Genomic DNA, 57,671 nt, shown 5'->3' with positions numbered 1-57,671 from the left:
CGAATTCCTATCTTGTAAATGCCTATTCGCATGTAAAAGATGCTTATGAGGCCAACAACATAAGCCATTTAAAATATTATGCGAACCGCTCTTTGGAAGCCTTTAAACTATCAAAAAAAACATTAAAAGACTGTGGTTGCGAACCCGCATTAAAACTAAGCAGCAAAAGCATCGATTTACTAGCTAAAGTTGAAAATACAGAAACCTATGAAGAGGGTCGTTTTTTTGTGAAACGCGCCAGGGATGTGAGTAAAAAAAGTGTTATTGAAATTGATAAATGCGCCTATAGGAATACTACAAGTGTTGTTGAAGCGGATGAAAACACAAAGCTATCAGACTTACAAAATGAGCAATTGGCATTAAAACAACAACAAGAAGCCTTAGAGCTAAAAGCGCAACAAATAAAAAACCAATTAGCGCAACAAGAAGAAAAAGCGCTACTTTTTGAAAAAGAACAATTGGCCATTTCTTATAAAAACGCCATCGCAGATAACATAAAAACCTACAATAAGACTTTAAAGATTTGCGATTGCAACCATAAAACCCTTAAAGCCATTGATGCTGAAATAAATATTTCAGATAATAGTATTGAGGCCATACAGAGCCACTATGCCAAAACGATTAAAACCCTGACTTCTAATTATTTATCGCAACTCAGTTTATGCGGAAAATAGATTGATTTTATTTGCTGGCAAACAGTTTCACATCGGTTTCGCTAACTTCGTTTGCACCCAAAATAATCAAGCGTTCAACCACGTTGCGAAGCTCTCGAATGTTGCCCGTCCAATCGTAATCTTGCAATAATTTTACAGCCTTATCTGAAAATGCTTTTTTAACAATGCCTTGTTCGCTGGCTATTTTATCGGAAAAATAATCGATAAGCAAAGGAATGTCGTCTCTTCTATCATTTAAAGCTGGTACTTTAATTAAAATTACCGCTAATCGGTGATACAAATCTTCGCGGAATCTGCCTTCTTTTATTTCGGTTTTTAAATTTTTATTGGTGGCTGCAATTACGCGTACGTTAACCTTAATGTCTTTATCGCTACCAACACGCTGGATGCGGCTTTCTTGCAAGGCACGTAGCACCTTAGCCTGTGCCGATAAACTCATATCGCCTATTTCGTCTAAAAAAATAGTGCCGCCATTTGCTGCTTCAAATTTTCCTGCGCGGTCTTTGTTGGCACTTGTAAAAGCACCTTTTACGTGACCGAATAATTCGCTTTCGATAAGTTCGCTGGGTATGGCTGCGCAGTTTACCTCTATCATTGGGCCTTTGGAACGCTCGCTTTTTTGGTGCAACCAATGTGCAACAAGTTCTTTTCCTGTTCCGTTTGGGCCAGTAATTAACACGCGTGCATCGGTAGGTGCTACTTTTTCAATAATTTCTTTTATGTGAGAAATGGGTTTGCTCTCGCCTATCATCCGGAAATTCTTGCTCACCTTCTTTTTAAGCAGTTTGTTTTCAACCACAAGTTCCTTTTTGTCTAAAGCATTTCTTACGGTGTTTAGCAATCGGTTTAGATCCGGTGGTTTCGAAATATAATCAAAAGCACCTAAACGCATGGTGTTTACTGCGGTATCTAGATCGCCATGGCCGGAAATCATAACCATTGGTATTTCTGGCTTTATTTTTTTTACGGCTTCCAATACCTCAACACCGTCCATTTTGGGCATTTTTATATCGCATAACACCAAATCGAAATCGTCGTTTTTTATTTTTTCAGTTCCAACTAACCCGTCTTCGGCTTCTTCAACTTGATAGGCATCGTTTTCTTCAGAAAGAATTTTAACCAAAACCCTTCTAATGGCGGCCTCGTCTTCTATAATTAATATTTTAGGCATATTTTTTAAGATTATAGAGAGCGGATGAAAAACACCTTTTCTCTAGTAATAATTTATTTTAAGATTTAAAATTACTTATAATGAATGTTATAATTTCTATTTCCTTATTTCTATTTTCTTTATTGTTTTGAAATAATATGTATGTCGCGTTGCGGAAAAGGAATACTGATATTATTTTCCCTGAACAATCTATCTATTTCAAAACGAATATCGCTTTTAGGGTACTGTGCTAAAAAGCTATCGTTAATGGTAAATATAATTTTAAAATTTAACGCGCTATCTCCAAAATCTGTAAATACTACGGTTGGTTCTGGGGCACTTAATACATCGGGGTGTGTACTGGCAGCTTGCAGCAAGAGTTTTTTTACCAATTGCACATCGCTTCCGTAAGCCACACCAACACTAACCGATTCTCGGGTGGTTATATCGTTTTGGGTCCAATTGTAAAGGCTATTGGTTAAATACAGGTGGTTTGGAATTATAAGCACTTTATTATCGATAGTTACGGCACGTGTGGTGCGTAATTTAATTTCTTCAACTCGCCCTACTTTACCTTCTAGCTCTATAATATCGCCTACGTGCACAGATTGATCTACAAGCATAAAAACACCAGAAATAATATCTTGAAAAAGGGTTTGTAATGCCAAACCAACACCAAGCAATAACGCTGCCGAAGCAGCAAAAACAGCTGTAACGTTAACACCAACGGCATGTAATGTTACAAATAAAATGATAAAATAAACAACCCATCTAAAATATCCGTAAACAACTTTAAACTTATTTTTATCTTGTTTTGGTAATTTTTTAGTGATAATTTTAAAGGCCAACTTTAAAAGTAAGGTAGTAAGAAAAACAACCGAAATGATAATAATTACATCTAAAATGGATATGCTTATCTTATCGGTAAAATTGTAATGTTTTTGCCAAAACGGGCTTTGTGAAATCGATTCGCCAACCTGCTCCACACTTTTTTCAATTTTATCTACTATTTTATCTTGCATTTAATATTTAATCCATTTTATTAGTTCTTTGTAACTAGGCTTTTTTCCGTACATTAAAATACCAACTCTATAAATTTTTGCTGCAAACCAAACGGTTAGCATAAAGGTACCAATTAATAATAACAAAGATAAGAGTTGTTGCCATAAGGGCACACCAAAAGGTATGCGCATTAACATAACCACGGGCGAGGTAAACGGAATAAAAGAAAACACAGTTGACACCGTACCGTGCGGGTCTTCAATAACCGTAAAAATACCAATATAAACGGCCAAAATCAATGGCATTAATATAGGCAACATAAATTGTTGGGTATCGGTTTCGTTATCTACTGCAGCACCAATGGCTGCATAAAGTGAGCTGTATAATAAATAGCCGCATAAAAAAAAGAAAATAAAAGCTATAATTAGGTTAATAAACGGCATGTTTTGCAATGCTGTTTTAAACGATTCGAAATAAAAATTTATGCTGGAATCGTTCGAAGCCGCTTCTAAGAGTTGTTGTTGAGGCAATGATGAATCGAATAAATCAATTCCCAAAACCAACGACACGATAGTCATTAAAAGGCCTCCAAAAACCAACCAAATAACAAACTGAGTAATGCCAGCCAATGAGGTGCCTATAATTTTACCCAACATAAGCTGTACGGGTTTTACCGATGAAATGATAACCTCAATAATGCGACTTGTTTTTTCTTCAATAACGCTGCGCATAATCATATTGCCATAAATAATAATAAACATAAAAAGCAAATAACCGGCTGCAAGCCCAAAAACAAGTTTAATTACACTATCTATTTTTGATGTTTTTTCGCCTTCAAAACTTTCCTGTGCCAGATTTACGCTTATTTTAGAAGCTTCGATCTGCTCTAAATCTACACCATTGTGTTCCAGCTTGAGGTTGCTAAGTTGTTTTTCGATTTTTGATTCTAAACCAGAAATAAGTGTTAGCGATGGGGATGCATCAGAATAAAACTTAATGTGTTTTGCCAGCACATCAAAATCATCAAACCTGCCAATATGCAACAACCCGTAATTTGAGGTTTCTTTAACTATGGTTTTGGCATCGTTTAAAGACATGTTTTGAAGAATATGGTAGGTGGTATTTTCGGTATTTTTAAAAATATTTTTTACCATTTCAGATTCATCCAAAACAGAAATAACGCGGGTTTTATTATTGTTTAACTGCGATAAATAGGCTACAACCGAGATAAGCGCAATCATAATAATAGGGCTCAAAATGGTCATAATTATAAACGATTTGTTTTTAACCTTTGTTAAATATTCGCGCTTTATTATAAGTGGTAAATGGTTCATAAAAAAATCAATTATTCTGTACGGTTTGAATAAAAATATCGTTTACACTTGGGATTAATTCAACAAAATGAGTTACCTCTCCTTTTGTTGTTAAATACGACAGGAATTCGTTGGGTTTATCGGTAGTGTTAAGTTTAACGTTCAACTTTAATTCATCATTTAAGGTCTTAAAATTTGCTTTTGTAACCCTGAATTTTTCGGATAATTCTTGTTGTAAAAGTGCTTTGTTGTTTGTTTTAACACCAACTTCGTAGGTGTTGGTTTTGTATTGCCGCTTTACATCATCCAACTTACCGTCCAATATTTTGTTTGATTTGTGCAGCAGTGTAATATCGTCGCATAACTCCTCAACCGATTCCATACGGTGCGTTGAAAAAATAATAGTCGCTCCGTTATTGCGCAAACGTAAAATTTCGTCTTTAATTAAATTGGCATTTATGGGGTCGAAACCCGAGAAGGGCTCATCGAAAATTAATAGTTTTGGCTCGTGTAATACGGTTACCACAAACTGTATTTTTTGTGCCATCCCTTTAGAGAGTTCTTGGATTTTTTTGTTCCACCAATCGCCAATTTCCAAACGGTCGAACCAATATTTCAATCGGGTTTTGGCCTCGGTTTTGCTCAAGCCTTTTAATTGTGCCAAATACAAAGCCTGCTCGCCTACTTTCATAGACTTGTAAAGACCGCGTTCTTCTGGTAGATAACCAATATCCTTAATATGGTTTGGGTTTAGCAACTCGCCATCTAAATGTATTGTGCCCGTATCGGGCATGGTTATTTGGTTTATAATTCTTATTAACGTTGTTTTACCTGCACCGTTAGGTCCCAACAAGCCAAATATACTACCTTTGGGCACAACAATTGAAACGTTGTTGAGGGCTTTAAAATTGCCAAAGTTTTTAGAGACCGAATGCGTTACTAACAAATTGTCCATTTATTGATTTTTAGTGTTAGATAGGTACGGTAAATATATTAAATGTTACAACCAACGCCTCTAAATAATTGCTAAAAGATGCAGTAATTTGCTTTAAAGAAATAGACCACCGAATCTTGTTTTTTTAAAGAGGCTTAGTTTGGTTTACTCTGTTTTATGGGTCGTTTTGTGGCTTTAAAATATAGAACCTCACTAAAAACAAAACCCACCCTTAATAAATTAAGGATGGGAAAAAAATTGCTATGAAAAAGAAAAATTATCACTAAAGTTAATTAGCGATAGCCCAAATATAAGTTTTTTTTTGCAATAAAAGCTAAAACTATTTGAGAACTTTATATTTTCAAATAACTAAGAAAACATATCTTTTACTTTTTCGAAAAATGATTTATCTGAAATTTCTGGTTTGGGAGAAAAATGCTCGTCTTCTCTCATGCTTTCAAAAAATTCTTTTTGTTGTTTGTTTAATGTTTTGGGTGTCCATACGTTTACGTGCACCAAGAGGTCGCCTTTGCCATAACCGTTAATACTGGGTATTCCTTTTCCGCGTAAGCGCAAAATTTTACCTGATTGTACGCCAGCTTCAACTTTTATGCGCACTTTTCCTGTAACGGTATCTATTTCTTTTGATGTTCCTAAAACTGCATCGGGGTAACTAACATACAAATCGTAGTGCAAATTATCGCCTTCGCGCTGTAATGTTGGGTGGTTTTGCTCTTCGATGGCTACTAATAAATCGCCAGAAATACCATTTCCGGGAGCGTCGTTTCCTTTTCCAGAAACTTTAAGCTGCATACCATCTACAACACCAGCCGGTATTTTTATAGATACGGTTTCTTCGCTAAGTTTTAAACCTTGGGCATCGGCACCGGCTGGTTTATTATTTATGGTTTGTCCTGCGCCACCACAAGCATTACAAGGTGCAGACGATTGCATACGCCCTAAAATGGTGTTTGTAATACGGGTTACTTGCCCACTACCATTACAAGTAGAACAGGTTTTATATGTGGTTCCGGGTGCTTGTACTTTACGTTTTACCTTTATTTTTTTCTCTACGCCGTTGGCAATTTCCTCGAGTGTTAATTTTACGCGAATGCGCAGGTTACTGCCCTTTACACGGCGCTGACCTCCGCCAAAACCGGAAAAACCGCCACCAAATCCACCGCCAAAAATATCACCAAATTGACTGAATATATCATCCATATTCATACCGCCACCGCCAAAACCGCTGCCACCATTCTCGAAGGCTTGGTGCCCAAATTGATCGTAACGTGCCTTTTTATCGGCATCGCTTAGTACCTCGTAGGCTTCGGCAGCTTCTTTAAATTTTGTCTCTGCCTCTTTGTTGTCTGGATTTTTATCAGGGTGAAATTCTATCGCTTTTTTGCGGTATGCCTTTTTTATTTCGGCAGCACTGGCGCTTTTACCTACTCCTAATACTTCGTAATAATCTCTTTTAGCCATATTCTGTAGTAAATCCTTTTCTAATTAGAAAAAGGACTTTTTTAAATTAATTTATTTACTGCCCAATTACAACTTTGGGGAATCTTATTATTTTATCGCCTAATGTGTAGCCTTTTTCAACTACATCAATAATTTTTCCTTTTAGGTCTTTTGATGGCGCCGGCACCTGGGTAACGGCTTCGTGGTTATCGGCATTAAAATCGTCGCCTTGGTTTATTGCCATGGCTTTTAAGCCTTTATGTTCCAAAGTTTTAACTAATTTTTGATAAATTAACAATACGCCTTTACGCAATTCTTCGGCTTCTTTGTCTTCTTCAATATGTGTTATTGCCCGTTCAAAATCGTCAAGAATTGGCAATAAGGTTAGCATTACATCTTCGCTGGCAGTTGCAAACAGTTCTATACGCTCTTTAGCGGTACGACGTTTGTAGTTTTCAAATTCTGCAAACAAACGCAAGAACTTATCTTTTTCTTGTTTTATTTCGTCTTTAAGTTTTTCTTCAACAGTTTGCTTTTGGGTTTGTTCTTCCTTGTTTTCTTCAACATCAACAGTTTCTGTTTGTGTGTTTTCGGCCTCTTGGGCTTCTATATTTTTCTTATCTTTTTTAGACATTGTAAAATTAATTTATAGGCTTAACTAATTTGAGTTGGCAAAAGTACTGCCATTATTATAAAAATGTCAAAATGTCATTAAAAAAATTTTAATATTTTTTTCACACAAAAGAGCAATCATTTGATTAATTTCGCAACTCAAATCTAAAAAAATCGAAATAATGAAAAAAAGCATTGCCACACTATTTACCATAGCAACTATTGTTGTAAGTTTAAATAGCTGTAAAAACAAGGCCAAAGAAGCCAACACAAAAGACGCTGAAACGGTAGCAACTGCCGAGGCTACAGCGGAAAAATTCACAGCCAACGTAACCGAATCTACAATTGAGTGGAAAGGATTTAAACCAACAGGCTCGCACAACGGCACCATTAACATCGAGAACGGTGTACTTAGCCTAAAGGACGGAAAAATTAACAGCGGTACGTTTTTAATAGACATGAAGTCTATAACCGTTTTAGATATACCGAAAGAAGACGAAGGAAACGCAAAACTTGCTGGACATTTAAAAAACGCTGATTTTTTTGATGTTGAAAAATACCCGACTGCTGCTTTTGAAATTACCGGTTTTACAGAAACCGACGGAAAAACAATGTTATCTGGAAACTTAACCCTTAAAGAAACCAAAAACAATGTAACGTTTCCTGTAACAGTAACCAATACAGATGGTGCTGTAACCTTAACCAGCGACACCTTTACCATAGACCGCTCTAAATGGAACGTAAAATATGGCTCTAAATCGTTTTTTGACAATTTAGGCGATAAATTTATTAACGATGATATCGAGCTTAAAATTTCAGTGAAGGCCACAAAGTCTTAAACCTTTTTAAGCTTTAAACCCAAAGCCACTTTGCCAAGGTAAAGTGGCTTTTTTGTTTTTGGCATAATTTGAATTTTTCAGAAAAAAAATATAAATTTGTTTGATGCAGCAAGCAAACTAATTTTACAAACAGCCCCTACCCCAAAGCTAAAAAACCTTCAACAAAACACTAAGGCATGAAAAAAATACATTCCGTTGAAGAGTATATTGAAGAAAACGCACATTTTAGTGAAGCTTTAACCATTTTAAGGGCAATTATAAACACTACCGAACTTGAAGAAACCATAAAATGGAGCGCACCTGTATATGCTTTGAACAACAAAAATGTAATAGGCTTAGGTGCTTTTAAAAAGCATTTTGGAATTTGGTTTTTTAACGGTGTGTTTTTAAAGGACAAACACCAAATATTGGTAAATGCACAAGAGAAGAAAACAAAAGCATTACGGCAAATGCGTTTTAAATCGGTTAAAGATATTGATAAAAACATTGTTTTAGCTTATGTTAAAGAAGCCATTAAAAACCAAAAATTGGGTAAAGAAATTAAACCCGACCGCAGCAAAAAAGAAACCATTGTTCCAACAGAATTAAAAGCCGTTTTAGTTAACGATTTAAAAACCAGCTTTGATAATTTATCGGCTTATAAACAGCGTGAATATTGCGACTACATTAGTTCGGCAAAAAGAGAGACTACCAAACAAACGCGCTTAGAAAAAATAAAACCCATGATTTTAAAAGGTATAGGATTAAACGATAAATATAAAAACTGTTAACTTTTAATACCGAAAAACACCTTCGAAAATAAAAACCAAAACGTTTTTAACAACTAAAATAAACTTTTGCTCGCGTATTTGCACTGCCAAAATTTCACGACACCTATCTTAAAGCCCAAGGTTGTTATTCTTCCTACAACTTGTAATACAAAGCACATGCTAGTAGCTTTTCTATTAAAAAAAAAGACCATCTTTACAGACAGCCTTTTTCACAATTTAACCTTAATTATTAATATTTGAACTCTATTTTTATGCTACTTTAGCTTTATTTATTTTTGGGAACAACCATTTAATATTTTCAACTTTTCTTGTACGGTTTAAATATATCCTAATGTCGCTGAAACTATAAGCTAGGTTTTCTTCTAGTACATTACCCTCTAATTTAGTTTCTGTTGTATTTACAATATTAAAAGTGGCAGGATTAGCTACTGTTGGTTTTGCATCATTAATTACAGAAGCTGTAGGTTCTGTTTTATCGCTTACTGGATGTTCTTGAGCATATGCAAAAGAAAAAGAGAGCAGTACGATTAATAATGTGTAAATATTTGTTTTCATCAGATTTGGATTCGTTTGATGGTTCAAATATAAAATCACATTAAAGTTTAGCCCAATAAATTAGTTGTAACACATTGTATTTTCGATTACTAGAAAACGGTAGGTTTTCTATCGATTAATAGTTAAAAAGCGTGTTTTTTTCGTTTAAATACACCTAAAATGCATTTCATCGATGTATTCATTTCCTTAAAAGTGAAAATTGATTATCATTTTATAAAAAAACATATTTTAAAACTGATATTTTTACCAAATACACAATCCATATTATAGCTATTTCGCTCTCTATTTTAAATCTTAGATATTATATTTGCTTAAAATTATAAAGACTAATGACAGACTTACAACAAACCATTGAAAACGCTTGGAATGATAGAGCACTTTTAAAAGAAGAAACCACTACAAACGCCATAAGAAAGGTTATAGACCTTTTAGACAAAGGCGAACTGCGCGTAGCCGAACCTATTGAAACAGGATGGCAAGTAAACGAATGGGTAAAAAAAGCCGTGGTTTTATATTTTCCTATTCAAAAAATGGAAACTATTGAAGCTGGCCCGATGGAGTTCCATGATAAAATACCTTTAAAAAGTGGCTATGCAGAAAAAGGCATACGCGTTGTACCACATGCCGTTGCCAGACACGGTGCTTATATTTCCAGCGGGACTATATTAATGCCCAGTTATGTAAATATTGGTGCTTATGTTGATGAAGGCACTATGGTAGATACTTGGGCTACCGTTGGTAGCTGCGCACAAATTGGCAAAAACGTACACTTATCTGGTGGCGTTGGCATTGGCGGTGTATTAGAACCTTTGCAAGCGGCACCCGTAATTATTGAAGACAATGCCTTTATTGGCAGTCGCTGTATTGTAGTTGAAGGTGTTCGTGTTGAAACCGAAGCTGTTTTAGGCGCTGGTGTGGTTCTAACCATGAGTACAAAAATTATTGATGTTACCGGTAACGAACCTGTTGAATATAAAGGTAAAGTGCCTGCGCGTTCTGTGGTTATTCCGGGAAGTTATGCAAAAACATTCCCTTCTGGGACTTATAATGTGCCTTGTGCATTAATTATTGGAAAACGCAAAGAAAGCACCAACAAAAAAACATCGCTTAATGATGCGCTTCGTGAGCATAGTGTAGCAGTTTAATTTAGTACGCAGTAATCAGTCTTCAGTTTGCAGTAGGCTTACTGAAGACTGCCTACTGAAGACTGCAAACTGGAAAAATGAAAATTTTAGTAATACAGCAAAAAATGATTGGCGATGTGCTTACAAGCAGCATACTTTTTGAGGCACTTCGAAAAAAATATCCCAATGCCCAATTGGACTATTTGATTAACGAGCACACTTTTCCGGTTGTAAAAAATCATCCGCTTATAGATAATTTTATCTTTTTCACTAAAGAAGCAGAATCTAGTAAACTAGCACTTTTAAAGCTTGCTAAAGCTATTAGAAAGCGTGAATACGATGTCGTAATTGATGTCTATTCAAAGCTTTCCAGTAATTTGATTACGGCTTTTTCTAAAGCAAAAATCAAAATTTCCTACTACAAATATTATAGTTCGCTCTTTTATCATCATAATATAAAAAGGCAACAAAGTACTGATGAAAAAATAGGTTTAGCTATTGCCAACCGATTACAATTATTACATCCGTTAGGCATTGAAATAAAATCTGTAAAACCAAAAATTTATTTAACTGAAAAGGAAATCTCGAATAGCAAACAGTTTTTACAAAAGGAAAATATTGATTTAAATAAGCATTTATATATGATAGCTGTGTTGGGTAGTGGTGATAATAAAACCTACCCATCGCCTTTTATGGCAAAAGTTATTGATGTTATTGTTGAAAAAACAAAAGGGCAAATTTTGTTTAATTACATTCCGAAACAAGAAACTGAAGCTAAAGCCATTTTAAATTTATGCCACACCGAAACCAAAAAGCATATTAAATTTCACGTTTTCGGTAAAAGTTTAAGGGATTTTTTAGCGATAACCCACCATTGCGATGCCGTAATTGGTAACGAAGGTGGTGCTATAAATATGGCAAAAGCACTTAACATCAAAACCTTTGCTATGTATTCGCCGTGGATCGATAAAGCCTCTTGGAATCTTTTTGAAGATGAAAATAACGTAAGTGTGCATTTAAAAGATTACATGCCCGAATTGTACACAAAACCCGAAAAGGAATACAAAAATGAAGCATCAACTTTATATCAAAAATTTAAACCTGAATTGTTTATTGATAAACTTAAAGGTTTTTTAGGTAATTAATTCTATTATTATGAGATGCTGAAACAATCCCGATAGTCATCGGGACAGCATGACAAATGCTAATTTTTTAAAACCTCTAAAGCTTGCTTAACCGCAGTTTCAACAAATTGCCCTTGCATCACTTTTTCTTGCACTTTTAAAACATTGGTTTTCATTGTTTTATAATCATCTTCGGATACATTTTCTAAAATAGCATTCAAATCCTTTAAATTAGAAACCGCAATGCCCACCTTATTTTCAACTATAAAACTTGCAATAGCGGCCTTATCCCATACTATAACCGGTAGTCCGCACAACAAGTACAATGAAGTTTTATGCGGATTGTTATATTTTAAATATTCGCCTAAATCGCCACTACAAGCTTCGGTTGAAATACCATCCCAAACCAAGCCAAAATCGGCTTCAATTTTATGTGCAATTTGATCGGACGGAAAAGCACCTTCATAAAAAATAACAGATTCTTCTTCGCTCACTTTTCTTTTACTTGCATCAAAACCAATACCGTATAGTTTTAAATGATACTTGCTGTGTTCTAAAATATCAAAATCGAAAATATAGGCGTTTTTACCTTCGCCAAAACCACCGGCGTAAGCAATATCGTATTTATCTTTTTTAATTCTGTTTATATTCTGAATTGGTTTTTCATCAGAAACATAATCGAAAATACCTAAAACCACTGTGGGTATTGTTGTGCCTTGTTCTAAAAACCAAGTTTTCATAGATTCGTTGTGCACTATTATAACATCGGAACATACTATTTTAGCCAGCTCCTTTTCAACATCTTTCACTCGTCCTTTTAAGCTTCTAACATCGTGTACAATGGTTATCATTTTACAACGTTTCAGTTTCACAAAAAATAAAATCAGTTTTCTAAATTTATTATTGGGATATTGCGTGCATATTGTCGACTTAAACGGCAATCGCAACAAGGCTATGGTAATTCCGAAAAAATTCTTTATCGTACCAACGGCCGAACTAGGGATAGACGATTGTTTAAACCCAAGGTTTTTAAACCCTAAGTTTTGTAACGATATTTCGCAATCGGTTTTTGCTTTTCCGGCGGCATTAAATAACGACTTGTAATTTCTAGAAATGTAATACATATTGGCTGAAAAGTTTTTTTTAGGAAATTAATATTCTAGTTTTGTTTAAAATATAAAAGTATGCAAAAGTATGATTATTTAATTGTTGGTGCCGGATTATTTGGCTGCGTATTTGCATACGAAGCCAACAAAGCTGGAAAAAAATGCTTGGTTATCGATAAAAGAAACCATGTGGGAGGCAATGTGTACTGCGAAAATGTGGACGGTATTAACGTACATAAATACGGCGCCCATATTTTTCATACCAACGATAAACAGATTTGGGATTATGTAAACCAATTTGCGGAATTTAATAATTATGTGAATTCCCCCGTTTCAATTTCTAAAGGAAAACTGTACAATTTGCCTTTTAACATGAACACCTTTTACCAATTATGGGGCACAAAAACACCCGAGGAAGCTAAAAAAATTATAGAAAGCCAGATAAAAGAATACGGTTTTGAAAATCCGAAAAACCTAGAAGAGCAAGCCTTATCTTTAATAGGAAAAGACGTATACGAAACGCTGATAAAAGAATACACCGAAAAGCAATGGGGCAAAAAAGCAACCGAACTTCCTGCCTTTATTATCAAACGGTTACCCGTGCGTTATACCTTTAACAACAACTATTTTAGCGATAAATACCAAGGGATTCCAATAGGTGGTTACAACAAAATTATTGATGGTTTATTGGAAGGTATTGAAACAAAAACCAATGTTGATTTTTTTGAAAATAAAGAAGCATTAAGCAAATTAGCAACAAAAATTGTGTACACCGGAAAAATTGACGAATTCTATAATTATAAATTTGGGAATTTGGAATATCGTTCGCTACGTTTTGAAAATACCAGTTTGGAAAAAGAAAACCACCAAGGCAATGCCGTAGTAAATTATAACGATGGCGACATTCCGTACACCCGAATCATCGAGCATAAACATTTTGAATTTGGGAAGCAAAAACATACCGTAATAACTAAAGAATTCCCTGAACAATGGACAAAAGAAAAAGAAGCCTACTACCCTATTAATAACGACGAGAACCAAAATAAATATCAGCAATACAAAGCCTTGTCGTTACAAGAAAACAACATTATTTTTGGTGGCAGACTTGCCGAATATAAATATTACGACATGCATCAAATAATAGCTTCAGCGTTACAAAAAGTTAAAAAGGAACTTAATTAATTATATAACAAAACGATACTCCTAAATTGAAGAATTCTAACAAAATATCAGCTTTACTCATCACTTATAACGAAATCAATCATATAGAATACGTAATAAATAATATAAATTTTGCTGATGAAATTATAGTTGTAGATTCTTTTAGCACAGACGGAACGCTTGAAAAGTTAGCTAAACTTGAACATGTAACCACCATAAAACGTGCATTTAAAAACTTTGCTGATCAAAGAAATTTTGCCATAAAACAAGCGGCTCACGATTGGGTTTTGTTTATTGATGCCGATGAACGCTTAACCGATAAATTAAAAACCGAAATAATTACCACAGTAAACAACCCAACTGATATTGCGGCATTTATGGTTAAGCGCTTGTATTATTTTAAGAAAAAAAGAATACGGTTTAGTGGCTTTCAAACCGATACCACTTACCTTTGTTCAAAAAAAACAAGGCAAAATATATTGAAGATAAAATAGTGCACGAAATGCCCAAAATTGATGGCATCGGCATTGCAAAAAGCTAAAAAAGAATTAAGCTGAAATAATTACTTTTAACAAAATAAAACACAATCCATGATTAAACTTTCAGGTGTTATAATTACATATAACGAAGAGGAACATTTAGAAAAATGTTTAGCATCCTTGGTAGATGTTGTTGATGAAATTGTTGTTGTTGATTCTTTTTCAACCGATAAAACACCTGAAATATGCAAAGCTTACAATGTAACCTTTATTCAACATGAATTCGAGGGTTATATCGAGCAAAAAAATTATGCGCTTTCGCTTGCTACTCACAATTATATTTTATCATTAGATGGTGATGAAGCTTTATCTGATATGCTTAAAAAATCCATCTTAAAAGTAAAAGAAAATTGGGTTTTTGATGGTTATTATTGTAACCGATTAAATAATTATTGCGGGCAATGGATTAAACATTCCGATTGGTATCCCGACAAAAAATTAAGGCTATTTAAAAAAGGAAGCGGCGAATGGAAAGGCATAAACCCGCACGATACTTATACATTAAAAAAGGGGTTAAAATCAGGTAAACTTAAAGGCGATTTGTTGCATTGGATTTACAGAGATTACCAAGAACACAATTTAAAAGTTGAGAAATTTTCTACCATAGCCGCCAATGCTTATCACAAATTGGGCAAAAAATCATCGTTATTTAAAATTGTTTTTAGACCATCCTGGGCATTTTTTAAAGCCTACTTTTTACGTTTTGGTTTTTTAGATGGTTTAAATGGTTTTGTTATTTGTGTACAAACCTTTAACGTTACTTTTTTAAAATACATTAAACTTTATGAGCTACATAAAAAATGAATAATTATAAGCGTTTCCAAAATTTAAGTTTCTTTTTTAAGCGTCTTTTTCGGTGGTATTTTTCTTGAAAAGCTTCGGTTTCCTGCCACATTAAATTAAAAATAGCATCGTAATTTTTACCTGAGCATTTAGCATATTCATCACTCATCACCTCAACCATGGATTTATGGATGGTTAATTTTGAGAAATTCTTAATCCGCGTTTCAAAATCCAAGGTTTTAAATTCCATCCGGTTTAAATCCACCAAATAAAAATCGTAACCTTTTTCGTTTTTTTTGATTAAGGTATTTCCAGGGGAATGATCTAAAAAATGAACCCCTTTTTCATGCAAATTGAATGTAAATCGAGTAAAAGCTCTGAGAATATCATCGTAATTTGGGATGTTAAAATCCGTTGTTAATTCCCGGTACGTGTAATCGCAATCCACCTGCTCGCTTATATAATAGCTTTTTTTGAATAAAAACGGGGTTTTAAATTCGTAATACGCCACAGGGTGCGGAGTGCCGATGTTTAAATCTTTAAGCTTATTGGCGTATTCGAAAGAGCGTTGCGCTTTGCTTTTTCTAAAAAAACGATACGCGATTTTATTGATTAAGTGCGGTACCTTAAACGATTTAACGTTAATCGTTTCTTTGCCCAATTGAAATAATTTGAGTGAATTTCGTTCTTGATTGCCAAAATCTTCACCAAGCACATCAAAATTTTCGATGAAATTATCGAGCTCGCTTTCAAACGATTTGTAGGCTTTATGAAAGACTTTCTTCATTTGTACAAAATTTTATAATCCATGGATTTGGCTTTGTTTATGTAAGATTTTATGGCTAATCATTGTTAAATACCCATTATGGGCTTTCATATGGCAATATTACAATTACTTTTTTCTTTTAAAAAATCTAAACCATTTCATACTTTATTTATTTTCTTTGTAAAAAACACAGCATGCAGCATATTTTTTTAGAATCTCACAATATTAAAAACCAACATTTTGGCTTTGGCCAGTTTAATTACCATTTAATAAAAGGGCTATATAACGCAAATATTGAGGACTTTAAAATTACGCTTCATGCCAAAGACACCCATGTTTTAAAGGAAGAATTCGGTACTTATTTTAACTATAAAAAATACTATTCGTTACGACGACACAAAGCTTTCAGGATAAGAAAAAAATACGATTTATGGCATTGTTTAAACCAGAATATTAAAATTGAGCCGCATCACGATATTCCGTATTTGTTAACGGTACACGATGTTAATTTTATTGATGAGGTTTCAAACGACTTAAACCATGAAAGGAACATTAAATTTCAAAACAAATTAAACCGAAGTTCTGCTATTACCTACATTTCAGAATACGCCAAACAATCTACCCATCAATATTTTAAGGTACCAAATGTACCGGAATATGTTATTTATAACGGCAACCCGATTATCGATATTGAAATTCCCGAAAACCATAAACCTAAACTAACCTCTAAAAAACCGTATTTATTTAGCATTGGCGAATTTACTGAACGTAAAAATTTTCACGCTTTAGTTGAAATGTTAGCGTTTTTACCTGAATATAATTTAATCCTTTCGGGAAATAATAATACGGAGTATGCCAATAGCACTTTGCAAAACACGATAAGAGAATTAAAACTGGAAAATCGCGTTATCATCACCGGAAAAATATCAGAACTCGACAAACAATATTACATGCAAAACTGCGATGCATTCGTGTTTCCGTCGTTGCGCGAAGGGTTTGGTATTCCGCCTATTGAAGCCATGCGATTTGGAAAACCCGTTTTTCTGTCAAACAACACCTCGTTACCCGAAATTGGTGGTAAACACGCTTTTTATTGGAATAATTTCGAACCCAATTACATGGCAGAAATTTTAAAAGAAGGTTTAGACACCTTCAAAAAAAACAAAACCGAATTATCCCAAAATTACATAAAACACGCCAAAAGTTTTAATTGGAATGACACCGCAAAACAATATATTGAAGTTTATAAAAGCATTTTATTTAAAAAGTAAATCCTAAATTTGCTACCTAACCACTAAAAAAACTGATAATGATCTTTACTATAATTATTGCCGTTATTCTGTTGGCAGTCTTGATTCACTACGGCATTAAATTCGCAAAGCACAAATCATTATATCCGTTTATGCCCTTTAAATATAATTTTAGGCGACGCCGAATCACTTTTGCAAAAACGCTTAAATTACTCGACGAAAGAAACGTTAAAACCATTGTTGAAACGGGCACTTCCCGAGAAGGCTTAAATAATACCAAAGGCGATGGTAGCGCCACTATAGTTTTTGGCAAATGGGCGCAACAAAACCAAGCCAAAATGCACTCTGTTGATATTAGCGAAGATTCGGTAAAAGGCTCGCAAAGCGAAGTAGATAACCAAAATTTAAACGATACGGTTACGGTGCATTTAAACGATTCTTTAGCGTTTTTAAAAACCTTTGATAAACCCGTAGATTTTTTGTACTTAGATAGTTACGACTACTCGAAAACCGATACAGAGATTCAAACGAAAAGTCAGGAACACCATTTAAAGGAATTCAAAATTATTGAAGATAAATTGCATAAAGATTCCATTGTACTTATCGACGATTGTGGTTTACCAGGAGGCGGAAAAGGCAAAACCGTAATCGCCTATATGCTTGAAAAAAACTGGAAAATCTTAATTAACGCCTATCAAGTTTTACTAGTGAAAAAAGAGAGTCTTTCTTAATATTTTTTATGAATACCGAAATTAAAAACGCACTACAAGTCTTAAAAAACGGCGGTCTCATCCTGTACCCCACCGATACCGTTTGGGGCATTGGCTGCGATGCCAACAACCCAGAAGCGGTTAAAAAAGTGTACCAACTAAAACAGCGCGAAGACAGCAAAGCCTTAATTTGTTTGGTTGCCGACGATAGAATGCTAACAAAATACGTAAAAAAAATACCCGAAGCCGCACATAGCATCATCGATATTTCTGAAAAACCAATAACTATAATTTACGACGATGCCCAAAATTTAGCCTCAAATTTAATTGCAGCCGATGGCACAATAGCCATCCGTATTCCCGACGATGATTTTTGCTATCAATTATCAAGAAAACTCAACGGTGCCATTGTTTCTACCTCGGCGAATGTTAGCGGACAACCAACGCCAAAATCGTTTAAAGAAATAACACCTGCCATTTTAAAAGGTGTGGACTATGTTGTAAATTTGCATCACGAAAAAATCTGCGACAAGCCCTCTTCAATAATTAAATTGAGCAATAGCGGGATTGTTAAAGTGATTCGGGAGTAAAAACCCAAATTTTAAAACACCAAATTCCAATCGAAACCGACTTGGAATTTGGAATTTATTTTTTTGGAATTTACTAAATGAACCTCGATGGATTTAAAATCCATGGTTTTTAATATAAGAATGAAATTCTTTTTGAGGGCGTGTCATTCCGACAGAGCAAAGCGACCAGGAATCTCATAGTTTTGAATTTACGATGAGATTTCTCACGGTGTTCGAAATAACAAATACCCTCAAAAGTTTACAGAAAATAAAGCAACTGCAATATTCCCGAAGTTTCGGGAGAGGCAACAAAAAAAAATGAACTACAAAGAAGCATTACAACATAATATCTTTAAAATTATATCCCAATCTGCTAAAACATTAAATTTAGATAGCTATGTTATTGGTGGTTTTGTTCGCGATTTTATTTTAAACCGAGGAGACGCTAAAGACATAGATATTGTTGCGATTGGTAGCGGCATTGAACTCGCAAAACAAGTCGCCAAAAATTTACCCAACAAACCCAAAGTACAAATCTTTAAAACTTATGGTACAGCCATGCTACGCCACAATGATATTGAAATAGAATTTGTTGGCGCACGCAAAGAATCTTATTATGAAAACAGCAGAAATCCTGTTGTAGAAAATGGTACTTTACAAGATGACCAAAACCGCCGTGATTTTACAATTAATGCGTTGGCTTTAGATTTAAGCGAAGAGAAATTCGGTGATTTACTCGACCCGTTTAACGGGATTGAAGATTTAAAAAATCAAATTATAAAAACACCTTTAAATCCTGATATTACTTATAGCGACGACCCTCTACGCATGATGCGCGCCATACGTTTTGCCACGCAACTCGATTTTAAAATTGAAGCAAAGTCATTAAAATCCATTTCAAAAAACAGCCATCGCATTAAAATTATAACCAACGAGCGTATTGTTGTCGAGCTTCATAAAATCTTGGAAAGCAAAACACCTTCAACGGGGTTTTTACTATTGGAAAAAACCGGATTGTTAAAATATATATTGCCAGAACTTACTGCTTTAAAAGGCATTGACGAAATTGAAGGCCAACGCCATAAAGACAATTTTTACCACACTTTAGAGGTGGTCGATAATATTGCAAAAAACACCGATAACCTGTGGTTGCGCTGGGCCGCTCTGTTGCACGATATTGGTAAGGCACCAACAAAAAAATTCAACAAAAAAGTGGGGTGGACTTTCCATGGGCACGAGTTTGAAGGCTCAAAAATGGTGTATCGTTTATTCAAAAGATTAAAAATGCCTTTAAATGACAAAATGAAATTTGTACAAAAAATGGTATTTATGAGTTCCAGACCTATTGCTTTGGCACAAGACGTTACAGATTCTGCTGTGCGCCGTTTGGTCTTTGATGCTGGCGAATATATAGAGGATTTAATGACACTATGCGAAGCGGATATTACTACTAAAAACCCTAAAAAGTTCGCTAAATACCACAATAACTTTAAAATAGTTCGAGAAAAAATAACAGAAGTTGAAGCCCGCGACCATGTTCGAAATTTCCAGCCACCAATTTCTGGTGAAGAAATCATGAAAGCCTTCAACTTAAAACCATCACGCGAAATTGGCATTATAAAAGAAACCATAAAAGAAGCTATTTTAGAAGGCGATATCCCAAATGAATACGAAGCTGCATATCAGCTTATGTTAAAAGAAGGAGAACGATTGGGTTTGCGAATAGTGAATAATGAATAGTGAATAGTGAATAGTGAATAGTGAATAGTGAAATTAAATATTTCTGAATTCGTGATAAAACAAAAAAAAGACAACAAAAAAGTTATTTACTGGCTGTTAACGGGCTGTGTGCTTATTTTTATAATGGTAGTAGTTGGTGGCATAACCAGACTTACAGACTCGGGCTTATCGATGTCTAATTACAGATTGATAACAGGCACCATTCCACCATTAAACGATGCTGAATGGCAAGCCGCCTTCGAGCTTTACAAACAATACCCAGAGTACCAAAAACTACACTCTCATTTCACCTTAAGCGATTTTAAAAACATCTATTTCTGGGAATGGCTTCACCGTGTTATTGGCAGGTTTATTGGTTTGGTATTTATAATTCCGTTTTTATATTTTATAATTACCAAACAGCTCACCAAAAAAACCATTAAAAAGTGCTTGGTTTTATTGGTTCTTGGTGGGTTTCAGGGGTTTTTAGGCTGGTACATGGTAAAAAGCGGTTTGGTTGATATGCCCGATGTAAGCCATTACCGTTTAGCTGCACATTTAACTACGGCTTTCCTTACTTTTGCAGCTACGCTTTGGGTGGCCTTAGATTTAATTTACCCAAACAAAAAAACAATAAATATAAAGTTTAGAAACCTTATAATTATTAGTTATCTCATTCTTATTATCCAAATTATTTACGGTGCTTTTGTGGCAGGATTAAAAGCGGGGCTGTTGCACAATCATTGGCCATTGATGAATGAAAATAAATTTATGCACCACACGGTTTATATTCTCGAACCGTTTTACAAAAACCTTATTGAAAACCCAAGTGGCATTCAATTTATTCACCGAATTTTGGCGTATTTGGTTGTAATATCTATTGCATTATTATGGTTTATGGCCCGAAAAACACCAATTACCAAACTTCAAAGAAAAGGTATAAATTCGCTACAGATTCTAGTTGCTTTTCAGTTTTTACTTGGCGTTTTAACAATACTCTACGCAGTGCCGTTATGGTTAGGTATCGCCCATCAAATAGGTGCTTTTTTTCTATTAAGTGCGATGACATTTACTTTGCACCGTTTTAGCAAATAATTTAAAAGACTTATCTTTGCACCAATAATTTTTTCAGAATGATTTACAGATTTAGAGTTATACTTGATAATGATACCGAAGATGATGTTTTTCGCGATTTAGAAATCCGTGAAACCGATACGCTTGAAGATTTGCACAACATCATCACACAATCTTTTGGTTTCGATGGCTCTGAGATGGCATCGTTTTACTTAAGTAACGATCATTGGGATCAAGGTGAAGAAATTTCGCTGTTCGATTTAAGCGAAAATAACTCTGCGCGTTTAATGAACGAAACGTCTTTGGATAGTGTGGTGCACGAAGCACAAACTAAACTGATTTACGTTTACGATTTTTTAAGCATGTGGACTTTTTATGTAGAACTTGCCGAAATTGTTGAAGAAACCGAAGGCAATGATTACCCAAACCTTATGTTCGTACAAGGGCAAGTGCCTGAAAACGCTCCAGAAAAATTATTTGAGGTAGACCCCAACGACGATTTTAACGAGTTTGAAGACGAATTGGATATTGACGATTACAACAATCTGGATTTTGATGAAAACTGGAATTAATACATATTCCTTTTCTTTAAACTCTCCAGCTTAACATTGTCGTAATTACGAGTTAAAAAAGCTAAGGCGTACTTTAGTATTTCACCCATATTCTTACTGCGCTTAAAATTTACATCTTGGGTATATTCAAAAATGGTTTTCTTTAACAAACTTATGTTTTCTTGATTGGAAATCGTGTCGCTTTCCATACAATCTATCAATTCGCCAATGCGTACATTAAAACTTTTTAAACGTTTAACCAAAATAGAACGCTCTTCGGTTTTGTATTGATCTATGGATAATTTCTGTATGGTTTCAGAAACCAGTTCAACCATTTTTAAGTTCTCCTTAAAAAATTGCGGCCTGTAAATATTAAACTTGCCCTCGTACGACTGCTGGTCGAAATCTATAGCCCTTATCCTGTAAACCACATGATCAAAATCATGTATGGGCACAATAACATAGTTATAAGATCGCATATCGCCCAAAAGCCTAATCATGCAACGTTCGTTAAACTTAACAAACTCTTTGGCAATTTGGGCTTTTTCAGATTTTGTGCACTGTGGCAGCATGTTTTTTATAAACTCGTCTCCGGGTATTCCGGTAATATGCTCTTCAATAAGCGTGTTTTTAGAGACCAAAAAATTTAAATTATAAGGCGATAACATGTGCTCTAACTCTAAACCGTAAATACGCGAAGCATCGGTGGTTTTTATATAGAAATGGGTATAGTTGTCATTTAAAATATTCCTTATTTTTACTCGGAAAGGTTTCGAGTTGCCGAAGGTGCAAAAATCTATGGCATCAACATTTAAAAAAGGGAGAATGCTTTCGTTTCCATCAGAATGTAATATGGTATATACTTTTTTAAGAGATGAATCTATTTCTTCACGTTCAAATTCGTTGTAATACACCCTAATCCAAAGCGTATCATTATCCTCTTTATCGTAAACCACAATCGACCCTTGAAAACGCAACAAATCATCGTAGAAAATAGGAATCGTTGTATTTCTATCGTACCTATCCAAATAATCATCTAGTTTATTTGTAACAGGAAAAGAAGGTTTTCGTTTTGAAATTTTTAAATCTTGCATAAATGTAAAGTTATTCAAATTAAAGAAATAATCTAAAATTCTTTTACTCAACTCATTTAAAATTTTTAATTAAAAGCTTTTATTAATATTCTTGTAACAAAATAAGCCGAACATCGTCTTACTTTAACAACCAAAATTGTTGATGTTCCTGAAAATAAATTCAGGGGTATTATTTCGGCATAAAAAATCACACATCTTGGAACCCATACTTACAATTAACAATCTTACCAAAAAATTTGGCTATTTAACCGCAGTAAAAGATTTATCGTTTACCATAAACAAAGGCAACGTTTATGGTATTTTAGGGCCAAACGGAAGCGGAAAATCTACCACTTTGGGCATTGTTTTAAATGTGGTTAACAAAACACAGGGTAATTTTAAATGGTTTGACGGACAAACAACCACGCACGATGCGCTAAAAAAAGTAGGCGCCATAATTGAGCGGCCCAACTTTTACCCCTACATGACAGCGACACAAAATTTAAAACTGGTCTGTAAAATTAAAGGTGTAGATTATGGTAAAATTGAAGAAAAGCTTGAAATTGTTGGCTTGCTGGAACGCAAAGACAGCAAGTTTAAAACCTATTCTTTAGGTATGAAACAACGTTTGGCCATTGCTTCGGCACTATTAAACGATCCGGAAATTTTAATTTTAGACGAACCCACAAACGGATTGGATCCACAAGGCATTCACCAAATACGCGAAATCATTAAGCAAATTGCAACCAAAGGCACCACCATTTTATTGGCATCGCATTTGTTGGATGAAGTTGAGAAAGTATGCTCGCATGTAGTGGTGCTGCGCAAAGGCGTAAAATTATATTCGGGTCGTGTGGACGAAATGATTTCCAGTCATGGTTTTTTTGAATTGAAATGCAATACCCCAAAAGATTTGATTGCGCTTTTAGAAAACAACCCCTCTTTTAAATCGATTAAAGATAAAGACGGTTTAATAACTGCTTTTTTAAACGAACCGATGCCATCTGAAGATTTTAACAAATACCTTTTTAAAAACGGTATTGTACTTACCCATTTAGTACAGCGTAAAGAGAGTTTAGAAGAGCAGTTTTTACAATTAACAGACCATTGATAAAACAATACCAATTTACGCTGTCCCGATAGCTATCGGTATTGTTTCGGAACAAAAAACACACGAACTATATGTTACGTCTTTTAAATTTAGAACTACAAAAACTACTCCTTAACAGAACCAGCAAAATACTCATTTTTGTTTCGTTTATTTTGCCGTTTTTTGTTATTTTATTATCCTCATTAAGGATTAATGTTTTTGGTTTTTTTACACTGGAATTGGGTGAATTGGGCATTTTCAACTTCCCCATTATCTGGCATTTAACCACATTTTTCGCATCGCAATTCAAATTCTTTTTTGCCATTGTGGTTGTAAGCATGATTGGTAACGAGTACAGCAACAAAACCATAAAGCAAAACTTAATTGACGGGTTAAGCAAAAAAGAATTTATTCTCTCTAAATTCTACACCATTGTTTTCTTTTCGTTAGTATCTACGGTACTTATTGCTTTAATTTCTTTATGTATAGGCTTATACTATTCAAGTTATACCGAAGCTTCCATTATTTTAAGGGAAACCGAATTTATAGCTGCATATTTTTTAAAACTTGTTGGCTTTTTTAGTTTGTGCTTATTTTTAGGAATGCTTGTAAAACGTTCAGCTTTCGCATTAGCTTTTTTATTTATCTTATATATTTTAGAATGGATTTTGTTTGGATTAATAGCCTGGAAATTTGATGCCAATAGCGCTGAAAAGATCCAAAATTTCTTTCCGTTAAAAGCTATGTACAAATTAATCGATCAACCATTCCAACGTATAGCCATGACTAAATTTCCAGACAAAGGTGAATTGGCTTACGACTATGCGGTGCATGGGCACGAATTTGCCATAGTAACAGCTTGGACTGCTCTATTTATCTTTTTATCGTACAGATTATTAAAAAAGCGAGATTTATAATATCTTTGGTAGCATTTGCTACTGAAAAGATGAAAAAATTCGCATTTCTATTAATAGGTTATTTAATAAGTATAAATGGTTTTGCCCAAAGTGAAGCCGCCAATTGGTATTTTGGTTTTGGTGGTGGCATAAAATTTAACCAAGTCAACAATTCTGTGACCCCAGTAAGTGATGGACAATTATTTACAAACGAAGGCTGCGCGTCCATATCAGACAGTTCTGGTGAGTTACTATTTTATACAGATGGCACAACCGTATGGAACAGAAATCATAATTTGATGCAGAATGGCTCAAACTTATTTGGCGATTCTTCTAGTACGCAATCTGCCATTATTGTGCCCAAACCAGACGATGAGAATATTTACTACATTTTCACAGTTGATAATGGTCTTGATGGGAATGATTTCGGTTTAAACTATTCGCAAGTCGATATGACTTTAGATGGCGGTCTAGGTGCTATTACTACAAAAAACAGAAATTTACTTCGGAAATGTTCTGAAAAAATTACAGCAGTTTTAAAGGATTGTATTACAAAATCCATTTGGGTGCTTACCCTAGCATCAGAAAATGGCGATGCCGATATTTTCAACACTTTTCACGCTTTTGAGGTTAACAATTTAGGCGTTAACACAACATCGGTCAAGTCAACATTTAACCTTTTTATTTCAGATGCACGAGGCTATTTAAAGCTCTCGCCTGATGGCGAAAAAGTGGCATGTGCCAATGTTAGGGACGGTTTGTATTTATATGATTTCGACACCGCTACAGGTATTGTAAGTAATCAATTGGAACTTGATTTGTCTTTTGAAAATTATGCCAGTTATGGTGTGGAATTTTCACCAAACAGTCAATTGCTCTATGTGCATTCGTATAACAATTTTTTCGATTTTGAAACGCCGGCCAACAATAACATCCCATCAAACCACACATCATCATTGCTCCAATACAATCTTTTAGCAACAAATATTCAATCCTCCGTTGTTGTTTTAGATGACCGTGAATTGTACAGAGGCGGTTTGCAACTTGGGCCAAACGGTAAAATTTACAGAGCTTTAAGCGCCACTTACAATGATGGCTTACCTTATCTTGGGGTAATTAATAACCCCAACGGTATTGGTTTTAGTGCGAACTATAGCCACAATACCATTAGTCTTTCACCAAACAATTCCTCACAAGGATTGCCTCCTTTTATAGCTTCTTTTTTTAATGAAAAAATAGACATTATTAAAAATGGCAGGAATTCCACAAACCTTGCGCTTTGTGTCAATGATACGTACACTTTAACCGCCGACCAAATAACTGGTGCTACCTATAGTTGGACCCGTGATGGAAACCCTTTATCTGAAAATGATCATGATTTAGTAGTTACCCAAAATGGGCATTACGAAGTGTATATCGATCCCAACAACGGCGACTGTGCCATTGAAGGTGAGGCTTTTGTTGTTTTTAATGCTAACCCCGAAGCCTTCAACCACACCCTGTTGCAGTGCGACGAGGACGGTACCGCCGATGGCCTTACGCTGTTCAACCTCAACCAAGCCAATGCAGCTCTAACCAACAACGTAGCCGGCCTTTCAACCAGGTTCTATACCGATGCCGCCAGAACCAATGAAGTTGACGGCAACGCCTTTACCAACACAAGCAATCCGCAAACCATTTATGCCGAAGTTGTAAACGATGCAACGCGCTGCTCCTCACCTTCAGAACTAACACTGAATGTGAGCGTTACAGATTCAGGCGATACACAACTTATTGTTTGCGATGACGACGGAACAGAAGATGGTTTCTACAATTTCAATTTAAGCAACGCCGATAGCGCTATTGTAAGCGGGCTACCTGCCGGCTTAACCATTGCCTATTACCAAACTTATGATGATGCTCTGCTTGAAACAAACAATTTAGGAACCTCATTTACAAACACAAACCCATATTCGCAAATTATTTATGCACGGGTTGAAAATGCCAACAACTGCTACGGCATAAGCGAAGTGGCCCTGACCGTAAACGAGCTGCCGGATATTGAAACCGAAGCTTTGGCGTATTATTGCCTCAACTTTTTCCCGGACACCATCGCTTTGGACGCCGCTGTTATAAACCATGCGCCTTCAAACTATACCTACAGTTGGTCCACCGGGGAAAGCACCTATCAAATCAATGTAAATCAAGCGGGCACTTACAACGTTACGGTTACCAATGCCAATGGCTGCACCAAACAACGCACCATTACCGTAGAACCCTCGAACATTGCAACCTTTGAAACCATTGAAGTGGTCGATGCCACACAAAACAATACCATTACCGTTTTGGTTTCTGGCGAAGGAGTTTATGAGTTCAGATTGCTAGACGAGAACAACGCGGTGTACGCACCCTATCAGGAAAGCAATACGTTCGAAAACGTTTCACCGGGCATTTACACCCTGAGCGTCCGCGACATTAAAAACAACTGCGGCACCGTGCAAGACCTAGTGTCGGTTATCGGGTTCCCCAGGTTTTTTACACCAAATAACGATGGCGACAACGATACCTGGCAGGTCCAAGGCATTTCAAGCATGTTCCAGCCCAATACCAATATCCTTATTTACAACAGGTTCGGGAAACTGGTAAAGCAGTTGGATCCGCTGGGAAAAGGTTGGGACGGAATCTTTAATGGCCAGAAACTGCCCGCAGACGATTATTGGTTTGCCGTTACCCTGCAAGACGGAAGGGTTTTAAAAAACCATTTTACCTTAAAATATTAATTTAAGAATCATAAAAACCAATTAAAATCGTATTTTATCGGATATATTTTGCGCTTCATCTGAAAAAAGTCTATTTTTCCCAATATATTCAATTTATATTTTAATTGAGTTTTCCAAATTAAAAGAAACCTACTGCTATGAAATTTGCTAACTATTTACTAGGACTACTTTTACTTGGTAGCAGTTACGCCTACGCTCAACAAATTTTAGTTGACGATTCCGTTGGATTACAACAACTTATCCAGGACAACCTTGTGCAAAACAGTTGTGTAGAAATTACCAATATTACATCATCTGTTAACGGTAGTGCCAGTGGTTTTTCAAGCTATGCTCAGTTTGATCGTGGGAGTTCTAATTTTCCGTTTCAAAATGGCATCATGCTTTCTACGGGCAATGCTACATCTGGCGGTAACGGGGTTACAACGCCCACATTAAGCGAAGGTTCTACCATTTGGGGCACCGACCCCGATTTAGAAACCGCTTTGGGCATAACCAACACGTTAAATGCCACATCGATTGAGTTTGATATTGTATCCATATCGAGTCAGCTTCAATTTAATTACTTATTGGCTTCAGAAGAATATTTCGGTATTAACCCTTGTCAGCTTTCCGATGGTTTTGCCTTTTTAATAAAAGAAACCGGTAGCCCGCTGCCGTATCAAAATATTGCGGTAGTTCCTGGCACATCAACACCTGTTAACACAAATACCATACATGATGAGATTTTTGGTGTTTGCGCTGCTCAAAACGATCAATATTTTGATGGCTATAATGTTGGAGACACCAATTATAACGGCAGAACAACCGTTTTAACTGCAACTACTACCATAACGCCTTATGTGCAATACCATATTAAATTGGTTATTGCCGACCAAACAGATGGTGATTTTGATTCGGCTGTTTTTATTGAAGGCAATAGTTTTAAAATTTTAGATTTGGGAGAGGATGTATCAACCTGTGCGCCTTCGGTAACACTAGATGCCGATATACAAAACCCTCAAGCTACTTATGCTTGGTTTTTAGATAATTCTCCACTTGCCACAACACTGCCAACAATAAGTGCCACCCAAGATGGTACATATAGAGTTGAAGTTACAGTAGATTTAAATGGCAATGCTTGTGTTGAAACAGATGAAGCAGTTGTGGTTTTAAACACCGAAGAACCCATAAACCCTGTTACAGATTATGCTTTATGCGATGATGCAAGCGGCGATGGCTTTGAGACATTCGACCTCAGTTCTAAAAACACCGAGATAATAAACAACATCCCTTTTGCAAATTACGACTTCTCTTATCACCTCTCTGATGCAGATGCCAGAAACAACGCAAATCCTGTATCTGGGAATTTCACAAATACAACACCTTTTTCCCAAACCATTTATGTTCGTATTCAAGATACAAACTCTGGTTGCTTTGGTTTTACAACGTTTAACTTGGTTGTAAACCCTTTACCAAATATTACTGCACCAACAGATCTAGAGGTATGCGATAGCGATACCACACCCGATGGTTACACCGTAATCGATTTAACCCAAAAAGACAACGAAATTACAGGAGGCAACAGTAATTTGGTGGTAAGCTACCATTACAGCACTATTGATGCAGATACCGGTGCAAACCCAATTCCCACCCCTTATGTAAATACAAACACACCTGTTGAAATGGTTTATGTTAGGGCAATTAACACGCAAACCGGTTGTGTAAGCACCTCTAATTTAACAATTAACATAACCACCAGCCCCATAGTTAACAGAAATACGCAATATCTGGATGCCTGCGATACAGATAAAGATGGTAATGCTAATTTTGATTTAACACAAGTTATTAACGATATTTTAATGGGCTTGACCGGGGTAACATTTACATTTCATGAAACCATACCCGATGCCCAAACTGGAAACAACCCAATTGCCAACGAAACCAATTACCAATACCAAAACGCACTGTTTGAACCCGGTAACGCAACCCTTTACGTAAGAGTTGTAGATGATGTTACGGGCTGCGCATCTATTGTGCCCCTAGAAGTACATACCAATTTATTGCTAACTGGTACAGATACGGGAGATTTCGCACTGTGCGACGATAACGACAACATAAACGACGCCCTAGATTTTAATCTTAACACGCTAGAACTCTTTATTGCTAACGAACTCCCCAATATTGCCGTTACTTTTTACGAAACCGAAACAGATAGGGACTCCAACGCAAACCCCTTGGATAGCAGCATACCTTATCCGGCCACAAGCCCCACTACACTTTACATAAAAATTGACGACACCGCAAGTGGTTGCTCAGATTTTTCTGAAATTACCTTACTGGTAAACCCCGTTATTGTTTTTAATCCAACAATACCAATACCCTATTGCGATACAGACGATGACGGAATTGTTAGCATAGATTTGGCATCGCTAGACGATATTGTAACCAACGGAAATACAGATTTTGATGTGCGATACTACCCCACCAACACAGATGCTGAAAACAACACCAATCAACTACCACCATTCTACACCAATACAACCCAAGTGGAAACCATATATGCACGCATTGAAAATATTAGTTCGGGATGTAGCACCATAAACCCTTTTGATATTGAAATTTATGTGGCACCTGCTGCGACCTCGCCAAACCCTATAACAATTTGCGATAACGACCAAGACGGATTTTCAATTATCAATCTGGAAGATAAAATTCCGGAAACGGTTACCAATACCACAGGACTTAACATTGCTTTTTTTACCTCGTTTGATGATGCCGATAATAACGTAAACCCAATTACAGATACAACCAATTACAACGCCAATACGCAAACCATTTACATACGTGTAGAAAACGACGATAGCCTAAGTTGTTTCAATATTGTAACGCTAGATGTTAATATAAACACAATACCTATTATTCCAGATTTAAACCCATTTCAAATATGTAAAGACGATGGCACTTTTGTAGCAGATTTTTTAATGGTTGATAAAGATGCCGAAATTTTAAACGGCCAAACCGGAAAAGAAGTCTTTTATTTTGAAGATGCCGCTTTTAGCATTCCCATCGATAAAAATACCGTTTACCAAAACACAAGCTCGCCACAAACCATTTATGTTCGTGTTGAAAACACTACCGATGCGACCTGTTCTGCAACATCATCGTTTGACTTGCAAGTATCTTCAGACCCCATTTACAATGCATTCAATCCGTATTTAATTTGCGATGATATTTCCAACGACCAAATACACGTTTTTGATTTAAACGAAAAAATTACCGAAATATCCCAAGGCTCACCCGATAATCTTAACGTTAGCTTTCATTTAAACCGACAAGATGCCGAAGATAATTTAAACCCGCAACCATTACAATACACCAATGTTTCAAATCCGCAAACGCTTTATGTAAGAATAGAAAGCAGCGCATCATTCTGTTATGTAGTTGAAGAATTAGGTATTAATATAATAGCATCGCCAGATTTAACCCAAGCAAACCCTTTTGAAAGTTGCGATACAGATTATGATGGTTTTGTAAGCTTTAATTTAGAAAATGCCGATTTTCAAATTAATGACAGATTGCAAAACAACCTCATTACCAATTACTTCGAAAATTTCTCAGATATTAACCAAAATGATGGTTTAGATAATAGCAACGAAATTGCTGATCCAACAAATTATATTTCTGATAGCAAAACAGTATATATTAAAGTGGCCAATACCTTAACGGGGTGTTTTAGTGTAATTCCGTTAGAATTGGTTGTAATTGCGCCACCGCCAACAAATGCCATTGGCACCATTGAAATTTGCGATAATGGCACAGACACTTTCAACCTATCAACCGTTGATGCTCTAATTGTTAACGACCCAAGTGTTGTAACCATATCGTATCACAACTCCCAAAACGATGCCGATAACAACATAAACCCAACAGCTAACATTTTTAACTATACAGCAAGCAATCATGTTATTTACGCAAGGGTTAACGATCCGTTGGTTAATTGCCCAATTACAGTACCTTTTAACTTACAAATTAATGCAAACCCAATTGCAAACAACGCACCAGATTTAATAGCATGCGACGATGATTTTGATGGTTTTTTTGAATTTGATTTATCGGCAAACTCCAATGCCATCATAGGTTCGCAAAACGCTTCAATACACACGGTAACGTATTATAGCGATGTAACAGAAGCAGAAACAGCAAGCAATGCATTACCAAATTTACACACCGCTTTTGATGGTGAAATTATATTTGCTCGCATTCAAAATAATAACACAGGATGTTTTGGCGTATCGCAATTTGCCACTCGAATAAATCCGTTGCCTATAATTCCCATCGGAGATTTAGTGCCTCTTTGTATAAACGACCTACCACTAATTATTAGTGCAGATACCGGAAACCCAAACGACACTTATCTATGGTCAACCGGAGAAACTGCAACAGAAATCCTTTTAGATGAAGTTACAGACATTGGCGATTATTGGGTAACTGTTACAACACCTTATGTTATAGGCCCCAACTGTTCGTACACCAAAAATTTCACGGTTATAGAATCTGAAGATGCTACCATAGATTTTACAACAAAAGTTGATTTTGCAGATCCTAACAGCATTACCGTAAATGTTAGCGGCATTGGCGATTATGTATTTATTTTAGATGATGGCGAACCACAAACATCAAATGTTTTTAACAATGTAACCTTTGGATTGCATACCATAACTATTCGCGATTTAAACGGCTGCAAAGATGTAAGCACCGAGGTTGTGGTTATAGATATCCCCAAATTTGTAACCCCAAATAACGATGGCGTTTTTGACACCTGGCATATTGTGGGCGTGCAAGAAATACCGGGAACCGTAGTTTATATTTATAACAGACATGGCAAGCTGCTAAAAACGCTTCCGCATACTTCTTTAGGTTGGGATGGCACTTTTAACGGGCAAAATATGCCATCGGACGATTACTGGTTTGTAGCTAAAATTATTCAAAACAACGAAGCTTTTGATATTAGGGGGCATTTTGCTTTAAAGCGTTAACATATAATTTTAAATTACTTTAAAGCCTTTTTATTTAACTTTAATGAAATACATTTTACTCGCATTCTACATGCTAACCAGCATAAATTTAGTTGCCCAAAACCTACAAGTAGATAGCCAAACCTATACCCCTCAACAACTTATTGAAGATATTTTAATTAACAGCAATTGCATTACCAATGTTACAGTAACCAACGTGGTTGGCGGAAATTTTGGGGGCACAGACCAAAGCTATGGTTATTTTGATGCCACGGGCACAACCTTTCCTTTTCAGAGCGGTATTGTTTTAACTACCGGCCGTTTAAGCAATGTAGAAGGGCCAAATACCACTTTAAGCGATGACGACGCCGTAAATTGGTTTGGAGATAACGATTTAGAAAATATTTTAAATGAAAGCAATACCCACAATGCCACAATTATAGAATTTGAATTTACAGCGGTAGCAAATCTAATTAGTTTCAGGTACCTTTTTGCCTCAGAAGAATACCAACAAGGTAACCCAAACACTTGCCAATTCTCGGACGTGTTTGGTTTTTTAATCCGCGAAACGTCCAATCAAAATTATACAAACATCGCCTTAGTGCCCGATACCCAAACACCCGTAAAAGTAACTACGGTGCATCCCAACATCCCAAATGGCTGCGCCGCCCAAAACGAAAGTTATTTTGGCAGTTGGAACACGGCCAGCGCACCAATAAATTTTAACGGGCAAACCGCAGTGTTAACAGCCACAGCAAGCGTTGTACCCGGAGCAACCTATCATGTAAAATTGGTAATTGCAGACGAGCAAAATTTTAGATATGATTCTGCTGTTTTTCTTGAAGCGGGCAGTTTCCAATTACGAACAGATTTGGGCCCAAATAGATTATTAGCAACAAATAGCGCACTATGCGAAAACGAAACCTTACAACTTAACGCCTCTCAAACAGGTGCAACATCTTATAGGTGGTTTTTTAATGATGTAGAACAACTGGGAAGCAACAACAGTACTTTTGATGTGATGCAAGCTGGAAAATACAATGTTGAGGTTGCACTTAATAACAGCTGTTTTTCATATGGTGAAATACTTATTGAATACGCACAAAACCCCATGGTACAAAACACCAATATAATTGAATGCGACATTAATCAAGATGGCTTAACCACTTTTAATTTATTTGATGCCACTCAAAACATAACCAATGGTAATGCATCGCTATCGGTTCAAAATTTCTATTTAACAGATCTAGAAGCTCAACAAGATATAAACCAGATACCTAATCCAACCACATTTCAAAACTCCATTCCGCAACAGGTAGTTTATGCTCGTGCAGAAAATATGTTCAGGTGCTTCTCGGTTGCCGAAATAACCTTAGACATTTCGAACAATGTATTAAATCTTCCGGATTTTTATATTTGTGATGACAATGTAGCTGATGGCTTTTCAACATTCAATATCAACGATCTTATATCGCATGTAGAACCGCTGGTACCTAACGGAGCGACGATAAGTTTTTATACAACCGAACAAGATGCATATAATGACTCTAACGCTTTAAACGGAAATTATACCAACTCAACTCCATATTCAGAAACCTTATTTGTAAAAGTTGAAAACAACGGAAACTGCTATGCAACAAGCAGGATAAATTTAAATGTGGTTTTTACACCTCAACTACTGCCAAACGAGTCTCAAATTTACTGCCTCAATACTTTTCCGGACACCATTCAATTATTTGCAGGTATTTTAAACGACAACCCAAATAATTACTCGTATCAATGGTTTTTTAACAATCAACTTATAAGTGCTGCTTCTCCAATAATTGATATAAATGAAATTGGGTCGTATTCTGTAATTGCAACCCATCAAAACGGTTGTTCTGCAACACGTAATATTACAGTAGTTCCTTCAAATGCAGCAACCATAACAGATGTTATTATTGAAGAAACCTCAACAAAAAATTCTATTACTATAAATGTTTCTGGCCAAGGCGATTACCAATTTGCCTTAGACAACCAAATATATAACGACAATAATATATTTACCAATGTTAATGCGGGTTTCCGTACGGTTTATGTACTTGATAAAAATGGTTGTGGAACTGTATCTCGAACAATATCTGTTTTAGGTTTCCCAAAATATTTTACCCCTAACAACGATGGTATTAACGACACTTGGAAACCTCTAGGGGTAAACGCGCAGTTTAATTCTGATATTACAATAACCATATTTAACCGTTACGGAAAATTACTAAAAAACATCAGTCCATTAAAGGCAGGTTGGGATGGTACTATTAATGGCTTTAAACTGCCCAATGACGATTATTGGTACAAAGTCGTTTTATCCAATGGAAAAGAATACCGTGGACATTTTACCTTAAAGCGCTAACCCTTTATCCGGTTATGTTTTTTAAAAAAATTAAAACTATATTTGATTGCTACTGCTATTTTATGAAAAAAATGAAAATTAAGTTACATACTGCTGCAACAGTTTTGCTTATACTGTTTACTTGTGCTTGCAATCTTGTTGTGGCGCAAGCCAATTGCACTTTTGGCAATGCTGTTTTTACCGAAGATTTTGGGTCTGGCACTAACAGATTGGGTCCCTCGTTAAATCAAGACCCCAATAACGTGCATCCCAATTTTAGGCCTGCAGACCTTTACACTTACGTTGGTACGGGTAGCGTTGGCCAAGACCAATATGGCATTATGAAATCTCCTAAAGATGCCGCTCCCAACGGTGCAGATTGGAATGATGACTTTCCAGACCACACCGGCAACACCAATGGATATTTATACTATTGCGATGCCAAAGAAGACCTAAATGTGTTTTATGCACAAAAAATTGATGGCTTGTGCGATGATATAGAATATGAACTTTCTGCTTGGTTTGCAAAAACAAACGCTCCAGATTATTTTATAGACCCTAATATTAAATTAATAATTGGTTTTACCGATAGTAACGACCAAAACATTGGCAGTATTGTTGAAACAGACACAGGTCCAATTGAAGGCGTAGGCACTAACAGGTGGCACCGCAGAAGCCTGGTGTTCTCTGTGCCAACAGGAACAGAGAACGTCTATTTTATGTTAAAAAATAATGTTGCAGGCTTAGACGGAAACGATTTAGCTATTGATGACATACAAATAAAACCATGCGGCCCAGTAATTGATAGTATAGACCAATTAACAAGTAACCTTGCAAACAATAATTCTTTTTGCATTACAGATACATCTAATAATTTAATTAGTTTATCGGCCAATGTTCCAACTAGTTTTGCCATGCAATGGCAGGAATCTACAACTCCAGGTGTATGGGTTGATATCCCAAATGAAACCTCTAGCGTTTTAAACCATATTTTACCTGCAAACTCAAACTCGACACATTTAATAAGGCTTAAATTTGCGCACAATTTGGCCAATTTACTTAACTCCAAATGTCATTTTTTATCAGAAGTCTTAACTTATAATAAAACTTATGCCAACATAGCACCTAACATGCAATTGTGTGATAGCAATAATGCCGGTACAGCACTATTCGATTTAAGCTCCCAAAATAATTTTATAAATGCAGATGGCGGCGTTACAATAACCTACCATAGCACCCAAAACGATGCCGATACTGGAACCAACCCGCTGTCGAGTCCGTATCAGAGTGGAAATGCTACCATTTATGCACGCGTAGAAAACAACAATGTGCTATTGGGTAATACTTGCGCCTCTACTTCAAGTTTTAATTTAGAAGTTTACCCAACGGTTACCAACAGTTCTATTAGCCCACTTAGCGCTTGCGACAACAGCTCTGTTGGAACCGATACAGATGGTTTTGTTTTATTCGATTTAACGCAAAAAGAAACAGAACTTTTAAACGGGCAACCGCCAACAGATTTTACAATTACATATTTTACCGATGCAGCTTATACTGCACTTATTACAGCACCCAATGCTTATGTTAATACTGCTACGGGTACACAAACCATATATGTACGAATTACCAATAACTTAAACCCAAACTGTTATACAGACACTGCTTTTAATATTGAAGTGTTTAGCTTACCCACAGCAAACAACCCTGGTATTTATGCGCAATGTGATGATGCCTCAAACGACGGACAAGCATTTTTCAATCTATCCCTCGACAGCATCAAACAAGAAATAAACCCTAATTATTTAACCGAAGGGCTATCTTTTTCATATTACGAAAATCAAATTCAAGCAGAAAACGCTACAAATGCTATTGTAAACCCTTCTAATTATCAAGATGCGCTTGGTTTTACGCAAGAAACGGTTTGGGTAAGAGTACAAAACACTAATGGCTGTTTTAGGGTTGTTCCGTTAATTTTAGAAGTAAACCCTTCAAGCGCAGCTTTAGACTTATATAATCCAACACCAATTTACCAATGTGATGATGGTATTGATGCTAGAGATGGGGTTTCTACCTTCGATATATCTGGTATAAGAGATTATATTGCCAACACTATTTTTTCAACGTTAAACGTTACTGTTCATTTTTTTGAAAGTGAACTCGATGCCGAATTAGAAACCAATGAAATTGCAGATATTTACAATCATAAAAACACAAATAGCCCTAATGCGCAAGATATTTGGGTTCGTGTAAAAAGTAACTTGGGCAACAATTGCCTGGGTTTAAAAGCTTTTACCAGCCTATTAAACGTTGAAGCATTACCCATTGCAAACCCGGTAACCATTTCAAGGCAATGTGATTTCGACACTACAGATACCGCAGTTAACTATCCGTTTAACACCTCGCAAATAGAAACCAATTTACTCAATGGGCAGTCTCTTGCCAATGTAACGGTTACTTATTTTGATGAAAACAATATGCCATTACCAAGTCCGTTACCCAACCCATTTTTAACAGCAAGTCAAACCATTACGGCGCGGGTAACCAATAATGCAACCGCAGATCCAAATGGCCCATGTTTTGAAGAAACAACCATCGAGTTTATAGTGGACGCTCAACCTGTTGCAAACCCCATACCGCCTCAAATAGTGTGCGATGGCGATGCCGGTGATATTGATGATGACGGATATTTTCCTTTTGATACTTCTGCTTTTAAAAACACAGTATTAGGAACTCAATCGGGTATGGATATTTTTTTCGATTATATTGATGAAAATGGTGCCTCCATAACCAATAGCACAACATTACCCAATCCGCTTATTTCGCAAAGCCAGAACATTATCGTAAATGTGGTAAACCCTATAAATACTACTTGTATCGCTTCAATAAGTATAGCGCTTATTGTGAATCCATTACCCGAATTTTCAGTATTCAGCCCAAGAATTATTTGTTCTTCAGACCCAAGCTTTAATATAGTTTTAAATGCTTTTAAGGCTAATGTTACTGAAACTTTACATTATACATGGACTTGGAGCAGTATAGACGGAACAACCACAGATCAGTTCATTTCAAATGATGAAGAAATTACAGTATCAAAACCAGGCACCTATGCCATTACATTATCCAAAACCAATGGCACGGGATGTTCCAGAACCAGAGAAATAGTTGTCGATGCATCAGAATTAGCCACCATTACACAAGACGATGTTAGCATTGTTGATATTTCTGAAAACAATTCTGTTACTATTAATACCACTAATTTAGGAATGGGAGATTACGAATATGGGTTAAGAGAAGAAGGTTCCCCTTTTATAGTATATCAAGATAACCCCGTATTTAACAATGTTAAACCTGGGTTTTATACCATCTACGTTAAAGACCAAATTTGTGGCGTTGCAACACTGCCCATATCTGTTATTGGGCATGCCAAGTTTTTTACACCTAACGGAGACGGCATAAATGATCTTTGGAACATAAAGGGCGTTAATAGCACATTCCAACCCAATAGCAGCATTTTTATATATGATAGATATGGGAAATTAATCAAACAACTATCTGCCCGATCAAAGGGTTGGGATGGCACATTTAATGGCAAAATATTAAACACCAACGATTATTGGTTTAAAGCCTTTCTTGAAGATGGCAGACAGTTTATGGGGCATTTTACTTTAAAACGATAAACTAAGATTTTTCAAATTATAAGTTCTAAAAACTCATCAACTTTAAGTAATTTAGACACTTTAAATACTTTAGGCACTTAAAGGAATATGCAATTCAAAATAAATTCAGAATTCAAGCCCACTGGCGATCAACCACAAGCCATAAAGCAGTTGGTTAATGGCATTGACACAAATGAAAAGCACCAAACCTTATTGGGCGTAACAGGTTCCGGAAAAACCTTTACCGTTGCCAATGTAATTAAAGAGGCACAACGCCCAACCTTGGTTTTGGCACATAACAAAACCCTCGCCGCCCAATTATATTCTGAGTTTAAACAGTTTTTTCCAGACAATGCCGTAGAGTATTTTGTATCGTATTACGATTACTATCAACCCGAAGCCTACATTCCCGTTTCTGGCGTTTATATAGAAAAAGACTTATCGATTAACGAGGAAATCGAAAAAATGCGTTTAAGCACAACCTCTTCGCTACTATCGGGCAGGCGAGACGTTATTGTGGTGGCTTCAGTATCCTGTTTATACGGTATCGGAAACCCGGTGGAGTTTCAAAAAAACGTTATTACCCTTAAACGCGACCAGGTTATTTCGCGTACCAAACTGCTGCACCAACTGGTACAAAGTTTATACTCGCGTACCGAGGGCGATTTCAATCACGGCAATTTCAGGATAAAAGGCGATACGGTTGATATTTTCCCCAGTTACGCCGATGATGCTTTTAGAATCCATTTTTTCGGTGATGAAATTGAAGACATTGAATCCTTTAATATTCAAACCAATGAGGTTATCGAAAAATATGATATTCTTACCATATATCCGGCAAATATGTTTGTAACATCGCCCGAAATTTTACAAGGCGCCATAAAAAACATTCAAGACGACTTGCTAAAACAGCACGACTATTTTAAGGAAATCGGCAAACATTTAGAAGCCAAACGATTAAAGGAGCGCACCGAATTCGATTTAGAAATGATACGCGAATTGGGCTATTGCTCGGGCATTGAAAACTATTCGCGGTATTTAGATGGCAGACAACCCGGAACCCGACCATTCTGTTTACTGGATTATTTCCCAGAAGATTATTTAATGGTTGTTGATGAAAGCCACGTTACCATTTCGCAAGTGCACGCCATGTATGGCGGCGATAGAAGCCGAAAGGAAAACCTTGTGGAATATGGTTTTAGATTGCCCGCGGCCATGGATAACAGACCTTTAAAGTTTGAGGAATTTGAAGCTTTACAGAATCAAGTTATTTATGTTAGTGCCACACCAGCCGATTATGAATTGCAAAAATCCGATGGTATTTATGTGGAACAGGTAATTCGCCCCACGGGTTTGTTGGATCCTATTATTGAAGTGCGCCCAAGTTTAAATCAGATAGACGATTTAATTGAAGAAATCCAGCAACGAGTTGAAAAAGACGAACGTACTTTGGTAACCACACTAACCAAACGTATGGCCGAAGAACTCACCAAATATTTAGATAGAATTCAAATACGTTGCCGCTATATCCATAGTGATGTAGATACACTTGAACGCGTTGAAATAATGCAAGATTTGCGCAAAGGTTTATTTGATGTTTTAGTTGGCGTAAACCTGCTTCGTGAAGGATTGGATTTACCCGAAGTATCGCTCGTTGCTATTTTAGACGCCGATAAAGAAGGCTTTTTGCGTTCTGCCCGTTCGCTTACCCAAACCGTTGGAAGAGCCGCTAGAAACTTAAACGGAAAGGCCATTATGTATGCCGATAAAATTACCAAAAGCATGCAAAAAACAATTGATGAAACCGAGTACAGACGCGAAAAACAGATTGCCTACAATACCAAACATAATTTAGTACCAAAAGCATTAAATAAAAGTTTAGATAATGCTTTAACCAAAAATTCGGTAAGCACTTACAGTTACGAGCTTGAAGCTGCAAAAGCTGCCGAACCAGAAAGCGAATATCTAAACAAAACAGAGCTGGAAAAGAAAATTAAGGAAAAACGCAAGCTTATGGAAGAAGCAGCAAGAGCACTAGATTTTATTGTGGCTGCCAAACTACGAGACGAAATTAAAAATTACCAAAATAAACTGGAAAAGCTAAAAGTATAAACTTTTAGCTTTTCCATAACCCAAAAGGGCTTTCACTACACAAGTAAATTAAACTCAATAGATAAAATTTTAATTGTACTGTGTTTTAAAAATGTCTATTAATACGTCTGGTGGAACAATTTTATTTGGAAAACTTTCCATTAAATACAAAACCTTGGTTATCGATTCGTGGCTCAATCCCATTCTAAGTCCAAAATTATAAAGCTTTACAACACCCGCTGAATTATTTTCTTCGCCGTATTCCTGCTCAATATTCATTAACAAAACCAATCTGTGAAACTGCACTATGCGCTCGCTATGCGATTTTAAGTGCGTATAATTAACTGGGTTTTCAATTAAATACTCAAAATCTTCTCGAGATATTTCAAGCTGTTTTGCAACACCCAGCAGAAAGTTGTATTCTATGTTTTTTATGTCTTTATCGTATTTAGCAAAAGCTATCATTTCAGATAAAAGACTTAATTTTTCTACTCTGTTAGCCATATCTCAAAGGGATTAAATTAATTAATAACATAAAGATACACAGAAGGCCCCTTAAATAATCGTAGATATAATGTAACTTATCGAAAAACAGGGTGTTATTAATCGAAGATTTTAATTGTTTCATCATTAAACCATTTTTTTTATCCGATTTTTCATGTAACACACAGAAAGGCAAAAATTACAAACCGAATAACACAAATAACGCAAGTATCTCATTTTCAATTATTTAATTGGATTGTTTTTATATTGATTTTTTAATACTGAAATTTTTATTTAAAGTACCTTTATAAATTGAATGAAAACGCTAGTTTAGTGCTTTCAAAGAAACAAAATCGACAAAATGCAGCATTTAAAAAATTGATAATTAATAAACTATGACCAACAACGATATTTTTAAAAAACTACGTGTTGCCCTAAAATTAAGAGATGACGATATAGTAAAGATTTTAAGTCTGGTAGATTTTAGGATCTCTAAAAGCGAACTTGGGGCTTTTTTTAGAAAAGAAGACCACCCAAAATATATGGAATGTGGCGACCAAATCCTTAGAAATTTTTTAAACGGTTTAGTGATTCATTTACGCGGGCCCATGCCAAATAAAAAAGATAAAATTCCAAATTCTAAGTCTGGAACTAAACAGGGCGAAGCTTCCGCGAAAGCGACACCTAAAAAACCTTTAAAAAAGAAAAGTTTATTACATTCTAGCACAAACAAAAAGAGCAACTCGTAAAAGTTGCTCTTATTAATTATATAAGAAATTAGGTATTAACTTAAAACTTCCTGCACTTTGTCTGCAGCTTCTTGGAATTCGGTAGCGCTCAAAACGTCTAAACCAGAATTATCAATCAAATCTTTTGCGATATCTGCGTTTGTACCTTGTAAACGTACAATAATGGGTACGTTTATATTACCCATGTTTTTATAAGCATCTATAACGCCTTGCGCTACACGATCGCAACGCACAATTCCTCCAAAAATATTTATTAAAATAGCTTTTACGGCTGGATCTTTTAGTATAATTTTAAACGCAGCTTCAACACGAGCAGCATCGGCTGTACCGCCAACATCTAAAAAGTTTGCTGGTTCGCCGCCGGCTTGTTTTATTAAATCCATTGTAGCCATGGCAAGTCCTGCACCGTTTACCATACAACCTACGTTTCCATCTAAATCTACATAATTTAAACCAAGTTCTCCAGCTTCGACCTCAATGGCACTTTCCTCGCGTATGTCTCGTAAATCTACATAGTTTTTATGTCTGTAAAGCGCATTGTCGTCAATGGTAACTTTGGCATCTACGGCCATTATTAAATTATCGCTTGTTTTTAAAACGGGATTGATTTCAAATAAAGAAGAGTCCGATTTTACATAAGCCGTATAAAGGTTGGTAACAAACTTGGTCATTTCCTTAAAGGCCAACCCAGACAATCCTAAATTAAAAGCAATGCGTCTTGCTTGAAATGGCATTAACCCAACAGAGGGATCAATTTCTTCGGTAAATATTAAATGTGGTGTTTCTTCGGCAACGGTTTCAATATCCATACCGCCTTCGGTAGAATACATAATCATATTCCTACCTGTACCGCGGTTTAACAAAACCGACATGTAAAACTCGTTGGTTTCGCTTTCTCCGGGATAATACACATCTTCGGCTATTAAAACCTGATGTACACGTTTGCCTTTGGCAGAAGTTTGCGGCGTTACCAAATCCATGCCAATAATCTGGCCGGCAATGGTTTCTACCTCTTGTAAGTTTTTAGCAAGTTTTACACCACCGCCTTTACCACGTCCTCCAGCATGAACCTGCGCTTTAATAACGTGCCAGCTTGTACCGGTTTCTTGGGTTAATTGCTTTGCAGCGGCAACGGCTTCTTGTGCATTATGGGCAACTATACCGCGTTGAATGCGCACCCCAAAAGTGCTTAATATTTCTTTCCCTTGATATTCGTGTAAATTCATAACTTGCTTACTGGTTTAAGATGCACAAATGTAAATAATAGCAATTAATTACACTAATATTTTATTAAGAATGAAAAAATTAAAGTGGCAAACCAAGAGTGTTAAATAATTAACATTTTGTGTAATTTGATTAATTTTGCGCGTAATAATTTTAATTTGAAAATAATAAAATATCTTTGAAAAAAAATAATGCTTTAAACGCTATACTTATGACCAATACCCAGTTGCTAAACATTGCCAAAGAATTCGGAAGTCCTGTTTATGTATATGATGCTGAAAAAATAACAGCACAATATAACTGTTTAACCAAAGCTTTTAAAGGTGTTAAGACGTTAAAATTGAACTACGCGGTAAAAGCACTCTCCAACATTTCCATATTAAAATTATTTAAAAGCTTGGGAGCTGGTATAGATACGGTTTCTATTGAAGAAGTACAATTGGGTTTAGCGGCAGGTTTTTTACCCGAAGAAATTATTTTTACACCAAATGGCGTTTCGCTATCAGAAATTGAAGAAGCTGCCAAATTAGGCGTTCAAATAAACATAGACAATCTTGCAATTTTAGAGCAATTTGGTACAAAACACCCCAATGTTCCGGTTTGTATTCGTATTAACCCGCATGTTATGGCAGGCGGAAACAGTAATATTTCTGTGGGCCATATCGATTCTAAATTTGGTATTTCAATTCATCAAATTCCGCATTTATTGCGCATCGTAGAAAACACTAAAATGACCATTAACGGCATTCACATGCACACGGGCAGCGATATTTTGGATATTGACGTGTTTTTATATGCCAGTGAAATTCTTTTTGAAACCGCAAAACAATTTAAAAACCTAGATTTTATAGATTTTGGTTCTGGGTTTAAAGTACCGTATAAAGCTGGCGACATTGAAACCAATATTGAAGAATTAGGCGAAAAACTATCGTTAAAATTCAATCAGTTTTGTAAAGATTATGGTAAAGAACTAACCCTAGCCTTTGAACCCGGAAAGTTTTTAGTGAGCGAATCGGGCAGGTTTTTAACCACGGTTAATGCAGTAAAACAAACAACCTCGACGGTTTTCGCCCAAGTTAATTCGGGTTTTAATCATTTAATTCGACCTATGTTTTATGGATCGCACCATGATATTGCTAACATCTCTAACCCTAATGGGCGCGAGCGTTTTTATACCGTTGTAGGCTATATTTGCGAAACAGACACCTTTGGCAACAACAGGCGTATTAACGAAATTAGGGAAGGTGATGTTTTATGCTTTAAAAATGCGGGCGCCTATTGTTTTTCTATGGCGAGCAACTATAACTCGCGCTACAGACCAGCAGAAGTATTGTGGCACAATAACAAAGCGAGTTTAATAAGAAAAAGAGAAACTTTTGATGATTTATTAAGAAACCAAATTGAGGTTGATTTTTCAGCTGAAAAACCAAAGCAAATGGTTAAATAATACTTTAAAAAACACCTAATTGCCTAAATTTGCACTCCTGTATTTGGTTTTGTTGCAACGCTTTATTTAGAACTGGAAACAATAAGTTTTTTTACTATCTGTTTGCCTTCAGAAGTTATTTTAATCAAATATATTCCGTTGGGCATATCCAGTTCTAAGGGTTTGTTGTTTTTACTTTTAAATGTTTTTATTTTCCTGCTTTCAATAGAGAACACCTCTACATGTGCAGAAGATTTTAAACCTTTTATAAAAACCGTTCCGCTTGCCGGATTTGGGTATAATTGAACGTTTAACAGTTTATTTTTTTTAATACTCAATGGTTGGCTCCAGGTTTGCCCAACCCTATTGCCCCAAATATATTCGACCAAATCTGGCTGGTCTATAAACGGATTCCTGTTAAACTGCCAGGTATAAACCACGTTGTTTCTATTCATTTCGTAATCGTCTGGCGGATCGTTTCTGTGCCAATTTAAAAGGGTTTCCAAATCTCCCATTTGCCCTGTTATACTAGGATATCCATTAACCACTTGCAGGCCGTTATATCTAATATCCAGGTACAGCACGCTTCTTGCCACATCGCCATAAAAACTACCTTGATTTCCTGTTGGCCCAATGTATTGCCCATAGTGCTGGTTGCTTCTTGAGCTATTTTCTGGTCCGTCTGCTGCTCGCAATGCATGTGCATCAGAATTGGCGTGCCTTAAAGAATCGGCCTTTGTGGCCCAAAAAATATCTTTTCCGTTTGCGATCTCATCGGCTTCAATATCTCCAAATCCGCCTAAAGACCTTGGAAATGTGTGCTCTCTGTTCCATTTTCCAGAATTATTGGAAGTGGTTTGAAAATCTAGTTTTGCCCGACCTTCCTCCAAATAAACCAACCACACCTGGTTGCTGTTTGCCGGGTTTTGATCGGCTTCTTTTAAAATACCTATAACATCGGCATAGGTTTGCGCCCTAACCACTGCAGGATTAGCAATAATATTTTGTAAGGCTTGACGCAAATTTGCACCAGAAAGTCCATCTAAATTGTTATAGTATGTAGTGGGCTGTGTACTATTTACGGTTCCGAATGTAGGGTTTAATGGTGTACCAAACGGTGCAACAAAAAAATCGTTATCAACAACTCGGATTTCTATATTGTTGTTTAATTTTAAATATTCAGCTGGTAAATTATCGAACCTTATTTTTGCCACTTCATCACCTTCATCTTCAACATCGTCATCCAATGTTATGGTTGTGCTGGTATTATTTTGCCCTGTTGGAATTGTTAATGAGGTATTTCCTGTAAAGTCTGAATCATTAAAAGTGCCATTGTGCAATAAGATGTTAAAACTCAATGTTGAAGTTACATTTTGTTCTGTTGTAAAAGTAATATTAAACGATTCTCCTTCAGTATATTGATTTTGTGCAATCGAGATATTTATTCCGTTTAACTGTACGCCACTGCCATCGTTTAACTGCCTTGGTGTTGGTGTTTTTACGGAATATGTGCCGTTGTTATTTAGTTGGATGGAATTAGTATTGTCTTTAGAACCTTCACTTATTTGCTGAAGTGATGTGAAATTTGGATGTTTATTAAAAATATTAATCATATCGATATCATCATCATCATCAGTATCGTACATTAACACATCTACCAAGTTATGTATTGTGGCTAATGTTCCATCTGGGAAATCATCCCAATTGCCTTGATAAAGAGCAACTGCATCTGCACCATTTTGGATTGTATTTACTGGAATCAATAGCTGAGGGAAAGGTGATACTTGATCACTACCAATTAAAAATAAGCCGTTAACATCAGTAACATAGCCATCTAAATCGATAGTTAAATAACTTGAATTCATGCCATTTTCAGATCCATTAAAAAACACCAACACATAACCATCTAAAGAAAAATTTGAAGTATTAGATTTTAATTCGATAAACTCTTGGGTATCTATATTTGATTCTTGAGTAGATGTATCACAATCAAGCTCATTAATAACAAGTTGCCCAAAAGAAAACTGAGCAACAATTAGGGTTACTACTAAAGTAAAGGTGTTTTTCATTTTATAGGAAGGTTTTTTACAAATGTAAGGTTCAAAATTTTAACTCAACCTAAATTATTTTTTACAATTACTTTTTTTAGTTAAAAAGATAAAAACGCAAAAATAATCCATTTTTGTAACGAAAGCTCCCTTGGTTTATAAAAAACGTCTTAAAAAAGGCCTGCAAATATTTCATTTTAAAACAATTAATTAATTATATGCTACATATTAAAACACTAATAAAACAAGTTGCATAAATATTAAAACCAAAATCATTTTTTTACTTACATATCTATATGCAATTTCACAGATTTACTTAAAAACATTTGGTGGGAATATTCCAAAAAACATATCTTAAAAAAACAATGTTACAATTAACCTTTTATTAACCATAAAACCTTAAAATTATGATGACACTTGCTAAGTTTATAATCGATATTATCTTGGTTATAATATCTATTATATAATTAAAAAAAAAAGTAAAACTTAGTCTAGAATAAGTTTTACTATTTTTACCTTTTAAGAAGGGTTTTAATTTATGAAAAAGCAAGTATTTGAATTATTAGCAAAAGTTAACAAAAGGGTATTACCAAGTTATTCTAAAAAGCAACTGGATTTAGCCAAAGCCACAAAACTGCAAATGGCCATTATTGGCTGGCGTGCTTATGTTACAAAGAATGCTTTAGGGTAATTGTATTTTACCATAGAGTTTTTAAGGCGCAGTAGCCTTATATAAAGTCGCAGTAGTTTGAGAAGTTATGCTATACACACAATCTGCCCCTAAAAACACCGAATCTCCTTTAACTACAGGCAGCACTTTATCGTTTGAAGCAATTTTAGCCTCGCCATCTATTACTATTAAAATTTGTGCAGTTTTAGCCTTAGATTGATAGGTATCAGATTTTTTTAAATCTATTTTACTCAATTCAAAATCTGGTGCTGGCGTTCTATAAATGCGCTCCAATCCATCGTCTTTCAACTCGCCTTGCATTACATTTGGTATGGTTTCCTCAAAAGCAACATGCTTTAGTAACTCGGGCACATCGATATGTTTTGGTGTTAAACCGCCTCGCAATACATTATCTGAATTTGCCATAAGTTCCATATTCTGGCCTTCAAGATACGCATGCGGAATACCTGCATCTTGAAAAACGGCTTCGCCTTTATTGGTTTTAACGATGTTGAAAAAATAAATAGAATAAATACCTTTATCCAAATTGTTTTTATCTGATGCGGTATCTACGGCTTTAGCAGCCCAATAATCGGGACTCGATTTATCTAGCTTACCTTCGGCATACAAGGGTAAAATCTTATCGACCAAAGGTTTTAATACGCGGTTGGTTTCTTCGGCAGATTGCTCCATCACTTTTTTGTACAAACCAAAATAACCTTCTTTATTAAAAACGGGTAGTAAACCAGTAAATTCTGGAATGTTTTTTAATCTTTCTATCAATTCGTTTTCGGGTAAAAAACCATGCAACAACCAAAACTCGCTAAGTGCCACCATAATTTCGGGTTTATGGTTATCGTCTTTGTAATTTCTGTGTGCTGCAGTTAACGGGATGCCCAACTCGTTTTCGAGCTTAAATCCTTTTTCGGCTTCAGTTTTGGTAGGGTGCACTTGAATGGACAACATGTCCTTAACATCCAGTACTTTAAACAAAAAAGGCAAGCGACCAAATTTTTTTGCAATGTCTGCTCCTAAAATCCTGGTACACTGCGATGCTATAAAGCGATCTAGGTTTTGGCTTCCATTATCGGTAGAAATTACAGAAGGGGCATTGGCATGTGCGCCCAACCAATATTCGGCACATTTTTCGTTATTGTTTTCAAGGCCTAATAACTGGGGAATATATGTGGTTCCGCCCCAAGCGTAATTTTGTATCTTTCCTTTAAGCGCAAATAATTTAGACATCCCTGTATTGGTTATTGATTAGTGAACTGCAAATTTAAACTAAACCAAGGAAAAGGGGAAATAAAAGTATATTAAGTAGGTTTTACTTTTCGTTTAAACCGAAAAAAGAAGCTGAAATTTGATTGGACAGGTCACTATTTTTAAAACATAGCTTGCTACGCATAAAAAAGCAACGATATTTATGCTATTTAATCTTTTTTATGGAATAGAAAAACATAACATCGGGCATTATAAAGCAAAAAAGCAAGCTTTAAGTTAAGCTTGCTTTTAAATTAATTTAGTGACCATGGCAGGATTCAAACCTGCAACCTCTTGAGCCGTAATCAAGTGCGCTATTCAGTTGCGCCACATGGCCATTTTTGTGGATGCAAATATACATTTTTTATTAAAACTCTACCAAACTTTTATTTCAAAATTCTAAATCATTATTTTTGCGCATGGCCAAAGCACTACTACATCAGAAATTCCATCATCTTTTAGATGATAAAATCATAGAAGAAATTAATTTATCGGGGATTTTCAAAACCTTTAAAAAAAACGATATCATTATAGATATTAACCAACCCCTAGAGCATATACCGCTTCTGCTAAGTGGCAGTATCAAAATCCTTAGAGAAGACAACGACGGTAGCGATTTGCTCATCTACTTTCTAGAATCTGGAGAAACCTGCACCATGTCGCTTACCTGCTGTATGGGCACCTCTAAAAGCAAAATTAGGGCTGTAGCCGAAAAAGACTCAAGTTTAGTATTGATACCCATTGCACTCATGCAAAAATGGTTTCATAACAACCACAGCTGGAGAAACTTTATTTTAGAAAGTTACCAAACACGTTTTAACGAAATGCTAGAAACCATAGACAATCTCGCCTTTATGAAAATGGACGAGCGGCTATACAAGTACTTGTTAAACAAGACCAAACTCGAAAACTCTAATACCATAATTGTAAAACATTTAGATATCGCCGAAGATCTGCACACCTCTCGCGTTGTAATATCCAGATTGCTAAAACAGTTGGAAAACGAAAAAAAAATAAAACTAAGCCGAAATAAAATTGAAGTTTTACAATAAGTTTATTGAGCGTTACCACTCGCGAAACTTCTGGAAGTTGGGCTTTCCCTACTCGCTTATTCTTCTGGTAGCTATCGGTGTCGGCGAGCTTAAACCCCGAAGCTTAGAGACACAATACTTAACGCAAAACCCGTATAAATAAAAAACAATTATAACATATATAACAAAGTAAAGCTATAAATAAATTTATCTTTGAGTTTTTAATACATAAATATGGAATACATTTTAAACCCTTGGCCCTGGTACGTTTCCGGCCCATTAATAACCTTAGTTATGGCATTACTGCTGTATTTTGGCAAAACCTTTGGCATGTCGTCTAACCTTAGAACCATGTGCGCTATTGGTGGCGCGGGCAAATTTTCAGATTTTTTCAAGTTCAACTGGAAAGATCAAACATGGAACCTAATTGTAGTCTTGGGCGCTTTAATAGGTGGTTTTATAGCAACTCAATACCTATCAAACAACACCCCTACCAACTTAAACCCACTAACCGTTTCAGAATTACAGAACATGGGTTTTAAAAACGCCGGAGCAAACTTGGTGCCCAACGAAATATTTGCTTTGGAAACTTTGAACCTAAAAAACTTACTGCTTTTAATTGTGGGCGGTTTACTTGTAGGTTTTGGTACACGCTACGCCGGTGGCTGTACTTCTGGGCACGCCATAACCGGACTAAGCAGTTTACAAAAACCATCGTTAATTGCAGTAATTGGTTTTTTTATTGGCGGATTAATTATGGCCAACTTAATGTTACCGTTAATTTTTGAGTTATGAAATTTATAAAATTCTTATTAGTTGGTATCCTGTTCGGTATTGTTTTAATCAAATCCGAAGCCGTTTCTTGGTACCGTATTTACGAAATGTTCCGCTTTCAATCCTTTCATATGTATGGTATAATAGGCACTGCCATTGCAACGGGTTTTTTGTTTTTGCAAATCACGAAAAAAGGGTATATAAAAAGCAACAAAGGCACCCATATTGTTGTTCCAAAAAAAAACAAAGGCCTTGTTAACTACATAGTTGGAGGCATTATTTTTGGCCTAGGTTGGGCACTTGTTGGAGTGTGCCCAGGCCCAATGTACATTTTACTGGGCACCGGTATATACAGCATGCTTATTGTAATTGTTTCTGCTTTAATAGGCACATTTATTTACGGTGTTTTAAAAGACAAACTACCACATTAAATGGACAGCACTCAATTGCTCGGGTACATAGGCGCATTAGTGGTAGGCCTTGTTTTAGGGCTTATTGGCGGCGGCGGCTCCATACTTACCGTACCATTATTGGTTTATTTATTGGGCTACAACCCCATTGTTGCAACCGCCTACTCTTTGTTTGTTGTAGGAACAACATCTATGGTAGGCACATATCAAAAATTCAAAAAGGGATTGGTAGATTTTAAAACAGGCTTCGCTTTTTCGTTCCCCTCATTCATAGCCGTATATTTATCTCGCAGATATTTAGTTCCGGGCATTCCCGAAAACCTTTTTAGCTTGGGCAATTTCACTTTAACAAAAGCAATGGGCATCATGGTGTTCTTTGCTATTATCATGCTTTTGGCTTCCTTTTCCATGATTAAAAACCAAAAAGAAACCCACGAGATCCCACAAAAACAAGCCTATTACAAAACCTTTTCTCAGGGTTTGGTAATTGGCACCATTACCGGAATAATAGGTGCAGGTGGTGGCTTTTTATACGTTCCCGCACTGGTACTTTGGGCAAATATACCTATGAAAAAAGCCGTTGGCACCTCCTTGATTATTGTTACCATAAATTCCTTAATCGGGTTTACGGGCGATATTCAAACCCTGGAAATCGAGTGGCTATTTCTGCTCACATTTACTTTAATTTCGGTTGCAGGTATTATCATAGGCGTATTCCTATCAAAATATATAAGCGGTAACAAACTCAAAAAAAGCTTCGGTTATTTCTCTTTCATTATGGCTATTTACATTATTTATAAAGAAACAAATACATGAAAGTGACAAATGTCACAAACAAAACCATATAGGTTTTATATTTTTGAATGATGTAATGTTGAAATAAATTCTCGCTGAGTTTATCTTGAGAATTAGCCGAAAGACAGAAATGAAACAAAATTAAAAAATGAAAATAGAACAAATTTACACAGGCTGTTTAGCCCAAGGCGCATATTATATAGAATCCAATGGCGAAGTAGCCATCATCGACCCCTTGCGCGAAACCCAGCAATATATTGATAAAGCACAACAAGAAAACGCTAAAATAAAGTATGTTTTCGAAACCCATTTTCACGCAGATTTTGTTTCGGGCCATATCGATTTAGCAAAAAAAACAGGCGCAACCATTGTTTTCGGCCCCAGTGCAGAAACAAATTACGATGCTTATATAGCTAAAGATAACGAGGAATTTAATTTAGGAAACGTAACCATAAAAGTATTGCACACACCGGGGCATACCTTAGAGTCTGCCACCTATCTTTTAATTGACGAAAACGGAAAAAACCACGCCATTTTTTCGGGAGACACTTTGTTTTTAGGCGATGTTGGCAGACCAGATCTGGCCATAAAATCTAATCTTACCAAAGAAGATTTGGCAGCAATGTTATACGATTCGTTACGCAATAAAATTATGCCTTTAGAAAACCATGTTATTGTATATCCAGCTCACGGAGCAGGTTCGGCTTGCGGTAAAAACCTAAGCAAGGAAACCGTTGGCATTCTAGGCGAACAGAAAAAAACCAATTACGCTTTACGCGAAGACATGACCAAAGAAGAATTTGTAAAAGAAGTGCTTGACGGTATTCCGCCACCACCACAATATTTTGCAAAAAATGCGATGATGAACAAATCGGGATACGATGATTTTGAAACCGTATTAAAAAAAGGCGATGTAGCTTTAAACCCCGAAGACTTTGAAGCTATAGCCAATCAAGAAGGTGCTTTGGTGCTCGATGTGAGACACGAAAAAGACTTTGTAAAAGCGCACATACCAAACTCTATATTTATTGGAATCCATGGCGGGTTTGCACCGTGGGTCGGGGCACTAATTACAGATTTAAAACAACCTATTTTACTGGTTGCTCCAAAAGGCAAGGAAAAAGAAACCGTTACACGATTATCCCGTGTTGGGTACGATAATACTTTAGGCTATCTTGAAGGCGGTATTGAAGCTTGGAAAGCGGCCGGAAAAGATATTGAAACCCTGGAATCTATTTCTGCCGTTGAGTTTTCTAAGCGATGTAAAAACAAAACCGTAAATACGCTAGATGTTAGAAAAGATGGCGAATATAAATCTGAACGTTTAAAGGGCGATACCGTGCAGCACTTCCCCTTAGACTATATAAATAATAACATGAACGCCATAAACAATCAAAAAACATATTACCTTTATTGCGCAGGCGGTTACCGCTCGGTAATAGCGGCGTCTATTTTAAAAGCACGCGGATTTAATAATTTAGTAGATATTGCCGGTGGATATGGAGCCCTAAAAAACACCGATTTGCCTACAACTGATTTTGTTTGTCCTTCAACTTTATAAAAATGAAAAAAAAAAAAAAATGAAAACAACTTTGAAAATACAAAACCTAAAATGCGGCGGTTGCGCTAATACTATTGTTAACAAATTGAATGGTTTAAACGACATATCGAAAACCAAGGTAGATAATACCAATGATTCCGTTTCTTTTAACTATGAAAATGAAGACAATCTTGAAGAAGCAAAAGCTTTATTAACAAAACTTGGCTACCCCGTTGTTGGCGATAAAAATGCCTTAACCACAAAAGCGAAATCTTTTGTGAGCTGCGCTATAGGAAGAATGCAATCGTAAAAAAAAGACCTTACAGATTTTTAATACCTGTAAGGTCTGTGCAATAATAGATATTTTAATCTGCTAAACTATTTCTGCGCTCAATCCTGCTTCGAGAAGCATGGAGCAACGTGGTTTTAAATCGTCGTACAAACCGGTTTTAACCGTGCATTTACCTTTATAATGAACAAGTAAAGCACATTGCTCAGCTTGTTCTGAGGTGTGGTCGCAAGCATAAATAAGGGTTTCTATTACGTGGTCGAAGGTGTTAACATCGTCATTGAACAACACAATTTCGTTTTGCGTTGAGATTTTTTCTTCTAATAATAATTCTTCTGATATTTTTTCTTTTGCACTCATACCTTATTGTCTTTCAGGCATTTCACAAGAAAGGCCATTATTTAATTCTTCCACTAATTTATAAATTTTAACGAAACCCAATGGTTTCTTTCTAGTTTTTCTTCAAATTTTAACAGATATTTTTCACATTCATTTTTAATTACAGCAATGTCTTCTGTATAAAACCCGCTTAAAAACAGCATCCCGTTTTTGTTTAAACTAGTCGCGTATGCTTGCATATCTTGCAATAAAATATTGCGGTTTATATTTGCCAAAATAACATCGTATTTTTTATTTTCCAGAACCGATGCATCGCCTTCAATAACTGTAATGCACTTACAATTATTGCGCTCTACATTTTCTAAACTATTAAGGTAGCACCAATTATCGTAATCTACGGCATCAATGGGTTTTGCGCCTTTAATTTCGGCTAAAATGGCCAAAACGCCTGTGCCGCAGCCCATATCTAAAACGGATTTATTTGTGAAATCGTTTTTTAAGATTTGCTGAATCATCATGTGGGTGGTTTCGTGGTGGCCTGTGCCAAAACTCATTTTGGGCTCGATAACAATGTCGTATTCTGTATTGAATTTTTCATGGAATGGTGCTCGTACGGCACATTTACCGTCAACCACAATGGGGTTGAAATTCTTTTCCCATGCTTCGTTCCAGTTGGTTTGTTCTATCTCTTCGAATGTGTAGTTAATTTTAAACTCTTCTGATTTTAATATTTGGATATCTTCTAAAATATCTGAACGCCATTCTTCTTTTTGAATGTATGCCGTAACGCCATCTTCGTTTTCTACAAAACTTTCAAAACCGGCGTAACCGAGTTCTGCGATTAAGATTTCGGTTGCTGGTTGTACTGGTTTTACTTTAAAGTAGTAGCCTATATATATTGTATTTGACATTGTTATTATTGTTGATTTTGGCGGATAAGTGCGTTAGCGATTGCAGTGGCATCCTTTTTTGAGGAACGAGAAAAAGATATAACGGAAAGCGCGACCCCGATTTTTATCGGGGTAACGCCCAAAATAATATTTTAAAATGCGTTTACTATAGCCAAAAAATCGTCGGCATTAAGTGCCGCACCTCCAATTAAGCCGCCATCGACATCTGGTTTAGAGAAAATTTCTTTGGCATTTGTGGGCTTGCAGCTTCCGCCGTAAAGAATGGATGTGCTGTTGGCCACATCGGCTCCATATTTATCTGCCATTGTTTTTCTTATAAAAGCGTGCATGTCTTGTGCTTGCTCTGGGCTTGCGGTTTCGCCGGTACCGATTGCCCAAACGGGCTCGTAGGCCAATACGATGTTTTTAAATGCATCTGCTTTTAAATGAAATAGTGCGTTTTTTATTTGGTTTTCTACTACGGTTTCTTGGTTGCCGGATTTTCTGTCGGCTAAAACTTCTCCGAAGCAGAAAATAATGTTCATTTTATTGGCTAAAGCGGCATCTACTTTTTTTGCCAATAAGGCATCTGTTTCGGCAAAATATTCTCTGCGTTCTGAGTGCCCAAGAATAACGGTTTTTACGCCTACTGATTTTAACATTTTCGCTGATATTTCGCCCGTAAAGGCACCACTTTCTTCAAAATGCATATTTTGGGCTGCTACTTTTACCCTAGATTTTTTTGTGGCCTTTACGGCACTTGCCAAACTTACAAAGGTTGGAGCGATAATGACTTTTGTGTTTTTAACTTTATCTTTTTTAAGCTTTTTTGCAACTTGTTTTGCCAGTTTTTTTGATGCGGCTAAATCGTTGTTCATTTTCCAGTTTCCTGCTACTATTTGTTTTCTCATAATCGGATTTTAACCTTCTTTAGGAGAAGGGATAAATTTATTTTTGTTTATAAATCAGCTTGTCTTTAAAAGGCAAAAATACTATTTTTTTATGGCCTGGGTTAGCTTATCATCGTCTGCTTGTATGGCGTTAAACAATGTTATGTTTCCTGTTTTGTTTATTACCATGTACCTGGGAATCCAATCTAGGTTTATAAAATTGCCAAAAGGGCCTTTCCAACCAGACTGCATAAAGTAGTGCGCTCCGTTTACGTTGTATTTTTCGATACCTTTTTTCCAGGCGTCCTGACTTTTATCTAACGATAAAAACACATAAACAGCCTCTTTAAATTCTGTTTGTAATGTTTTTACTTTGGGCAGGCCTTCTATACAGTCTTTGCACCACGATGCCCAAACATCTATAACTATGGTTTTGCCTTTGTGGGTTTTTAAAATGTCTTTGAAAGCGATGTTGTTGCCTTCTAAAGTTATAAAGGTATCGTTTAGGGCTTCTTCTGAAAACTGTGTTGGTGCTTTTGTTTGGCAACTATATATACTGAATAACAGGATTATTAGGTAAATTGTTTTTTTCATTTTGTTTTGATATTAACTTTTAGATTTTTTCAATTATTAATTTTTGCCACCAAATCACTATTTTTTTGTAGATAAGAGGCTATTGCTTTTTTATTTTAACCTGGATAATACCTGTGTAAGCTGTTTTATTTTCAATATTATAAGCCTTTAATGCTTTTGCATCTTTAATAACATTAACACTTTCAATCAATGTTGTATCTAAGGCTTCAACGTCTTCTTTTGTTGATGGTTTTTCGTTGATAAAATAAGCAATAACATCCTCTGCTTTTTGGGGTTTTGATTCAACTTTAGGTTCTACTTTGGGCAACTCTAAATCTTCAATATCGTTCCAATGGAGTTTTTGTTTTACGGTGCCGGCATCCAATTCTAAAATCCCGGGGTTGGCGCGCACTACTGTTTTTAGTGCTTTTTCGTCGCATAAATACCAATTGAAATTTAAATTATAGGTTTCGTTAATATGCTGTTTTGTATCGTTACCAGAGGCGGTTAAGCCTATAACATTATAGCCGTTTGCCAGGGCTTTATCGGTTGTTGCTTTTAAGCGTGCTGCTCCTTCTTTTTCGATTTTCTCTAAACTGTACGATACTATTACAATTAAGTTTTCTTCGCCCAAAAAGTGCTCGGTTAAATCTTCATCATCGGTTTCTATTGAGAAATCTATAACCGGAGGCTGATAGGCTTCTCGAATAACTTTGGTTTCTACGCCAAGGTATTCGCCATCAACTGTTGGGTAACTGCCCTCTGTTACAATTTCTTTTTCTTCGCCGTTAATGTTGAAGGTCCAGGTAAATTCTTGTATGGCTTTTGGGGCGTCATCGGGAATGCTCATCCCTTCAGTAATATTATTTCCTATTTTATAAGCTCTAAAGTCTATTGCTGGTAAATGCATAAGTACATGGTAGCCAAACCACAAGCTTATTACAAAACTTAAAAGTGCCAAAATAGTTGTGGGCAGCTTGCTAAATACAGGTTTTATATGTTTTAACCCGATGAATAAAATAAGGATGAAAAACAGTAAAATAACATCTTTAAAAAAGCTTTCCCAGGGTGTTAGTTTTAGTGCATCGCCAAAACAACCGCAGTCTTTTACTTTATCGAAATACGCCGAATAGAAGGTTAAAAATGTAAAAAAGACAATCATTAACAACAGGCTGCAAACGGTAAATTTAGGCTTGTAACCAATAAGCAAAAATACGCCCAAGACCACCTCGAAAACTACCACAAGCACCGAAATACCCAATGCATAGGGTATTAAAAACTCGATATTTAAAACCCCTTCGGCAAAGTATTCTTCCAGTTTGTACGAAAACCCCAAAGGGTCGTTTAGTTTTATAAACCCTGAAATAATAAATAAAACGCCAACAAATATTCTGCTTAATGCTACTAGTGTTTTCATAAATTTTTTGTCATTCCTGCCTTTCGACTATCGCTCAAGATAAACTTCAACAGGAATCTTATTAATTATACCTTTATCTTTATAAAGTGGATTCCTGCCTTCGCAGGAATGACAACTATTTTTCTTTCTTTTCTTTCAAATGAATTA

General features: G+C 35.9%; 50 protein-coding genes and 1 tRNA gene (2 of these 51 running past the window's edge). 30 read left to right on the top strand and 21 right to left on the bottom strand.

Going from position 1 to position 57,671, the window contains the following annotated elements; all coding sequences use genetic code 11:
• Positions 1-674: the 3' portion of a hypothetical protein gene (locus ACFSQS_RS00785; RefSeq protein ID WP_388012586.1), read on the top strand. Its footprint begins 76 nt before the window's first position; only the last 674 of its 750 coding nucleotides appear in the window; the start codon falls outside the window, past its left edge; the stop codon is at positions 672-674.
• Positions 675-681: 7 nt separating this feature from the next.
• On the opposite strand, the gene ACFSQS_RS00780 is transcribed toward ACFSQS_RS00785, so the two are convergent.
• From ACFSQS_RS00780 to ACFSQS_RS00755, 6 genes are all read right to left on the bottom strand, one after another.
• Positions 682-1,845: a sigma-54-dependent transcriptional regulator gene (locus tag ACFSQS_RS00780; protein WP_388012583.1), complete on the bottom strand. Its 1,164-nt coding sequence runs from the start codon at positions 1,843-1,845 to the stop codon at positions 682-684.
• A gap of 119 nt (positions 1,846-1,964) precedes the next feature.
• Positions 1,965-2,846: a mechanosensitive ion channel family protein gene (locus ACFSQS_RS00775; protein ID WP_388012580.1), complete on the bottom strand. Its 882-nt coding sequence runs from the start codon at positions 2,844-2,846 to the stop codon at positions 1,965-1,967.
• A complete protein-coding gene (locus tag ACFSQS_RS00770; protein ID WP_388012577.1) occupies positions 2,847-4,160 on the bottom strand; it encodes an ABC transporter permease in 1,314 nt (437 codons plus the stop codon).
• A 7-nt stretch (positions 4,161-4,167) separates the two neighbouring features.
• The gene (locus ACFSQS_RS00765; RefSeq protein ID WP_388012574.1) at positions 4,168-5,094 is read right to left on the bottom strand and encodes an ABC transporter ATP-binding protein; all 927 of its coding nucleotides are present in this window, start codon (positions 5,092-5,094) and stop codon (positions 4,168-4,170) included.
• A gap of 348 nt (positions 5,095-5,442) precedes the next feature.
• Complete coding sequence (dnaJ, locus tag ACFSQS_RS00760) at positions 5,443-6,555, bottom strand: molecular chaperone DnaJ (RefSeq protein ID WP_388012571.1); 1,113 nt, start codon at positions 6,553-6,555, stop codon at positions 5,443-5,445.
• Positions 6,556-6,610: 55 nt separating this feature from the next.
• Positions 6,611-7,168, bottom strand: coding sequence for a nucleotide exchange factor GrpE (locus ACFSQS_RS00755; RefSeq protein WP_388012568.1), 558 nt, complete (start codon positions 7,166-7,168; stop codon positions 6,611-6,613).
• Between the two features lie 160 nt (positions 7,169-7,328).
• Here ACFSQS_RS00755 and ACFSQS_RS00750 point away from each other — a divergent pair, with 160 nt between their 5' ends.
• Positions 7,329-7,985 (top strand): YceI family protein, encoded by a 657-nt coding sequence (locus ACFSQS_RS00750; RefSeq protein WP_388012565.1) that lies wholly within the window; start codon positions 7,329-7,331, stop codon positions 7,983-7,985.
• Between the two features lie 176 nt (positions 7,986-8,161).
• A complete protein-coding gene (locus ACFSQS_RS00745) occupies positions 8,162-8,755 on the top strand; it encodes a YdeI/OmpD-associated family protein (protein ID WP_388012562.1) in 594 nt (197 codons plus the stop codon).
• Positions 8,756-9,004: 249 nt separating this feature from the next.
• On the opposite strand, the gene ACFSQS_RS00740 is transcribed toward ACFSQS_RS00745, so the two are convergent.
• The gene (locus ACFSQS_RS00740) at positions 9,005-9,310 is read right to left on the bottom strand and encodes a hypothetical protein (protein WP_388012559.1); all 306 of its coding nucleotides are present in this window, start codon (positions 9,308-9,310) and stop codon (positions 9,005-9,007) included.
• Positions 9,311-9,639: 329 nt separating this feature from the next.
• On the opposite strand from ACFSQS_RS00740, the gene ACFSQS_RS00735 reads away from it, so the two are divergent.
• Together ACFSQS_RS00735 and ACFSQS_RS00730 are read left to right on the top strand one after the other, a co-directional pair.
• Positions 9,640-10,455, top strand: coding sequence for a 2,3,4,5-tetrahydropyridine-2,6-dicarboxylate N-succinyltransferase (locus ACFSQS_RS00735; protein WP_388012556.1), 816 nt, complete (start codon positions 9,640-9,642; stop codon positions 10,453-10,455).
• Between the two features lie 77 nt (positions 10,456-10,532).
• Positions 10,533-11,579, top strand: coding sequence for a glycosyltransferase family 9 protein (locus ACFSQS_RS00730; RefSeq protein ID WP_388012553.1), 1,047 nt, complete (start codon positions 10,533-10,535; stop codon positions 11,577-11,579).
• 59 nt (positions 11,580-11,638) lie between these two features.
• On the opposite strand, the gene ACFSQS_RS00725 is transcribed toward ACFSQS_RS00730, so the two are convergent.
• Positions 11,639-12,682, bottom strand: a complete 1,044-nt coding sequence (locus tag ACFSQS_RS00725) for a beta-1,6-galactofuranosyltransferase (RefSeq protein ID WP_388012550.1) — start codon at positions 12,680-12,682, stop codon at positions 11,639-11,641.
• A 60-nt stretch (positions 12,683-12,742) separates the two neighbouring features.
• Here ACFSQS_RS00725 and glf point away from each other — a divergent pair, with 60 nt between their 5' ends.
• From glf to ACFSQS_RS00710, 3 genes are all read left to right on the top strand, one after another.
• Positions 12,743-13,846: a UDP-galactopyranose mutase gene (gene glf / locus ACFSQS_RS00720; protein WP_388012547.1), complete on the top strand. Its 1,104-nt coding sequence runs from the start codon at positions 12,743-12,745 to the stop codon at positions 13,844-13,846.
• A 26-nt stretch (positions 13,847-13,872) separates the two neighbouring features.
• Positions 13,873-14,319 (top strand): glycosyltransferase family 2 protein, encoded by a 447-nt coding sequence (locus ACFSQS_RS00715; protein ID WP_388012544.1) that lies wholly within the window; start codon positions 13,873-13,875, stop codon positions 14,317-14,319.
• A gap of 96 nt (positions 14,320-14,415) precedes the next feature.
• Positions 14,416-15,168, top strand: coding sequence for a glycosyltransferase family 2 protein (locus ACFSQS_RS00710; protein ID WP_388012541.1), 753 nt, complete (start codon positions 14,416-14,418; stop codon positions 15,166-15,168).
• A gap of 4 nt (positions 15,169-15,172) precedes the next feature.
• Here ACFSQS_RS00710 and ACFSQS_RS00705 read toward each other — a convergent pair whose 3' ends face one another.
• Positions 15,173-15,934: a lipopolysaccharide kinase InaA family protein gene (locus ACFSQS_RS00705; RefSeq protein WP_388012538.1), complete on the bottom strand. Its 762-nt coding sequence runs from the start codon at positions 15,932-15,934 to the stop codon at positions 15,173-15,175.
• A 173-nt stretch (positions 15,935-16,107) separates the two neighbouring features.
• On the opposite strand from ACFSQS_RS00705, the gene ACFSQS_RS00700 reads away from it, so the two are divergent.
• From ACFSQS_RS00700 to ACFSQS_RS00675, 6 genes are all read left to right on the top strand, one after another.
• Positions 16,108-17,184 (top strand): glycosyltransferase family 4 protein, encoded by a 1,077-nt coding sequence (locus tag ACFSQS_RS00700; protein WP_388012535.1) that lies wholly within the window; start codon positions 16,108-16,110, stop codon positions 17,182-17,184.
• Between the two features lie 38 nt (positions 17,185-17,222).
• Positions 17,223-17,894: a class I SAM-dependent methyltransferase gene (locus ACFSQS_RS00695; RefSeq protein WP_388012532.1), complete on the top strand. Its 672-nt coding sequence runs from the start codon at positions 17,223-17,225 to the stop codon at positions 17,892-17,894.
• Between the two features lie 8 nt (positions 17,895-17,902).
• Complete coding sequence (locus ACFSQS_RS00690) at positions 17,903-18,463, top strand: L-threonylcarbamoyladenylate synthase (protein ID WP_388012529.1); 561 nt, start codon at positions 17,903-17,905, stop codon at positions 18,461-18,463.
• A 297-nt stretch (positions 18,464-18,760) separates the two neighbouring features.
• Positions 18,761-20,182 (top strand): CCA tRNA nucleotidyltransferase, encoded by a 1,422-nt coding sequence (locus ACFSQS_RS00685; protein WP_388012526.1) that lies wholly within the window; start codon positions 18,761-18,763, stop codon positions 20,180-20,182.
• 54 nt (positions 20,183-20,236) lie between these two features.
• Complete coding sequence (locus ACFSQS_RS00680) at positions 20,237-21,256, top strand: COX15/CtaA family protein (protein WP_388015091.1); 1,020 nt, start codon at positions 20,237-20,239, stop codon at positions 21,254-21,256.
• A gap of 38 nt (positions 21,257-21,294) precedes the next feature.
• A complete protein-coding gene (locus ACFSQS_RS00675) occupies positions 21,295-21,807 on the top strand; it encodes an IS1096 element passenger TnpR family protein (protein WP_388012523.1) in 513 nt (170 codons plus the stop codon).
• Here the strand turns inward: ACFSQS_RS00675 and ACFSQS_RS00670 are convergent.
• Positions 21,804-22,880 (bottom strand): hypothetical protein, encoded by a 1,077-nt coding sequence (locus ACFSQS_RS00670; protein ID WP_388012520.1) that lies wholly within the window; start codon positions 22,878-22,880, stop codon positions 21,804-21,806. The genes ACFSQS_RS00675 and ACFSQS_RS00670 overlap by 4 nt on opposite strands.
• 196 nt (positions 22,881-23,076) lie before the next feature.
• Between ACFSQS_RS00670 and ACFSQS_RS00665 the strand changes: the two genes are divergently transcribed.
• The 7 genes from ACFSQS_RS00665 (at position 23,077) to uvrB (ending at position 40,734) form a co-directional block, all read left to right on the top strand.
• Complete coding sequence (locus ACFSQS_RS00665) at positions 23,077-23,970, top strand: ABC transporter ATP-binding protein (protein WP_388012517.1); 894 nt, start codon at positions 23,077-23,079, stop codon at positions 23,968-23,970.
• 71 nt (positions 23,971-24,041) lie between these two features.
• Entirely contained in the window at positions 24,042-24,866 is an 825-nt protein-coding gene (locus ACFSQS_RS00660) for an ABC transporter permease (RefSeq protein WP_388012514.1), read from the top strand.
• A 29-nt stretch (positions 24,867-24,895) separates the two neighbouring features.
• Entirely contained in the window at positions 24,896-27,604 is a 2,709-nt protein-coding gene (locus tag ACFSQS_RS00655) for a T9SS type B sorting domain-containing protein (protein ID WP_388012511.1), read from the top strand.
• Positions 27,605-27,741: 137 nt separating this feature from the next.
• Complete coding sequence (locus tag ACFSQS_RS00650; protein WP_388012508.1) at positions 27,742-32,619, top strand: T9SS type B sorting domain-containing protein; 4,878 nt, start codon at positions 27,742-27,744, stop codon at positions 32,617-32,619.
• Between the two features lie 43 nt (positions 32,620-32,662).
• On the top strand, positions 32,663-34,987 hold the full coding sequence (locus tag ACFSQS_RS00645) for a T9SS type B sorting domain-containing protein (protein WP_388012505.1): 2,325 nt from the start codon (positions 32,663-32,665) through the stop codon (positions 34,985-34,987).
• A gap of 71 nt (positions 34,988-35,058) precedes the next feature.
• Entirely contained in the window at positions 35,059-38,643 is a 3,585-nt protein-coding gene (locus ACFSQS_RS00640) for a T9SS type B sorting domain-containing protein (RefSeq protein ID WP_388012502.1), read from the top strand.
• 87 nt (positions 38,644-38,730) lie between these two features.
• Complete coding sequence (gene uvrB, locus ACFSQS_RS00635; protein ID WP_388012499.1) at positions 38,731-40,734, top strand: excinuclease ABC subunit UvrB; 2,004 nt, start codon at positions 38,731-38,733, stop codon at positions 40,732-40,734.
• 69 nt (positions 40,735-40,803) lie between these two features.
• Here uvrB and ACFSQS_RS00630 read toward each other — a convergent pair whose 3' ends face one another.
• The gene (locus tag ACFSQS_RS00630; RefSeq protein WP_388012496.1) at positions 40,804-41,217 is read right to left on the bottom strand and encodes a TerB family tellurite resistance protein; all 414 of its coding nucleotides are present in this window, start codon (positions 41,215-41,217) and stop codon (positions 40,804-40,806) included.
• 374 nt (positions 41,218-41,591) lie between these two features.
• Between ACFSQS_RS00630 and ACFSQS_RS00625 the strand changes: the two genes are divergently transcribed.
• Complete coding sequence (locus tag ACFSQS_RS00625) at positions 41,592-41,945, top strand: DUF1456 family protein (protein ID WP_388012493.1); 354 nt, start codon at positions 41,592-41,594, stop codon at positions 41,943-41,945.
• Between the two features lie 35 nt (positions 41,946-41,980).
• Here the strand turns inward: ACFSQS_RS00625 and sucC are convergent, their stop codons facing one another.
• The gene (sucC, locus tag ACFSQS_RS00620) at positions 41,981-43,171 is read right to left on the bottom strand and encodes an ADP-forming succinate--CoA ligase subunit beta (protein WP_388012490.1); all 1,191 of its coding nucleotides are present in this window, start codon (positions 43,169-43,171) and stop codon (positions 41,981-41,983) included.
• A 209-nt stretch (positions 43,172-43,380) separates the two neighbouring features.
• Here sucC and lysA point away from each other — a divergent pair, with 209 nt between their 5' ends.
• Positions 43,381-44,616 carry a diaminopimelate decarboxylase gene (lysA, locus tag ACFSQS_RS00615; RefSeq protein WP_388012487.1) on the top strand — a complete coding sequence of 412 codons (1,236 nt, stop codon included), beginning with the start codon at positions 43,381-43,383 and terminating at the stop codon, positions 44,614-44,616.
• Positions 44,617-44,678: 62 nt separating this feature from the next.
• Here the strand turns inward: lysA and ACFSQS_RS00610 are convergent, their stop codons facing one another.
• On the bottom strand, positions 44,679-46,664 hold the full coding sequence (locus tag ACFSQS_RS00610; RefSeq protein WP_388012484.1) for an endonuclease: 1,986 nt from the start codon (positions 46,662-46,664) through the stop codon (positions 44,679-44,681).
• Between the two features lie 517 nt (positions 46,665-47,181).
• Here ACFSQS_RS00610 and ACFSQS_RS00605 point away from each other — a divergent pair.
• On the top strand, positions 47,182-47,334 hold the full coding sequence (locus ACFSQS_RS00605) for an SsrA-binding protein (RefSeq protein ID WP_388012481.1): 153 nt from the start codon (positions 47,182-47,184) through the stop codon (positions 47,332-47,334).
• A gap of 21 nt (positions 47,335-47,355) precedes the next feature.
• On the opposite strand, the gene manA is transcribed toward ACFSQS_RS00605, so the two are convergent.
• Both manA and ACFSQS_RS00595 read right to left on the bottom strand, forming a co-directional pair.
• Positions 47,356-48,558 (bottom strand): mannose-6-phosphate isomerase, class I, encoded by a 1,203-nt coding sequence (gene manA, locus ACFSQS_RS00600; protein WP_388012478.1) that lies wholly within the window; start codon positions 48,556-48,558, stop codon positions 47,356-47,358.
• A 281-nt stretch (positions 48,559-48,839) separates the two neighbouring features.
• A tRNA-Arg gene (locus tag ACFSQS_RS00595) sits at positions 48,840-48,913 on the bottom strand.
• A gap of 82 nt (positions 48,914-48,995) precedes the next feature.
• Between ACFSQS_RS00595 and ACFSQS_RS00590 the strand changes: the two genes are divergently transcribed.
• From ACFSQS_RS00590 to ACFSQS_RS00565, 6 genes are all read left to right on the top strand, one after another.
• The gene (locus ACFSQS_RS00590) at positions 48,996-49,628 is read left to right on the top strand and encodes a Crp/Fnr family transcriptional regulator (RefSeq protein WP_388012475.1); all 633 of its coding nucleotides are present in this window, start codon (positions 48,996-48,998) and stop codon (positions 49,626-49,628) included.
• Between the two features lie 213 nt (positions 49,629-49,841).
• Entirely contained in the window at positions 49,842-50,402 is a 561-nt protein-coding gene (locus ACFSQS_RS00585) for a YeeE/YedE family protein (protein ID WP_388012472.1), read from the top strand.
• Positions 50,399-50,812, top strand: coding sequence for a DUF6691 family protein (locus ACFSQS_RS00580; RefSeq protein ID WP_388012469.1), 414 nt, complete (start codon positions 50,399-50,401; stop codon positions 50,810-50,812). The genes ACFSQS_RS00585 and ACFSQS_RS00580 overlap by 4 nt, the downstream gene beginning before the upstream one ends.
• The gene (locus ACFSQS_RS00575) at positions 50,813-51,607 is read left to right on the top strand and encodes a sulfite exporter TauE/SafE family protein (RefSeq protein WP_388012466.1); all 795 of its coding nucleotides are present in this window, start codon (positions 50,813-50,815) and stop codon (positions 51,605-51,607) included.
• A gap of 127 nt (positions 51,608-51,734) precedes the next feature.
• Positions 51,735-53,147 (top strand): MBL fold metallo-hydrolase, encoded by a 1,413-nt coding sequence (locus tag ACFSQS_RS00570; RefSeq protein ID WP_388012463.1) that lies wholly within the window; start codon positions 51,735-51,737, stop codon positions 53,145-53,147.
• Positions 53,148-53,166: 19 nt separating this feature from the next.
• Complete coding sequence (locus ACFSQS_RS00565) at positions 53,167-53,436, top strand: heavy-metal-associated domain-containing protein (RefSeq protein ID WP_388012460.1); 270 nt, start codon at positions 53,167-53,169, stop codon at positions 53,434-53,436.
• A 63-nt stretch (positions 53,437-53,499) separates the two neighbouring features.
• Here the strand turns inward: ACFSQS_RS00565 and ACFSQS_RS00560 are convergent, their stop codons facing one another.
• From ACFSQS_RS00560 to ACFSQS_RS00535, 6 genes are all read right to left on the bottom strand, one after another.
• Positions 53,500-53,775 carry an ATP-dependent Clp protease adaptor ClpS gene (locus tag ACFSQS_RS00560; RefSeq protein ID WP_388012457.1) on the bottom strand — a complete coding sequence of 92 codons (276 nt, stop codon included), beginning with the start codon at positions 53,773-53,775 and terminating at the stop codon, positions 53,500-53,502.
• A gap of 53 nt (positions 53,776-53,828) precedes the next feature.
• A complete protein-coding gene (prmA, locus tag ACFSQS_RS00555) occupies positions 53,829-54,665 on the bottom strand; it encodes a 50S ribosomal protein L11 methyltransferase (RefSeq protein WP_388012454.1) in 837 nt (278 codons plus the stop codon).
• Positions 54,666-54,796: 131 nt separating this feature from the next.
• Positions 54,797-55,555, bottom strand: a complete 759-nt coding sequence (gene tpiA / locus ACFSQS_RS00550) for a triose-phosphate isomerase (protein ID WP_388012451.1) — start codon at positions 55,553-55,555, stop codon at positions 54,797-54,799.
• An 81-nt stretch (positions 55,556-55,636) separates the two neighbouring features.
• Positions 55,637-56,128, bottom strand: a complete 492-nt coding sequence (locus ACFSQS_RS00545; protein ID WP_388012448.1) for a TlpA family protein disulfide reductase — start codon at positions 56,126-56,128, stop codon at positions 55,637-55,639.
• A gap of 79 nt (positions 56,129-56,207) precedes the next feature.
• On the bottom strand, positions 56,208-57,524 hold the full coding sequence (locus ACFSQS_RS00540) for a BT_3928 family protein (protein WP_388012445.1): 1,317 nt from the start codon (positions 57,522-57,524) through the stop codon (positions 56,208-56,210).
• Positions 57,525-57,639: 115 nt separating this feature from the next.
• Positions 57,640-57,671: the 3' end of a DUF1599 domain-containing protein gene (locus ACFSQS_RS00535; RefSeq protein ID WP_388012442.1), read on the bottom strand. Its footprint extends 517 nt past the window's final position; the window shows 32 of its 549 coding nt (coding positions 518-549); its start codon lies off the right edge, out of view; the stop codon is at positions 57,640-57,642.

Source organism: Gelatiniphilus marinus (assembly GCF_042684345.1).
In the GTDB taxonomy this organism is placed as follows: domain Bacteria; phylum Bacteroidota; class Bacteroidia; order Flavobacteriales; family Flavobacteriaceae; genus Gelatiniphilus; species Gelatiniphilus marinus.
This window is presented reverse-complemented; position numbering and strand designations above follow the sequence as displayed.

Bases quoted from the DNA above. Each gene is read 5' to 3' on its own strand.
- ACFSQS_RS00780 (WP_388012583.1), bottom strand. From the start codon at position 1,845: ATGCCTAAAATATTAATTATAGAAGACGAGGCCGCCATTAGAAGGGTT.
- ACFSQS_RS00775 (WP_388012580.1), bottom strand. From the start codon at position 2,846: ATGCAAGATAAAATAGTAGATAAAATTGAAAAAAGTGTGGAGCAGGTT.
- ACFSQS_RS00770 (WP_388012577.1), bottom strand. From the start codon at position 4,160: ATGAACCATTTACCACTTATAATAAAGCGCGAATATTTAACAAAGGTT.
- ACFSQS_RS00765 (WP_388012574.1), bottom strand. From the start codon at position 5,094: ATGGACAATTTGTTAGTAACGCATTCGGTCTCTAAAAACTTTGGCAAT.
- dnaJ (WP_388012571.1), bottom strand. From the start codon at position 6,555: ATGGCTAAAAGAGATTATTACGAAGTATTAGGAGTAGGTAAAAGCGCC.
- ACFSQS_RS00755 (WP_388012568.1), bottom strand. From the start codon at position 7,168: ATGTCTAAAAAAGATAAGAAAAATATAGAAGCCCAAGAGGCCGAAAAC.
- ACFSQS_RS00750 (WP_388012565.1), top strand. From the start codon at position 7,329: ATGAAAAAAAGCATTGCCACACTATTTACCATAGCAACTATTGTTGTA.
- ACFSQS_RS00745 (WP_388012562.1), top strand. From the start codon at position 8,162: ATGAAAAAAATACATTCCGTTGAAGAGTATATTGAAGAAAACGCACAT.
- ACFSQS_RS00740 (WP_388012559.1), bottom strand. From the start codon at position 9,310: ATGAAAACAAATATTTACACATTATTAATCGTACTGCTCTCTTTTTCT.
- ACFSQS_RS00735 (WP_388012556.1), top strand. From the start codon at position 9,640: ATGACAGACTTACAACAAACCATTGAAAACGCTTGGAATGATAGAGCA.
- ACFSQS_RS00730 (WP_388012553.1), top strand. From the start codon at position 10,533: ATGAAAATTTTAGTAATACAGCAAAAAATGATTGGCGATGTGCTTACA.
- ACFSQS_RS00725 (WP_388012550.1), bottom strand. From the start codon at position 12,682: ATGTATTACATTTCTAGAAATTACAAGTCGTTATTTAATGCCGCCGGA.
- glf (WP_388012547.1), top strand. From the start codon at position 12,743: ATGCAAAAGTATGATTATTTAATTGTTGGTGCCGGATTATTTGGCTGC.
- ACFSQS_RS00710 (WP_388012541.1), top strand. From the start codon at position 14,416: ATGATTAAACTTTCAGGTGTTATAATTACATATAACGAAGAGGAACAT.
- ACFSQS_RS00705 (WP_388012538.1), bottom strand. From the start codon at position 15,934: ATGAAGAAAGTCTTTCATAAAGCCTACAAATCGTTTGAAAGCGAGCTC.
- ACFSQS_RS00700 (WP_388012535.1), top strand. From the start codon at position 16,108: ATGCAGCATATTTTTTTAGAATCTCACAATATTAAAAACCAACATTTT.
- ACFSQS_RS00695 (WP_388012532.1), top strand. From the start codon at position 17,223: ATGATCTTTACTATAATTATTGCCGTTATTCTGTTGGCAGTCTTGATT.
- ACFSQS_RS00690 (WP_388012529.1), top strand. From the start codon at position 17,903: ATGAATACCGAAATTAAAAACGCACTACAAGTCTTAAAAAACGGCGGT.
- ACFSQS_RS00685 (WP_388012526.1), top strand. From the start codon at position 18,761: ATGAACTACAAAGAAGCATTACAACATAATATCTTTAAAATTATATCC.
- ACFSQS_RS00675 (WP_388012523.1), top strand. From the start codon at position 21,295: ATGATTTACAGATTTAGAGTTATACTTGATAATGATACCGAAGATGAT.
- ACFSQS_RS00670 (WP_388012520.1), bottom strand. From the start codon at position 22,880: ATGCAAGATTTAAAAATTTCAAAACGAAAACCTTCTTTTCCTGTTACA.
- ACFSQS_RS00660 (WP_388012514.1), top strand. From the start codon at position 24,042: ATGTTACGTCTTTTAAATTTAGAACTACAAAAACTACTCCTTAACAGA.
- ACFSQS_RS00655 (WP_388012511.1), top strand. From the start codon at position 24,896: ATGAAAAAATTCGCATTTCTATTAATAGGTTATTTAATAAGTATAAAT.
- ACFSQS_RS00650 (WP_388012508.1), top strand. From the start codon at position 27,742: ATGAAATTTGCTAACTATTTACTAGGACTACTTTTACTTGGTAGCAGT.
- ACFSQS_RS00645 (WP_388012505.1), top strand. From the start codon at position 32,663: ATGAAATACATTTTACTCGCATTCTACATGCTAACCAGCATAAATTTA.
- ACFSQS_RS00640 (WP_388012502.1), top strand. From the start codon at position 35,059: ATGAAAATTAAGTTACATACTGCTGCAACAGTTTTGCTTATACTGTTT.
- uvrB (WP_388012499.1), top strand. From the start codon at position 38,731: ATGCAATTCAAAATAAATTCAGAATTCAAGCCCACTGGCGATCAACCA.
- ACFSQS_RS00630 (WP_388012496.1), bottom strand. From the start codon at position 41,217: ATGGCTAACAGAGTAGAAAAATTAAGTCTTTTATCTGAAATGATAGCT.
- ACFSQS_RS00625 (WP_388012493.1), top strand. From the start codon at position 41,592: ATGACCAACAACGATATTTTTAAAAAACTACGTGTTGCCCTAAAATTA.
- sucC (WP_388012490.1), bottom strand. From the start codon at position 43,171: ATGAATTTACACGAATATCAAGGGAAAGAAATATTAAGCACTTTTGGG.
- lysA (WP_388012487.1), top strand. From the start codon at position 43,381: ATGACCAATACCCAGTTGCTAAACATTGCCAAAGAATTCGGAAGTCCT.
- ACFSQS_RS00610 (WP_388012484.1), bottom strand. From the start codon at position 46,664: ATGAAAAACACCTTTACTTTAGTAGTAACCCTAATTGTTGCTCAGTTT.
- ACFSQS_RS00605 (WP_388012481.1), top strand. From the start codon at position 47,182: ATGAAAAAGCAAGTATTTGAATTATTAGCAAAAGTTAACAAAAGGGTA.
- manA (WP_388012478.1), bottom strand. From the start codon at position 48,558: ATGTCTAAATTATTTGCGCTTAAAGGAAAGATACAAAATTACGCTTGG.
- ACFSQS_RS00590 (WP_388012475.1), top strand. From the start codon at position 48,996: ATGGCCAAAGCACTACTACATCAGAAATTCCATCATCTTTTAGATGAT.
- ACFSQS_RS00585 (WP_388012472.1), top strand. From the start codon at position 49,842: ATGGAATACATTTTAAACCCTTGGCCCTGGTACGTTTCCGGCCCATTA.
- ACFSQS_RS00580 (WP_388012469.1), top strand. From the start codon at position 50,399: ATGAAATTTATAAAATTCTTATTAGTTGGTATCCTGTTCGGTATTGTT.
- ACFSQS_RS00575 (WP_388012466.1), top strand. From the start codon at position 50,813: ATGGACAGCACTCAATTGCTCGGGTACATAGGCGCATTAGTGGTAGGC.
- ACFSQS_RS00570 (WP_388012463.1), top strand. From the start codon at position 51,735: ATGAAAATAGAACAAATTTACACAGGCTGTTTAGCCCAAGGCGCATAT.
- ACFSQS_RS00565 (WP_388012460.1), top strand. From the start codon at position 53,167: ATGAAAACAACTTTGAAAATACAAAACCTAAAATGCGGCGGTTGCGCT.
- ACFSQS_RS00560 (WP_388012457.1), bottom strand. From the start codon at position 53,775: ATGAGTGCAAAAGAAAAAATATCAGAAGAATTATTATTAGAAGAAAAA.
- prmA (WP_388012454.1), bottom strand. From the start codon at position 54,665: ATGTCAAATACAATATATATAGGCTACTACTTTAAAGTAAAACCAGTA.
- tpiA (WP_388012451.1), bottom strand. From the start codon at position 55,555: ATGAGAAAACAAATAGTAGCAGGAAACTGGAAAATGAACAACGATTTA.
- ACFSQS_RS00545 (WP_388012448.1), bottom strand. From the start codon at position 56,128: ATGAAAAAAACAATTTACCTAATAATCCTGTTATTCAGTATATATAGT.
- ACFSQS_RS00540 (WP_388012445.1), bottom strand. From the start codon at position 57,524: ATGAAAACACTAGTAGCATTAAGCAGAATATTTGTTGGCGTTTTATTT.